Here is a 56,969-nt window from a genome sequence, read left to right as displayed (position 1 = left end):
AGGCGTCCATCTGGTCGCCGGTGAGGACCTGCTGGAGGATGATCTGCACGCCCAGCGCGACCAGCTGCCCGGACACCAGCGTCACGTACTGGAAGCTGGAGTAGAAACCGCGCTTGCCCTCGGTGGCGACCTCCGACAGGTAGGTCGCGGAGGTCGCGTACTCGCCCCCGACGGACAGGCCCTGCAGCAGGCGGGCGGCCACCAGCAGGAGCGGAGCGGCGAGGCCGATCGAGTCGTAGCCCGGGGTCAGCGCGATGATCAGCGAGCCGAACGCCATCAGCGTCACCGACAGGGTCAGCGCCGCGCGCCTGCCGAAGCGGTCGGCGTAGCGGCCCAGCATCCAGCCGCCCAGCGGGCGCATCAGGAATCCGACGGCGAACACGGCTGCTGTGTTGAGCAGCTGCGCGGTCGAGTCGCCCTTCGGGAAGAACGTCGCCGCGAAGTAGACGCTGAACGCCGTGTAGGCGTACCAGTCGTACCACTCGATGAGGTTCCCGATGGAACCTCGCACGACGTTGCCGATCACTCGGCGTTCGGAGCGCACCGCCACGTCGCGGTTTGCAGTCGTCATCTCAGGCCTCCAGGTCTTGCGAGCTGAGAAGTGACGATGAACAGGCGGAGACGGCAGGACAACGGCCGGCGGGCTTCCTTTACATCCGGCTAACCTGATCGACAGGAGGTGCGCGATGCCGTTGCCGCCGGGTGAACTGGACGCGCTGGTCGACGTGGAGGGCCTGCTGGTGGGCCACGACCAGCGGCTCGACGGGCACTGGGCGACCGGGGCGACCGCCGTGATCGCCCCCGGCGGTGCGACCGCGGCCGTCGACGTGCGCGGGGGAGGGCCGGGCACCCGCGAGACGGACGTGCTCGAACCCGGTCACCTCGTGCAGCGGGTGAACGGCGTGATGCTCGCGGGCGGCAGCGCCTACGGGCTCGCCGCCGCCGACGGCGCGATGCGCTGGCTCGGCGAGCGCGGCCACGGCGTCCCGGTCGGCGGACCCGGCCAGGTCGTGCCGGTGGTGCCCGCGGCGGTGATCTTCGACGTGCCGATGAACGACTGGGGCAACCGGCCCGACGCCGACTTCGGCTACCGGGCCTGCGACAACGCCAGCCGCACCGAGACCCGGCAGGGCAACGTCGGCGCCGGGACGGGAGCCGTGGTCGGGCCGGTCAAGGGCGGTGTGGGCACCGCCAGCGCCGTGCTGCCCGACGGCACCACCGTCGCCGCGCTGGTCGTGGTCAACGCCGCCGGATCGGCGATCGATCCCGACACCGGACTGCCCTGGACCCCCACGCCGGGGCTCCGCGCACCCGATTCTCACGAAGTGGAAGCGGCGCGCCCGCGTTACGAGGGGCGACCCGGTCGTCACGGACCCGTCGACCGGCCGCTCAACACCACCCTCGGCGTCGTGGCCACCGATCTGAAGCTGAGCAAGGCCGAGTGCGAGCGCCTGGCCGTGGCCGGTCACGACGCGCTGGCCCGCGCCGTCCGGCCCGCTCACCTGCTCGTCGACGGCGACACCGTGTTCGGCCTGGCCACGGGCACCGGCCACGCCCTCCCGGAGCCGGGGGAGCCCGGCTGGGCGGCGCGATTGGACCAGGTCAGCGCGGTGGCGGCCGAGGTCGTCGAGCGCGCCATCGTCCGCGGGATGCTCGAGGCCGAGCCGGTCGGGGAGGTGACGTGCTACACGCGCCTCTATCCCTCCGCGCGGGAATGAATCATCGTGGAACGTCGTTTGCCGAAACGACGAACCCGCACCGGTCCGCCCGCGGTTTCCAGATGCTGGGAGTCCGGTGCCCCACCTACTAGGATGGTTGCTGTGCTGGTGATCCGACGTGACCTCGTGGATGCGATGGTCGCGCATGCCCGACGGGACCACCCGGATGAGGCGTGCGGCGTGATTGCCGGACCGGAAGGGTCCGACCGTCCGGAACGCTTGATCGAAATGATCAACGCCGAGCGTTCGCCCACCTTCTACCGGTTCGACTCCGCCGAGCAGTTGAAGGTGTGGCGGGGCATGGACGCCGCCGATGAAGAGCCGGTGGTCATCTACCACTCGCACACCTCTACCGAGGCCTACCCGTCGCGCACCGACGTCTCCTACGCCTCGGAGCCCAACGCGCACTACGTGCTCGTGTCCACGCGGGACCCGCAGACCCATGAGCTGCGCTCCTACCGCATCCTCGATGGCCAGGTCACCGAGGAGCCGGTGGAGGTCGTGGAGTCGTACATGTTCGCCCACACCGGTAGCGACGAGGTTCCCGACCGCGACTGATCCGCGGCTCGCCCGAAGACCGTTGTTCGCGTTCCCTATGTAGTCCTTTGTGGACAGGAGGATTCCCCATGGCAGTCAACGTTTCCATCCCCACCATCCTGCGGACCCACACCGACGGGCAGAAGTCCGTGGAGGCCAAGGGCGACAACCTCGCCGCGGTGATCGACGACCTCGACGCCAACTACAACGGCCTCAAGGACCGCCTGGTCAAGGAGGGGAACCTGCACCGGTTCGTCAACGTCTACGTCAACGACGAGGACGTCCGCTTCGCCGGTGGCCTGGAAGCCCAGGTCGCCGACGGCGACAACGTCACCATCCTGCCGGCCGTCGCCGGCGGCATGAGCTGACGCGGGAGGACCCCGTGGCTCGATTCGACTCGCTGCTCGACGCGCTGGGTGAGACCCCGCTCGTCGGGCTGCCGCACCTCTCGCCCGCACCCGACGTGCGGTTGTGGGCGAAGCTGGAGGACCGCAACCCGACCGGCTCCATCAAGGACCGGGCGGCGTTGAACATGATCGAGGCCGCCGAGAAGGAAGGCCGGCTCACCACCGGCTGCACCATCCTCGAACCCACCTCGGGCAACACCGGCATCTCGCTGGCCATGGCCGCCAAGCTCAAGGGCTACGGCCTGGTCTGCGTGATGCCCGAGAACACCTCCGAGGAGCGGCGCCAGCTGCTGCAGGCGTACGGCGCGCGGATCATCTCCTCGCCCGCGGCCGGCGGGTCGAACCAGGCCGTGGCGATGGCCAAGGAACTGGCCGAGCAGAACCCCGACTGGGTCATGCTCTACCAGTACGGCAACGCCGCGAACGCCGACGCCCACTACAAGGGCACCGGGCCGGAGATCCTGCGGGATCTGCCGAGCATCACGCACTTCGTGGCCGGTCTCGGCACCACCGGGACCCTCGTGGGCGTGGGCCGGTACCTGCACGAGCACAAGCCCGGCGTTCAGGTCGTGGCCGCCGAACCCCGGTACGGCGAGCTCGTCTACGGGCTGCGGAACCTCGACGAGGGTTTCGTGCCCGAGCTCTACGATCCCGACGTGCTCTCGCGGCGGTTCTCCGTCGGCTCCTACGACGCCCTGCGCCGGACCCGGCAGCTGCTGGAGAACGAAGGCATCTTCGCCGGGATCTCCACCGGCGGGGTCCTGCACGCGGCCCTGACGATCGCCGAGAAGGCGGCCGCAGCCGGGGAGTCCGCGGACATCGCCTTCGTCGTCGCCGACGCCGGCTGGAAGTACCTCTCCACCGGCGCCTACAGCGGCACCATCGACGAAGCGGCCCAACGCCTCGAAGGCCAACTCTGGGCCTGACCCCCGCACACGAGAACCCCGCCTCCCCAAGGAGGCGGGGTTTTTGCTGGTCAGACCCCGGTGCACACCGCTCGACCCGGATTACCGCCGTAATCGGGGACCTGATTACGGCCGTTTTCGTGTCACCCCGGAGCCGGAGGTCGCGGTGGAGTCGGGGCTGGAGGTGGGGTGGTCAGCCTGTGAAGGCGAAGGCTCGGAGGCCTTCCGTGGTCGTGCGGAGGGTGAGGACCGTGCCGTCCGCGGTGGTGGGGGACGGGAGGTCCTCGCGGGCCGTGGTGATGTAGAGGTCCCGGAGGTCCTGGCCGCCGAAGCAGAGGTTGGTGGGGCGTTGAACCGGTAGCGGGATCGTCTCCGCGAGCTCGCCGCTGGGGGCGTAGCGGTGGAGCTCGCCCCTGTCGCGGACCGCCGTCCAGAGGGAGCCGTCGGAGGCCACCGCCAGGCCGGAGGGCTGGCCGCCGACCTCGCAGAGGGTGCGCCGGTCGCCCATCAGGCCCGCGTTGACGTCGAAGTCGAGGACCTCGATGCGGCTGGTGCCAGCGTCGGCGATGTAGAAGCGGGTGTCGTCAGGGCTGGTGGCCAGCCCGAGCCCGGCCTTGAGGTCCTTGATGATCACACCGGCCGAGCCGTCGGGGTTCACCCGCGCCAGCCAGCCGTCGCCGGACTCGTCCTCGCGCATCGTCGTGGCCCACAGCCGGCCCTTGCGGTCGATCATCGTGGCGCCGGCCCGCACGCCTTCGCGGGCCCAGTAGACCAGCCAGGTGCGCTGCTCGCCGTGGGCGTCGAACAGCGCGATGCCCTCCTGCAGGTGCAGCACCAGGCCGCCTCGGCTGCGGGGCTTCGCGCCACCGGTCTGCTGCTGCAACGTCATCGTCGCGTTCGCGTGGCCCGGGCGGTAGCGGTGCACCTCGCCCGCCCGCGGATCCGTCCACAGCAGGGTTTCGGTGCCCACGTCCCAGGTCGGCGCCTGTCCGGAACGCGCCGTCGCCTGCACTGCGATGTCGAGCTGGGCGTGCACACTTCACCTTTCGACCACCGGACGCAACGGGGCCGAACCTTACCGCGAAGATCATCCGATGGGTCCAGATGGCCGAAACCTCGATGATCCGAAACGCACTCGATGCTCAATCGCGGCGCGGTCGGAATCAGGGACGATCCCGATCCCCGGGGTCATTCCTGGCGCTACGCTCGAAGGCGTGACACGCCCGATGGAACGCCCACGTCCACGAGTGCTGCCCGCGAATCCGCTGCGGGCCGCGTTCGGCATGCTCGTCTTCATCGCGGTGCTGTTCGGCATCGAGTTCTACGACGTCGCGACGCCGGCGCCCAACCAGGCGATGGACCTCGACGCCAACGGCATCCTCCCGCGCACCGTCGACGGTCTCGACGGCATCCTCTGGGCGCCGATGCTGCACTTCGGCTGGCAGCACCTGATCAGCAACTCGCTGCCGCTGTTCGTGCTCGGCTGGCTGCTGCTCGCGGGCGGGATCCGCCAGTTCATCGGCGTCACCGCCGTGGTGTGGATCGTCGCCGGCGTCGGGACGTGGCTGATCGGCGCTCCCGGCTACCACGTCGGGGCCTCCGGCGTGATCTTCGGCTGGATGGTGTTCCTGCTGCTGCGCGGGTTCGCCCATCGCAGCATCGCCCAGATCCTGGTCGCCGTGGTGCTGTTCTTCTACTGGGGCGGCATGCTCTGGGGCGTGCTGCCGGGCCAGCCCGGCATCTCCTGGGAGGGCCACCTGTTCGGCGCGGTCGGCGGGGCGATGGCCACCTGGCTGGTGGCGCGCAGCACTAGGCGGCGGGTTCCGGGTGCCGAGCCTGGCACACTGACCGGGTGACCAACGCTCCGATCGGGATCTTCGATTCCGGCGTAGGCGGGCTGACCGTGAGCCGAGCGATCATGGACCAGCTGCCGGGTGAGACCGTCCACTACGTCGGTGACACCGCCAACGCCCCCTACGGGCCGATGCCGCTGGCCGAGATCCGCTCCCGCACCTTGGCGATCACCGACGCGATGGTCGACGAGGGCGTGAAGATGCTGGTCATCGCCTGCAACACCGCCTCGTCGGCCTGCTTGCGGGACGCCCGCGAGCGCTACTCCATCCCCGTGGTGGAGGTCGTGCTGCCCGCGGTCCGCAGGGCCGTGGCCACCACGCGCAACCGGCGCGTCGGCGTCATCGGCACCGACGCCACCATCCGCTCCCGCGCCTACGACGACGCCTTCACCGCCGCGCCGGACATCGAGCTGACCACGGCGGCCTGCCCGCGGTTCGCCGACTTCGTCGAGCGCGGCATCACCAGCGGCCGGCAGGTGCTGGGGCTCGCGCAGAACTACCTCGACCCGCTGCAGCAGGCAGGCGTCGACACCCTCGTGCTGGGGTGCACGCACTACCCGCTGCTGACCGGTGTGCTGCAACTCGCGATGGGCGAGCAGGTGACGCTGGTGTCCAGCGCGGAGGAGACCGCCAAGGACGTCGTCCGGGTGCTCACCGAGCAGGAACGGCTCGCCGAACCGGACAACCTGCCCGAGCACGAGTTCCGGGTCACCGGCGAACCCGAGCGCTTCGCCCGGTTGGCCCGTCGCTTTCTCGGTCCGGCTCCCTCGGCCGATGCCGTTCTGCCGCTTCGCGTGTCAGGCTCTGTCGCATGAAGCTGACGGTCCTCGGCTGCGCCGGGAGCATTCCCGGGCCAGACTCGCCCGCCTCCGGATACCTCCTGGAATCCGGTGACACCCGCATCGCGCTGGATCTGGGCAACGGCACGCTCGGAGCGATGCAGCGCTTCATCGACCCGTTCGACCTCGACGCGCTGTTCTTCAGCCACCTGCACCCCGACCACTGCGCCGACTTCGGCGCGCTGACGGTCTACCGGCGCTACCGGCCTCAGCCGCCGTACGACGCGCGCGCCCGGCGGCTGCCGGTGTTCGGCCCGGACAACGCCCCGGAACGGCTCGCCGCGCTGTACGCGCCCACGGCCGCCGAGCTCGCCGAGACCGACCTGTCCGACGTCTTCGACTTCCGCCCGGTCGGCGCCGAGCCGGTGACCGTCGGGCCGTTCACCATCCGCGCGGTCGAGGTCGCCCACCTGTGCCCGACCTGGGGATTCCGCGTCGAGGCCGAGGGGCGGGTGCTCGCCTACACGGGTGACACCGGGCCGTGCGGTCAGCTCGACGAGCTGGCTTCGGGTGCCCACGTGCTGCTCGCGGAGGCGTCCTGGGAGCACCACGAGGACGCGCCGATGAACGTCCACCTCTCCGGTCGTCAGGCCGCCGAGGTCGCCAAGACCGCGGCCGCCGAGCGGCTGCTGATCACCCACCTGGTGCCCTGGACCGACCACAGCGCCATCCACGCCGAGGCCAGCGCCACCTTCGACGGCCCCACCCAGCTCGTCCAGGCGGGCGCCACCTACGAGGTGTGAGGGAACTCGAACTTCGCGCGAAGTTCGAGGGCGAGATTGCGGACTCGAATTTCGCGCGAAAGTGGAACGGCTCCCTCGTCGCCGGGGCGTGCTGGTGGGCCGGGGCCTTCGACGGCCGGTCGGGGCCTGGGCTTAGGGTTGAGCCGTGGCTAGAGCGGATGGGCGTAGTGACGATCAGCTTCGCGATGTGAAGATCACGCGGGGATACCAGGACTGGCCTGCGGGTTCGGTGCTGGTGGAGTTCGGCCGTACCCGGGTGCTGTGCGCGGCCAGCGTGCAGGAGGGCGTTCCGCGCTGGCGGACCGGTTCCGGGCTGGGCTGGGTCACCGCCGAGTACGCGATGCTGCCCTCGGCGACCAACACGCGCGGCTCCCGCGAGTCGGTGAAGGGCCGCATCGGCGGCCGCACCCACGAGATCTCCCGGCTGATCGGCCGGTCCCTGCGCGCCTGCATCGACATGGCGGCGCTGGGCGAGAACACCATCACCCTGGACTGCGACGTGATCCAGGCCGACGGCGGAACCCGCACCGCCGCGATCACCGGCGCCTACGTGGCGCTGGCCGACGCGGTGACGTGGCTGGGCGCTGCCGGCCGGCTGTCCGACCCGAAGCCGCTGTCGTGCGCGATCCAGGCGGTCAGCGTGGGCGTCGTCGACGGCCGCGTGCGCCTGGACCTGCCCTACGAGGAGGACTCGCGCGCCGAGGTCGACATGAACGTGGTCGCCACCGACCACGGCACCCTGGTCGAGGTGCAGGGCACCGGTGAGGGCGCCACCTACACGCGGTCCACCATGGACAAGATGCTCGACTTCGCGCTGGCCGGGTGCGGTGAGCTCGCTCGGCTGCAGGAAGCCGCGCTCGCCGAGCCGTACCCGGGTGAGCTGCCCGGGGGCGCGGCATGAGCCGGTTGCTGCTGGCCACCCGCAACCAGAAGAAGCTGGTGGAGCTGCGCCGCATCCTCGAGGCCGAGGGCGTCACGGGCCTGGAGGTCGTGGGGCTGGCCGACGTGCCGGAGTTCCCGGAGGCGCCGGAGACCGGGGCCACCTTCGAGGACAACGCCCTCGCCAAGGCCGCCGACGCGGCGCGGGCCACGGGCCTGCCCGCGGTCGCCGACGACTCGGGCCTGGAGATCGACGCGCTCAACGGGATGCCGGGTGTGCTCTCGGCCCGCTGGGCCGGTGCGCACGGCGATGACCAGGCGAACCTCGACCTCGTGCTCGGCCAGATCAAGGACGTGCCGGACGAGCGGCGCGGTGGGGCGTTCGTCTCCGCCGCCGCGCTCGTGCTGCCCGACGGCGCCGAGACCGTGGTGCGCGGCGAGTGGCGCGGCACGATCATCCGGGAATCCCGGGGAGCCAACGGCTTCGGCTACGACCCGATCTTCGTTCCCGAGGGCGAGACCCGCACCAGCGCTGAGCTGTCCCCGGAGGAGAAGGACGCCGACTCGCACCGCGGCCGGGCCCTGCGCCTGCTGCTGCCGTCGCTGCGCGAACTCGCCGCTTGACGTGATGTCGCTCGCCCCGGTGGGGGTCTGACCGGGATGGCCGGTTAACTTCGGTGCGTGTTCACCGAGTGGTTTGAACTGGCCCTGCTCGTCGTCGTCGGCTTCCTGTCCGGCGCGGTGAACGCGGTGGCCGGTGGCGGTTCCCTGCTGGTGTTCCCGGCGCTGCTGGCGACCGGGATGCCGCCGCTGGTGGCCAACGTGACCAACTCGGTGGCGCAGGGGCCGGGTTTCGTGGGCGCGGCGGTCAGCCAGCGCGACGACCTCACCGGCAGTCCGCGCAGGCTGTGGACCACCTCGATCGCGGCGTGCGTGGGGTCGGCGGTCGGCTGCGCGCTGCTGATGGTGCTGCCGGGCGAGGTCTTCGACGCCGTGGTCCCCGCGCTGGTCGGGCTGTCGGCGGTGCTGATGGCCTTCCAGAACACCATCCGCAAGTGGCTCGGTTCACCTGCCGAGGGTGCCCCGGACCGCACGGTGCTGCTCACCGCCGGGGTCTTCCTCGCCTCGATCTACGGCGGGTACTTCGGCGGAGCGCGCAGCGTCATCCTGATCGCGATCCTGGTGCTGGCCGCGACCGACAGCATGCGCAGGCTCAACGCGCTCAAGAGCTGGCTGGGCATGATCGGCAGCGCCGCCACCCTCGTCGTCTACGCGCTCGTCGCTCCGGTGGACTGGGTCGCGGTGGCGATGCTGGTGCCCACCACGGTCATCGGCGGCTACGCGGGCGGCAAGCTCGCCCAGCGCCTGCCCTCGACCCTGCTCCGCTACCTGGTCGTGGTCATCGCAGCAGGCGTCGCCATCTACATGGTCTTGGACTGATCCGGTGGGCGGCGGCAGCCGCCGTTTCAAGTGCGGGACTCCACTCGCACCGCCGCGGGTTCTCAGACGTCGTCTGGGGATGACAGCCGAAGCGCCGTGCATTGGTCATACACAAGTTTCGGATCCCGGAGCCAGACGGCGTCTGAGGTTCCGCTGCCCCCGCTGAGCAAGGTGATCGCTCTGCGGAAGGGGATCAGGCGCCGATCTCCTTGCGGAGTCGGTCGACGTGGCCGGTGGCCTTGACGTTGTAGAGGGCCTTGGCGATCTTGCCGTCGGGGTCGACGACGAAGGTCGAGCGGATGACGCCCTGCACGACCTTGCCGTAGTTCTTCTTCTCGCCGAAGGCGCCCCACGCGGTCATGACGGCGCGGTCCTCGTCGGACAGCAGCGGGAACGTGAGCCCCTCGGCGTCGCGGAACTTCGCGAGCTTCGCCGGCTTGTCCGGGGAGATGCCCAGCACGTCGAAACCGGCCTCGTTGAGCTCGGCGAGGCTGTCGCGGAAGTCGCACGCCTCCTTGGTGCAGCCCGGGGTGCTCGCGGCGGGGTAGAAGTAGACGACCACCGAGCGGCCGCGGAAATCGCTCAGCGAGACGGTGTTGCCGTCGGCGTCCGGCAGCGAGAACTCGGGCGCGGCGTCGCCGTCGGAGAGTCGGTTCTGTTCGCTCATGCCCGCGACGCTAGCTGATGGGCCGGACGGCTCATCCGGGCAGCGCCGCACCGCCCGCGGCGGGAGTGAGCTGAGACACCTGCTCGATGATGGCCGGGTGCGCCGGCTGCTGCTGGGCGACGAGGAATCCGCCGAGGATCAGTCCGGCCAGCGCCGAAGTGGTCACGGCAATGGCGCACCTTGTGTAGACGCGGACGGACACCGTCGAAATTCCTTTCGCAGAGCGGGAAATCCGCGTTCGAGGCGGACATGGTGGTGATCGCCGGTATCGCGCGGATCGTTACCCGTGTCGCTCGATCGGGCTACCGGGTTGCGGGGGTGGTGCCCCGGGCGTAGACGGGAGGTGGCCCATTCGATCGTGGTTCACGGAGGAAGCGCATGCCGACCGTCGCCGAACAGTTCATCGAAGTCCTCGTGCAGGCCGGTGTGAAGCGCATCTACGGGATCGTCGGCGACAGCCTCAACCCGGTGGTCGACGCCGTCCGCCGGACCGAGGGCATCGAGTGGGTGCACACCCGGCACGAGGAGGCGGCCGCGTTCGCCGCGGGGGCCGAAGCGCAGGTCACCGGCCGGCTCGCGGTGTGCGCGGGCAGTTGCGGTCCGGGCAACCTGCACCTGATCAACGGGCTCTACGACGCGCACCGCAGCGGTGCGCCGGTGCTGGCGCTGGCCTCGCACATCCCGTCGGCGCAGATCGGCACCGGGTTCTTCCAGGAGACGCACCCGGAGGAGCTGTTCAACGAGTGCAGCCACTTCTGCGAGATGCTCTCCCAGTCCGAGCAGATGCCGCGGCTGCTGCGCTCGGCGATCCAGACCGCGGTCGGTCGTCGCGGGGTGTCGGTGCTGGTGCTGCCGGGTGACGTGGCCGAGGAGTCGGCGGCCAAGCCGACCGGCCACGGCGTGGTCGACTGGGATCCGCCGACGCTGCTGCCCTCGGCCGAGCAGGTCGCGGCGCTGGCCGACAAGATCAACCGAGCCGAGCGGCCGATGATGTTCTGCGGAGCGGGTTCTCGTGGTGCGCACGCCGATGTGATGGAGCTCGCGGAGAAGATCAAGGCGCCGGTCGGGCACGCGCTGCGCGGCAAGGAGTGGATCCAGTACGACAACCCCTACGACGTCGGCATGAGCGGGCTGCTGGGCTACGGCGCGTGCCACGAGGCGATGCACAAGGCCGACCTGGTGCTGCTGATGGGCACCGACTTCCCGTACGACAACTTCCTGCCGCAGGCCAACACGGTGCAGGTCGACATCGAGCCCACGCACCTGGGCCGCCGCACGGTGCTGGACCTGGCGGTGCACGGCGACGTCGCCGAGACGATCCGCGCGGTGCTGCCGAAGGTCAGCGCCAAGACCGACCGCTCCTACCTGGACCGGATGCTGCGCGAGCACGCCGGCCAGCTGGAGAAGGTCGTCGACGCCTACACCCGCAACGTCGAGTCGCAGGTGCCCGTCCACCCCGAGTACGTCGCCGACGTGCTGGACGACCTGGCCGCCGACGACGCGGTGTTCACAGTGGACACCGGGATGTGCAACGTGTGGGCGGCCCGCTACATCACTCCCAACGGGCGCCGCCGGGTGCTCGGGTCGTTCGTGCACGGGTCGATGGCCAACGCGCTGCCGCAGGCCATCGGCGCGCAGCTGGCCGCGCCGGACCGCCAGGTGGTGTCGATGTCCGGTGACGGCGGGCTGGCGATGCTGCTGGGCGACCTGCTGAGCCTGCGGACGCACCGGCTGCCGGTGAAGACCGTGGTGTTCAACAACTCGTCGCTGGGCATGGTCAAGCTGGAGATGCTGGTCGACGGGATGCCGGACTTCGGCACCGACCACGACAGCGTCGACTTCGCCGCGATCGCCCGCGCGGCCGGGATCAACTCGGTCCGGGTCGAGAAGCCCGGCGAGGTCCGCGACGCGCTCGCCGACGCGCTGTCGCGCCCGGGTCCGGCCCTGGTGGACGTGGTGACCGACCCGAACGCGCTGTCCCTGCCGCCGCACATCACCGGCGAGCAGGTCAAGGGCTTCGCCCTCGCCGTCAGCCGCACGGTCCTCTCAGGAGGCGTCGGGAAAATGGTGCAGCTGGCCCGGAGCAACCTCCGCAACGTGCCCAGGCCCTGACACGTTGTGGAGATCCGTGGTCTTTCTGCTTTACGGTGCGGGTAGCGGAACCTGAGACGCCGCCTGGACTCCGTGCGCCACTCCTGATGTATGCCGATGCACGGCGTCGCGGCGTACTCGCCAGGCGACGTCTCAGAACCCGCGGCGGTGCCGGTTGCTGGGGTGGTCTCCACGCCTCGCGGCTGCGCCGCTTGCGGGCTCCGGACTGCCGTCAGTCGCGGTTGCGGGGGGTGAGGCGGCCCGCTCTGAGCCAGAGCAGCAGGCCCATTCCGAAGAACACGGCCCAGACCAGCACGGACACGACCATCAGCAGGTACACGTGGAATGTCACCCCCATGACGTGGCTGTCCGGCCCTCCGCTCGGACCGCTACGACAAGCATCCCGCCGCAGAAGCTTCCCGTGAAGATGTCGTACGGGTGATCGGGATGTGACTCCTTGTGGTGGGCCGGGCAGGATGGGGGCCATGACAGTCAGTCCCACGGTTCGTCGCCGCAGGCTGGCCGCCGAATTGCGCAGACTGCGCGCGCATTCGGAGGTCACCCAGCAGCAGGCGGCCACCCACCTCGGTTGCACCCAGGCGAAGATCGGCCGCTTCGAGACCGCGAAGAGATCACCGTCGGTCGGCGACGTGTCCGCGTTGCTGGACTTCTACGAGGTGGACAACGCCGAGCGCGAGCAGTTGATCAACCTGGCGCGCGACGCCCGCAAGCGCGGCTGGTGGCACTCCTACAGCGACGTGCTGCCCGAGTGGTACGAGACCTACGTGGGTCTCGAGGCGGAGGCGTCCAGCATCCACACCTACGAGTCCGAAGCGATCCCCGGGTTGCTGCAGACGCGTGAATACGCCTACGCCATCACCAAATCCACGCTCATCCGCGCGCACGACGCGGAGATCGGCCGGCGCGTGGACCTGCGGATCCAGCGGCAGGAGCGGGTCACCGGCGACAACCCGCTGGAGCTGTGGGCGGTGGTCGGCGAGGCCGCGCTGCGCCGTCCCGTCGGCGGTGACGGCGTGCTGCGCAGGCAGCTGGAGCACATCCTCAAGCTGGGCCAGCTGCCGAACGTGACGTTGCAGGTGATGCCGCTGGACGCCGGAGCGCATCCGGCGCAGGCGGGCCCGTTCGTGATCCTGCGCTACTCCAACCACATTGACCCGGACGTGGTCTACCTGGAGACCCATGTGGGTGGGCTGTACCTGGAGCGCGAGATCGAGCTGACGAACTACGCCACGATGATGGACCATCTGAGAGCGCATGCGGTAGACCCGGAAGGTTCGGTCGATTTCATCCAACAACGCATAGGAGAGCTTTAGATGGCGGAAATATCCGGCTGGCGCACCAGTTCCCGCTCGCAGGGGCAGGGCCAGTGCGTCGAGGTCGGCTTCGGGTCCGATCACGTGGGTGTGCGGGACACCAAGAACCGGGGGGCGGGGCGCATCGAGTTCGCCTCGCAGTCGTGGCAGGAGTTCGTCGGCGGCCTCAAGAGCGGCCGTTTCGACCTGGACTGAACCAGAGGGGAGCGCGCTGACTCGGGGGGCGCTCCCCGCCAGTACTCGAAACCTGTTCCGCCGCAGCGCGTTCCAGGAAGGGTGCGAGCAGGCCCGGGACGGCTTCGTCGGCCAGAGCCAGGCCGTCTCCGGTGCGGACGTCGTAGATCCGGTAGAGGCTCGACCCGGCCGCCGTGGTCGCGCCGACGGTCATCAGGTCCGAGCGGCGCTGGAACACCGTGCGGGAGAGCCGCCAGCCGATGATGTTCTCGCGTTGCAGCGCGACGGTGCGGCGAACCGCGCTTCCGTTGCGCGCCACCAGGTATCGATCGTCCATCGCGTGCCCGAGAGTGCGGTGGGCGTCGACGGCGAAGCCCAGGCCCGCTAGCAGCGCGAGCACCACGAGGACGACGGCGAAGGCGACCGGGATCCAGCCCAGCACCGCCGGGACCGCCACCACGACCGCGACCGCCAGGGCGCACAGCAGCGCCCAGCCGATCCGGCGCCGCAGCGCGGCCCTCGGGTGCGGGGTGAGCGCGATGTCGAAGGGCTGATCGCGCAGCACCGCCGCAGCGACCCGCCAGGCCTCCGCGCGGGGAGCGGGCGGCAGCAGGACCTTGCTGTCCGGCTGCTTGGTGTCCTGCTTCTGCTCCTGCAGGCCGGTGGCCACCGCCGCGAGCTTGGCGCCGCCGGCCAGCCGCAGCGGCAGCGGTTCGCACAGCTCGACGCCGCGCAACCTGCGCTCCTCCAGCGACAGCGACCGGGTGGTGAGCAGGCCGCGCTTGACGCGCAGGGTGCCCGGTTCGCGGGTGAGCCGGAAGCCCCACCACATCTCCAGCGACAGCAGGAACGCCCCGATCACGCCGATGACCAGCGCCATCGCGGCCACCACGAGCGCGAACGCCACGATGCCCAGCGAGGTGACGGCGCTCCCGAGCGCGTCGAAGACGCCCCACTTGCGCAGCAGCTGGTCGAAGGAGCCGACCGCCGATCCGATGGCGCCCCAGACCACGAGCATCAGCGACACGGTCAGCGCCGAGTAACCGAGCCATTTCGGTTCGAGCCGCGACAGCACGCCCTCGTCCGGTGATTCCTCCACAGTGGACCCGCCGAGGGTCATGTCGCGGCGCAGCGCCTCGGCCGCCGAGCGCGTGATCGACTGCAGCCGGATGGTGGCCTCGGTGCCCTGCGCTCCGGTGCTGATCTTCACCGTGGTGAGGGCGAACAGCCGCTCGTGCGGCGCCGCGGTCAGGTCCACGGTGCGGATGCGGTCGCGCGCGAGGGACCGGTGGTTGCGGAACAGCCCGCCGAGCTGCTGCTCGAAGCGCTCCTCGGTGATCCGGTACCGGTAGAACACCCACTGGTAGGTGGCGGCGCCCGCGACGAGGAGCGCCGTCCCCAGGCCGATCAGGAACGTGATGAGCACCGGCGTGGTCCCGGCACCGGCGATGACCATGACCAGCAGCGTGGCCAGCGCGGGCGCGGCCACGACCGCTCCCGCCGCCGGGATCGACTTCGCGTCCAGCCGGCGCCACTGCCCGTCGACGGCGCTCACGTCGCGTCCCCCGGCGTCGCCTGGGTCGCGGTGGTGAGCTGCTCGACGACGGCCGCCGCCTGCTCGCGGTCCATGCCGTCGATGTTCAGCGGTCCGGCCGCCGACGCGGTGGTGACGGTGACGCTGGAGAGGTCGAACAGCTGCTGGAGCGGTCCGCGCACGGTGTCGACGGTCTGGATCCGCGACATCGGCGCGATCCGCCACTCCTGCCGCAGCCAGCCCGCCGAGGTGTAGACGGCGTCGTCGGTGATCTCCCACCGGTGCACCCGGTAGCGCCACTGCGGCATGACCGCGGTGTAGACCGCACCGAGCACGGCGATCAGCACCGCGGGCAGCAGCAGCCAGAAGCGGGCCGGTGCGATGAGGATCCCCAGCACCACGAGCACGATCACCGGCGGCAGCAGCAGCGCCAGGGCCTGCGCCGTCCACCAGGCGACCGCCCGGCGTTCCACCCGGTTGCGCGGCGGGCGGAGCCGCACTCCGTCTTCAGGCATCGTCGAGGCCCCTTTCGTGGGCTGTTCCCCAGATTGTGTCGAATCGTTGGCGGGCCCGTGCGGTTCAGAGGGATTTCAGCGCGGGCCAGATCGTCGACCAGGGCTGGGTCTTGCCGGTGGCGACCCAGCCCTTGAGGTTCTCGCCCGGGGTCGCGAGCCGGATGTCGGTGAAGTACGGCCGGAGCTCCTCGGCGTCGCGTCCGTAGTAGACGATCGTGTCGATCTCGTCGGACGGTGCGTCGAAGTAGCCGTAGCCGCGGTGCGGGCTGAACACCTCGGGCAGCGGGTGGTGCTCGCCGCCGACTTCGAGCATCGCGGCGGAGACGTAGTTCTCGCCGACCACCGCCGTGCGGGTGCGCTGCTCGGCGGGCAGCGACAGGTAGGCGCGGGAGACGTCCTGGGCGATGGCGTCGCTGATCCGGTCGCTGTCGATCCGGGTGAGCGCCGCCGAGAACTCCCGGTTGATCGAGTTGCCGGAGTAGATCAGCATCCCGGCGGTGACCAGCGAGAGCGCGTAGACGGGCCAAGCCGCCCACCCCCAGCGGGGCGGCTTGGCCTCCCTGCGCCGCTGCAAGCCCACCGTCGCCGCCGCGATCGGCAGGCCGTACATCCCGATCAGGTAGTAAGGCCGGCCGGCGGTGACGACGAAGAAGACCCACAGCAGGATCATGGCGACCGCGAACATCCGGTACGGGCGCAGCCACGACCTGCTCAGCAGCAGCCACAGCCCGGCCAGCACCAGCGCGGTCCCGAGCACCCCGGCGTAGAGGACGAGCTGCACGGCGGTCCCGCCGCGACCGCCCGAGAGCATCGGGGATTCCTGCGCGACGATCGACGACATCGCCAGCTGCGGCCACCCGTGCAGCGCCTGCCAGATCAGCGCCGGCGAACCGATCAGCAGCGCGATCCCCGCGCCCGCCCACAGCAGGGGCCGGGTCAGCACGGCTCGCGGGCCCACCGCCAGGGCGCTGACCAGCAGTGCCGCGCAGAGGATCACGACCTGGAACTTCAGCTGCAGGTTGATGCCCAGCAGCACCCCGAACACCAGCAGCAGCCGGTCGTCGGCGACGCCCTGCGCGTGCTGCCGGAGCCAGCGCACCAGCGGCAGCAGCAGCGCCGCCCACAGCAGCGGCTCGAAGGTGTAGGGCGCCACCCAGTGCCCGATCAGGTTGCTCCACAGCCCGGTCGCGCCGGCGAACGCCGCGATGGTCTGCGCGCGGCGGTCGGCCCCCAGCTCCCGGGCCAGCAGCGCGATCAGCACCACCGCACCGCCGGAGGCGAGCGCGGCAGGAAGCCGGAGCACGAACATCGAATCCGGCGCGATGAAGTCCATCGCGGCGGCGATCATCGGCGTCAGCGGCGGCTGGTCGGCGTATCCCCAGTCCGGGTTGAACTTCCCGGCCGCGAGCATGTAGACCTCGTCGATCCAGTAGTCCCCGAAGGCGCCCGCGATCGCGTGCGCCAGGGCGAGGACGCCGGCGATGCCGAGCACCGGCCACGTCGCCTGCGGGTGCAGCGTCCGCGGCGCTCTGCGCCGGGTGTGCGGTTCATCGATGAGCATGAATTCCCCCCCAGGAATCGGTGTGCCACCAGTCAACCCCGGAGCCCGCCCTGATCAACACCGCGATTCGTCGGGTGCTGCGGCGACGAAGGTTGTGCCCGCTGACGCCCGGTGCAACTTTCGTCTAGACCTGGGTGGCCTGCGGTGGTGTCCGGCTTCGCAACCGGGCTCGGCGGCCCTAACGTGGGCCTGGTGAAACGACCGCTCTGGCGGCTTCTTTGGAACACACCGCGAGAGGCCGTCTTCGACATCTGCCTGGTCATCGTGCTGTTCGCGTTCCCGCGAATGGTGGCGGGCTACTACCCGACCGATGCGCTGCCGGGCACCTACGACTGGATCGGCGGGCTGTGGTTCAGCCACCTGGCCAACGATCTGCTGTGCCTGGGGCTGCTGGTGCGCCGCCGCTGTCCGGTGGCGCTGCTGTGGGTCGTCGCCGCGCTCTCGGTCGCGCAGGCTCTGCTGATCCAGTTCGGCCCCGGGCCGCTGTTGCAGGTCAACGTGTCCACGGACCCCTGGGTCCCCGGTGCCACGCCGTGGGTGCTCTACGCGGTGATCGTCCACGGGCGCGGGCACCGCTACCTCGCCTGGGCGTTGATCCTCGTGGTGACCGCGATCAGCCTGCGGCTGGGCCACGCGCCCCACCCGGAAGTGGTGATCACCGGTGCGGCCTGGACGGTGTTCCCGATCGTGCTCGGGCTCTACGCCGCCGAGCGCGGCAGGCTCGCCGACGCGCTGCGGGAACGCGCCGAGCGCGCCGAGCACGAGCGCGAGCTGCTCGCCGAGCAGGCCCGCGCCGACGAGCGCGCCCGGCTGGCCGTGGAGATGCACGACGTGGTCACCCACCGCGTCAACCTGATGGTGTTGCAGGCCGGTGCGCTCGGCGTGGTCAGCGACGACCCGGCGGTGCACCGCGCCGCGGAGGACCTGCGCGCCAGCGGCGGCGAAGCGCTCGCCGAACTGCGCGACCTGGTCGGCGTGCTGCGCCGCGGCGACGAGGAGCGCGGCGATGCCGGCGTCGACACCCCCGACGCGGACACGCCCAGCGACGTGCCGGACCTCCGCGAGCTCATCGGCCAGTCCGAGGCCGTGGGCATGTCCGTGCACTTCACGGCGGACGGAGACCCCGCGCCGGTCACCCCGGCGGTCGGCAGGACCGCCTACCGCGTGGTGCAGGAGGGGCTGACCAACGCCCACAAGCACGCGCCCGGCGCCGACGTGCACGTCCGCGTGCTCTACAGCGACGACCGGGTGCGCGTGAGCGTCCGCAACACCGCCCCCACCGGACCCGCGCCCGCGCTCGCCGGCAGCGGAGGGGGAGTGGGGCTGCTCGGGTTGCAGCAGCGCGTCGAGCTCGTCGGCGGGACGTTCCGCTCCGGCGCCACCGACGGCGACGGGTTCGAGGTGGAGGCCATACTGCCCGGGTACGTGCCCACCGAGGAGACCGCCGATGCCTGAGACGATCCGGGTGCTCGTCGTCGACGACGAATCGATGGTCTGCGCGCACCTGCGCACGATCCTCGGCTCCGCGCCCGACATCGAGGTCGTCGACGAGGCGCAGGACGGCGCCGCCGCCGTGGAAGCCGCCGTGCGGCACCGGCCGGACGTCGTGCTGATGGACCTGCGGATGCCCGGCGTCGACGGGCTCACCGCCACCGAGCGGATCTGCGCCATGCCCGACGCTCCCGCCGTGGTCGCGCTGACCACCTTCGACGCCGACAAGTACGTGCTGCGCGCGCTGCGGGCCGGGGCCGTCGGGTTCCTGGTGAAGTCCACGCCGCCGCAGGACCTCATCGGCTTGGTGCGGGTCGCCGCGGACGGGCACACGGTCCTCTCGGAGGAGGCCAAGCGGCGCCTGCTGGCGGCCACCGGCGGGGAGCAGACCGCCCGGGAACGCGCGGTCGGGCTGACCCGCGAGCTCACCGAGCGGGAGATCGAGGTGCTCACCTGCCTCGGTCGCGGCATGTCCAACGCGCAGATCGCCGCGCGGCTGCACCTCTCGGAGGCGACCGTGAAGAGCTACGTGTCGCGGATGCTCGTCAAGCTCGACTGCGAGAACCGCTTGCAGGCCGGGCTCCTCGCCTACGACGCGGGCCTCGTGCCCCGCTGACGCTCGGGACCTGCATGATCGTTAGGCCATCCGGGTGGATTGGTCCAACAGGTTTAACGATCAATCGAGTGAGCTCCACCGATTGGCTCTGGAATATTCCACCCAAGATCGGTACACCATAGGTGACGCGTTCCGAACGGTTGTCGGGGCCGGGAACGCGTCAGCGCCGTCGGTTCGGGGATCGATGGCGCACCGGTCGGAGGGGTCCGGCCGCAACGAGGGTGCCCTCGGCGCAATCGGGGTGCGCCGAGGGTGCCTTTCTCTTCGGGTCCTTGGCGCTGGTCCTCTTGCCGGGCGGTGCGGGTGGCGGAACCTGAGCGGCCCTCTGGGTCCGGGCGCCACTCCTCGAGTATGTCGAAACGCGGCGTCGCGGCGTCCTCCCCAGAGAACCGCTCAGAACCCGCGGCGGTGCGGTTGCTTTGGTGGGGTAAAGAGAAAGCACCTTCGGTGCTTGCCTGACGTTGTGCTCTGCGTTGAGCAATTGTCGCCCGGTGGTTGATATTTTCATTTCCTTGGGCTTGTGACCTGCGGGTTAATGGGGAAAAGCGGCAAAATCCTTCTCTTTCGCGGTTGTTCTCGGGTTGGTTAGTGTTCGATCAAGTTTGCTGCGGGGAGCCGGGTTGGGGGAAGGCAGGCCCTCGGCTCGAGCTCTCGCGGCAAGACCTTCGGACAAGGAGATTCACGATGGTCGATGCCCCACGTCGCCTCGCCCGGATCGCCGGTGTTGCCGCGATCGCCGTCGCCGCGCTCACCTCGGCTTCGGTCGCCCAGGCGGCCCCGGCCGACGTCAACCCGTACATCGTCGGCGGGCAGGACGCCGAGATCGCGGACCACCCGTTCACCGTCGCGCTGACCACGCCCGACGGTCAGCAGTTCTGCGGTGGCTCGCTGGTGTCCCCGACCAAGGTCCTCACCGCCGCCCACTGCACCACCGGTCAGCAGCCCGCCGACATCAAGATCGTCAGCGGCCGCACCACCATGAGCACCACCGAGGGCACGGTTTCCGACGTCACCAACGTCTGGATCCACCCGGAGTACACCGACGCCACCAAGGGCTTCGACGTCTCCGTGCTGACCCTCGGCGCCCCGGTGCAGGAACAGCCCATCGAGCTCGCCACCGCCGACGACGCGGCGTACGCCCCCGACACCCAGGCCACCATCCTGGGCTGGGGCAACACCTCCGAGGGCGGCCAGCAGGCCGACCACCTGCAGATGGCTCAGCTGCCGGTGACCTCGGACGACACCTGCTCCAAGGCGTACCCGGAGTACAGCAACCAGTCGATGGTCTGCGCCGGTGTGCCGGAAGGCGGGATCGACAGCTGCCAGGGTGACTCGGGCGGCCCGATGGTCGCCGACGGTCGCCTGATCGGCGTCGTGTCCTGGGGCCAGGGTTGCGCGCAGCCGGGCTTCCCGGGTGTCTACGCCCGCGTCGGCGCCTACAACGACGTGATCACCGAGCAGATCAACTCCTGACGAGCGACCCGGCCGGGGTTGTCATCCCGCTGGCCCCGGCCGGGCCCGCTGCAGGAACTGTTCAGGGATTGCTCTGTGGAAGAAGGGCCGTGGACGCTCGCTCGCCGTCCGCGGCCTTTCGCTATGCCGGGACCAGCGTCACCGTCATGCCCAGCTTGACGTCGGTGTGCTCGGCGGCGTCGGCGCTCTCGACGACCTCGGTCGCCAGCACGGCCCCGGCGATCTCGTCCCGGTGCGCGCTCAGAGCCGCACCGACCTCCGCGGGACCGCTCCAGCGCAACGAGATCCGGTCGGTGATCTCCCGGCCGTCCTGCTTGCGGCAGTTCTGCACGAACCGGATGATCTCCCGCGCCACCCCGGCCAGCCGCAGCTCCGGCGTGATCGCGGTGTCCAGCGCGATCGAGACCTCCCGCTGCTCCTCCGACGGCCACCCCGTTCCGGCGACGTCGCCGGTGACGACCTCGCGGACGTTGATCTCCTCGGCCAGATCCGCCCGCAGCTCGGCGGGCAGCTCCGGGCTGATCACCGCCGTCGCCAGCGGCTGCCGCACCTTCAGCGCCTCGTCGCGGCGCAACGACCGGCCCGCCACCGCGAGCCTGCGCTCGACGTCGACCAGCGACAGCAACTCCTCGTCGACCGGACCCGGTTCGGGCCAGGCCGCGAGGTGCACGGACTCGGGGAGGTCCGCGGAACCCGGGCGGACGCTGCGCTGCCAGACCTCCTCGGTGAGGAACGGGATGAACGGGGCCAGCAGCCGGGTCAGCACGTCCAGGCATGCGTGCAGCGTGCGCAGGGCGTTGACCTCGCCGTCCCAGAACCTCGGGCGCGAGCGCCGCACGTACCAGTTCGACAGGTCGTCGACGAACTCCGCCAGAACCCGGCCGGCCCCGGCGGTGTCGTAGTCCTCCAAGCGCGAATCCGCCTGCCGCACGACCTGGTTCAGCCTCGACAGCACCCACCGGTCCAGCACCGGCCGCTCGGCCGGCGGATCGGGCTCGGCCCACTCCGACAGCGACGCGTAGCGGTTGAAGAACGACGCCGTGTTCCAGTAGGTCAGCAGCACCTTGCGGACGATCTCGCGCAGCGCCTCGTGCCCCACCCGGCGCGGTGACCAGGGTGAACCGCTGCACAGCATGAACCAGCGCACCGCGTCCGCGCCGTGGGCCTCCATCAGCGGCAGCGGCTCCAGCACGTTGCCCAGGTGCTTGCTCATCTTCCGGCCGTCCTCGGCCAGGATGTGCCCCAGGCACACCACGTTCCGGTAGCTGGAGCGGTCGAACAGCAGCGTCCCGATCGCCATCAGCGTGTAGAACCAGCCGCGGGTCTGGTCCAGCGCCTCGCAGATGTAGTCCGCCGGGTAGTTGCGCTCCAACGCCTCCGCGCTGCCCGGCTCGTGCGGGTAGCCCAGCTGCGCGAACGGCATCGAACCCGAGTCGAACCAGGCGTCGACCACCTCCGGCACCCGCGCGGCCCGCTGCGCGCACTCCGGGCAGGCGAAGGTGATCTCGTCGATGTGCGGCCGGTGCGGGTCGAGCCCGGAGAGATCGCGTCCGGCTCGTTCGCCCAGCTCAGCGCGGGAACCGATGGCCGTCACGTGCCCGTTGGTGCAGCGCCACAGGGGCAGCGGAGTGCCCCAGTAGCGGTTGCGGGACAGCGCCCAGTCGACGTTGCCCGCCAACCAGTCTCCGAAGCGGCCGTGCTTGACGTGCTCGGGGTACCAGCGGGTGTTCTCGTTCTCCCGTTGCAGCGCTTGGTGAATCGCGGTCGTGCGGATGTACCAGGATTGCTGCGCGCGGTACATCAGCGGCGTGTGGCAGCGCCAGCAGTGCGGGTAGGCGTGCTCGATCGTCGCCTCGCCGAGAAGCGCGCCCCGCCGTCGCAGGTCGTCGACCAGGACCGGGTCGGCTTCCTTGAAGAACATGCCGCCGACCAGCGGCAGCGCCGGGTCGAAGCGGCCGTCCGGGCCGAGCGGGTCGACCACCGGGAGCCCGTTCGCGCGGCCGGTCGCGAGGTCGTCCGGGCCGAACGCCGGAGCCAGGTGCACCAGGCCCGTGCCGTCGGTGGTGGAGACGTAGTCGGCGAGCACCACGCGGTGGGCGTCCGGGACGTCCACCAGGTCGAACGGCGGGCGGTAGGCGAGCCCTGCCAGGTCGCGCCCCGGAACGCGTGCCAGCACCTCGCCCTCGACGACGTCGGCCGGCGACTCGGCGACCACGAACGTGCCGCGCTCACCGCGCGCGAGCACGTAGGTGACCTCCGGGTGGACCGCGACGGCGGTGTTGGACACCAGCGTCCACGGCGTCGTCGTCCACACCAGCAGCTCGGCCTCGTGGCCCGCCAGCGGTTCCTCCAGCGGCAGGCGCACGAAAATCGAAGGGTCCCCGACGGTTTCGTATCCCTGCGCGACCTCGTGCGCCGACAACGTCGTCTGGTCCCGCGGGCAGTACGGCGCGGCGCGGTAGTCCTCCACCAGCAGCCCGGCGTCGAAGATCCGCCGCAGCGCCCACCACACGCTGTCGACGTACGAGGCCGACATCGTCCAGTAGGCCGTGGAGAGGTCGATCCAATAACCCATCCGCGTCGTGACGGCCTCGAACTCGCCGACGTAGCGCTGCACCGATTCCCAGCAGCGCGCGTTGAACTCGGCGATGCCCAGGCGCTCCACGTCGGGCTTGCCGGTCAGCCCCAGCTCGCGCTCCACCGCCAGCTCGACCGGCAGGCCGTGGCAGTCCCAGCCCGCCCGGCGCGGCACCCGGAACCCCTTCATCGTGCGGAACCGGGGGAAGACGTCCTTGAACACCCGGGCTTCCACGTGGTGGGTTCCGGGCGTGCCGTTGGCCGTCGGCGGGCCCTCGTAGAACACCCACAGCGGGCCGTCGGCCGTCTGCTCCAGGCTCCGCTCGAAGATCCGGTGCTCGCGCCACCACTCGATGCGCCGCCGCTCGGCCTCCGGCAGATCGATCGCCGAGGCCAGCGGGGGGAACGGAGAAGCCGATCTCATGCCCCCATGGTGGAGCCGCGCGGTCGCTCCTCGCTCGCTGTACTGTTCGGTAGGTCCCGCCCGGGACGACGACGGAGCAGGAGGATTCGAGGGGTGACGGCTGACGAAGCGGCCAGCTCGCACGGGCACAACCTGGTGAAGTCCGCGGACCGCGCGCTGATCATTCTGGAACTGCTCTCCCGGGGGAGGCACCGGCTCAGCGACATCGCTGAGACGCTGCGGCTGCCGCTGTCCAGCGTGCACGGCCTGCTCGGCACCCTCGTGCACCGCGGCTTCGCCGAGTTCGACCCCACCACCCGCACCTACGGCCTCGGCCTCAAGGCCTGGACCGTCGGGCAGGGCTACACCGGGCACCGCGACATCGTCGGCCTGGCGCTGCCGCTGATGGAACGCCTCGCGCAGCAGACCGGCGAGACCGTGCAGCTGTCCCGGCTCGACGGCATCGAGAACGTCTACATCGCCATCGCCGAGTCCCCGCAGCCGATGAAGCTCGTCTCCGCCGTCGGCATGCGGCTGCCCGCGCACTCCGTCGCGCTCGGCAAGGCGCTGCTGGCCGGGCTGAGCGACGACGAGGTCGTCGCCCGCTACGAGGACGTCGAGCTGGAGCGCTTCACCGACAACACGATCACCGCGCTGCCGCAGCTGCTCGCCCAGCTCGACGAGGTGCGCCGCAACGGCTACGCCGTCGACGACGAGGAGTACATCATCGGCTGCCGCTGCCTGGCGGTCCCGATCCGGGACCACGCGGGCGAGGTGGTCGCGGGCATGTCGGTCTCAGCCCCGACTCCCCGCTGCGGCGAGAACTGGACCGAGGAGACCCGGGCTCCGCTCACCGAGGTCGTCGACGCGGTCCACCGCCAACTCCGCCACTGACCACCCGCCGCCCACGGGGCTCGTGTCCGGTGCTGCTCAGCCGAACTGGACCGAGCGCTTGGCCAGGCCCCACCAGAAGCCCTCGATCGGGACGCGCTGGGCGTCGAGGTCCTCGTCCGCGGCGCCGAGGGTGACGAACAGCGGCGCGAAGTGCTCGGTGCGCGGGTGGGCCAGGCGGCCGGCCGGGGCCTTGTGCTCGAAGTCGAGCAGCGCGTCGATGTCGAGCGAGGCCAGGGCGCGGCCGCCCCAGTCGTCGAACTCCACCGACCAGCTCGGCGTCGACGCCGAGCGCAGGGCCGAGAGGTTGTGGGTGAAGAAGCCGCTGCCGACGATCAGCACGCCCTCGTCCCGCAGCGGTGCGAGCGACCGGCCCACGCGCATCAGGGCGGCGGGCTCCAGGGTCGGCATCGAGATCTGCAGGACCGGGATGTCGGCGTCGGGGTACATCTCCTTCAGCGGCACGTAGGCGCCGTGGTCGAGACCGCGATCGGGCACGTCGACCACCGGTGTCTCGGCGCCGCCGAGCAGCGCGCGCACCCGCTCGGCCAGGGCCGGTGCCCCCGGCGCGGCGTAGCGGACGTCGTAGTACCGGTCGGGGAAGCCCCAGAAGTCGTAGACCAGCGGAACGGAGCTGGTCGCGCCGATGGCCAGCGGCGCTTCCTCCCAGTGCGCGGAGATGATCAGGATCGCCTTGGGGCGAGGCAGGTCGGCCGACCAGGCCGCCAGCTCGCCGGGCCAGAGCTCGTCGTCGGCCAGCGGCGGGGCGCCGTGGCTGAGGTACAGGGTGGGCATGCGCTCGGCCATCGGAGACCTCCTCATTCGAATTTGAACCAAATGTACCTCGTAGTTCAAATTCGAACAAGTTAGTATGGGGGAGTGAACGAACCGCGCTGGCTCGACGCCGACGAGATGGCCGCCTGGAACGCCTTCGTCGAGGCGGGCAACCTCGTGAACCGCCGCGTCGAGCAGCAGCTCCGCGAACAGGCGGGATTGTCCCACCCGCAGTACGAGATCCTGGTCCGCCTCTCCGCGGCGCCCGAGGGCGAGATCCGCATGTCCGAGCTCGCCCACCTCGTGGTGACCTCCAAGAGCGGCCTGACCTACCAGGTCACGCAGCTGGAGAAGGCCGGGCTGGTGGGCCGTCGCACCTGCGAGACCGACGACCGGGGCGTCATCGCCCGCCTGACCGAGGCCGGCAGGTGCAAGCTGGAGGAGACCGCGCCGGGGCACGTCGAGCTGGTCCGGGAGCACCTCATCGACGTGCTCGACCGCGACCAGCTGCACGCGCTCACCGATGCCCTGGGCGTGGTCTCGCGCAAGCTGCGCGGGTCTTGACGCGCTCCGTCCGCGCTGATCGGATTTCGCTTGCTTGAACGGGTTTCACACAGGCGAAACGGGGTCGGTCATGAAGTTCCTGAGGCTGGGGTCGTTCTCGGAGGAGCGCCCGCACGTGCTCGACGATCGGGGGCGGCTGTTCGACCTGAGCCCGCTGACCGGCGACATCGACGGCGCGTTCCTCGCGGGTGACGGCGTCGCGCGCACCCGCGCCGCGCTCGCCGCGGGCGAGCTCACCGCCGTCGACGACCCGGCCGACGGCACGGGGATGCGGCTGGGAGCGCCGATCGCGCGGCCGATGGCGGTGCTGTGCATCGGGCAGAACTACGCGGCCCACGCCGCCGAAACCGGTTCCGCCCCGCCGGAAGTGCCGATCCTGTTCTTCAAGCACCCCAACACCGTCGTCGGTCCGCACGACGACGTGGTGATCCCGCGCGACGCCGAGCAGGTCGACTGGGAGGTGGAGCTCGGCGTGGTCATCGGGCAGCGCGCGAGCTACCTCGACAGCGCTGAGCAGGCCCTGTCGCACGTGGCCGGTTACGTGCTGGCCGATGACGTCTCCGAGCGCTCGTTCCAGAAGGAGCAGTCCGGCGGCCAGTGGTCGAAGGGCAAGTGCGCGCCGACGTTCAACCCGGTCGGTCCGTGGTTCGTCCCGGCCGACGAGGTCGCCGACCCGCAGGGGTTGCGGCTGCGCAGCTGGGTCAACGGCGAGCCGAGGCAGGACTCCAGCACCGCCGACATGATCTTCGGCGTCGGCGAGATCGTCCGCCACCTCTCCCAGTACCTGACGCTGGAGCCGGGAGACCTGGTCATCACCGGCACCCCGGAGGGCGTGGCGATGTCCGGTCGCTTCCCGTTCTTGGCGCCGGGTGACGTGGTCGAGATGGAGATCGACGGGCTCGGCCGCCAGCGCAGCGGGGTGAAGTCGGGCTGAGGTTGGGCCGATCGGATCAACAACAATGTGAATATCTTTCAATTCGCCGTCGGGGTGGCTAGCGTGCCGGTGCCGGAGCAGTTCCGCATCGGAAAGGGCGTGGCATGGCGCGACGTTCACTGGTCGTCACCCTCGTGGCGGCCATCGCGGGGTCCCTGTTGCTCGCCCCCGGGGCCCACGCCGAGCCGCCGGAGGACTACTGCCGCCAGCAGTGCCACGACATCCTCCCGCCCGGTCAGAAGGGCCACGCGACCTTCGCCGAGCTGGTCTCGCACATGCTGCTGGGCACCCGCCCGAAGCACTCCGACGACCAGCTCGACAGGTACGACGCGCTGGCGGGCGGGTACCGCGAGCTGACCACCGGCACCATCCAGAACTTCTTCAACGACCACTCCTTCGGCGTGCGGCCGGACGACGTCGAGCGCACCTACCGGCCGCGCGCCGACGTCACCGTCGTCCGCGACAAGACCGCCGGCGTCCCGCACGTCTACGGCGACACCCGCTCCGGAACCACCTTCGGCGCGGGCTACACCACCGCCGAGGACAAGCTGTTCCTCATGGACGCGCTGCGCCACGCCGGTCGCGGCGAGGTGACCCCGTTCGCCGGTGGCGCGCCCGCCAACCGGAAGCTGGAGCAGAGCTTCTTCTCCGTCTCGCCCTACACCGAGCGGGAGCTGCAGGACCAGATCGACCGGGTCGCCGGGCAGGGCGAGCGCGGCCGGATCGCGCTGCAGGACGCGCAGTCCTACGTCGACGGCATCAACGCCTACATCCAGGAATCCCACCGGGGCCGCTACTTCCCGGGCGAGTACGTCGCGACCGGGCACGTGGACCCGGTGACCAACGAGGGCCGCATCGAGCCGTTCGAGCTCACCGACCTCGTGGTGCTGGCGTCGCTGATCGGGGCCCAGTTCGGCGGTGGCGGCGGGGGAGAGGTGGCCAACGCCGTCGCCAGGATGTCGTTGCACGAGCGCTTCGGGCCCGAACGCGGTGAGCAGGTCTGGGCCGCCTTCCGCGCGGAGAACGACCCGGAGGCCATCAGCACGATCCACGACGGGAGCTCCTTCGAGTACGGCAACGCCCCGGCGAACCCCGAGGGCGTGGCGCTGCCGGACCCGGGATCGGTCGCGGACCAGCAGCTCGTCTTCGACCCGACCGGCTCGGCGACCCAACCCGATGAGAAGCCCTCGCGGCCGGTCGTCGACCCCGAGGACCCGCTGCGCGGCATGTTCGACGACGGCGTCCTGCCCGCCGACATGGCCGAGCGCCGGGGCATGTCCAACGCGCTCGTGGTCTCCGGCGCGCACACCGAGAGCGGCCACCCGGTGGCGGTGTTCGGGCCGCAGACCGGGTACTTCTCGCCGCAGCTGCTGACCCTGCAGGAGCTGCAGGGACCGGGCATCTCCTCGAAGGGCGCCTCGTTCGCGGGCCTGAGCTTCTACACGCTGCTCGGCCGCGGCCAGGACTACTCGTGGAGCGCCACCACCGCCTCGCAGGACATGATCGACACCTACGCGGTCGAGCTGTGCTCGCCCGAGGGCGGCCCGGTCACCGAGGACTCGAACCACTACCGCTTCCACGGCGAATGCCTGCCGATGCAGACCGTCGAGCGGCAGAACTCCTGGAAGCCCAACCTCGGCGACGACACCCCGGAGGGCTCCTACCGGCTGGTGTCCTTCCGCACCCGCTACGGGCCCGTGACGCATCGGGCCACTGTGGATGGAAAGCCGGTCGCCTACACCACCGCCCGGTCGACCTACCTGCACGAGGTGGACTCGATCATCGGGTTCCAGAAGTTCAACGACCCGTCGGCGGTGTCCTCGGCGGAGGACTTCCAGCGCGCGGCGCACGACATCAACTACACGTTCAACTGGTTCTACGCCGATTCCCGCGACACCGCGTACTTCAACTCGGGCGCGAACGTGGTGCGCCGGCCCCACGTCGACCCGAGCATGCCGATCGCCTCGGACCCGGCCCACGAGTGGCCGGGCTGGGACCCCGAGACCAACACCGCGACCTACCAGCCCTTCGCCGAGCACCCGAACTCCGTCAACCAGGACTACTACATCAGCTGGAACAACAAGCAGGCCCCGGGAACCGCGGGCGACCGCGCGGAGAAGGGCGCGGTGCAGCGCGGCGATCTGCTCGATCGCCGGGTGCGCGAGCAGATCGCCTCGGGTGACGAGTTCAGCCGTGCCGAGCTCGTGCGGGCCATGGCCGACGCCGCCGTCACCGACCTGCGCGCCGAACGGGTCCTGCCCGACCTGCTGCGCGTCGTCGGCGAACCCGACGAGCGCTCGAAACCGCTGGTCGAGGAGCTGCGCGCGTGGCTGGCCGACGGCGGCAAGCGCACCGAGACCTCGCCGGGCAGCAAGACCTACGCGCACGCCGAGGCCATCGAGCTGTTCGACGCGTGGTGGCCGCTGCTGGTCCGCGGCGAGTTCGAGCCCGCCGTCGGAACGCCCGCCTACCAGGCGATGACCGCGATGATGCAGATCAACGAGTCGCCGTCGGGCTGGCAGAACGGCGAACCCGGGCTGCACGTCGGCCAGGGCCACCAGGGTTCGACGTTCCAGTTCGGCTGGTTCGGCCAGGTCTCCAAGGACATCCGCGCCGTCCTCGGTGAGCAGGTCCCGGGCGGCTTCGGCGCACCGCTGTGCGGCGGTGGCGACCGGGGCGCGTGCCGCCAGATGCTGCTCGACACCCTCGCCCAGGCCGCCGCGACCCCGTCGGAGGAGACGTACCCGGGCGACGCCGAGTGCGACCCCGGCGACCAGTGGTGCGCGGATTCGATCGTGCAGACCAAGGTCGGCGGCATCGACCAGGACAAGATCTCCTGGCAGAACCGCCCCACCTACCAGCAGGTCATCGAGTTCCCCGCCCACCGCTGAGCCGTTCGCCGCAAGGCGTTCTCGGCGAAACGGCCCCACGCGGTCTGCCCGCCCCCGTAGAATCGACGGTCCATTCGGGCAGCGGTGTCCGAGGCGGAGGGGATGCGGATGACGGAGCCCGTGCGGTTGACCGACAGCGCCATGCTCGCCCGACGCCTCTTGTGGAACCGGGCCACTGACGAACCTTCCAGCGCTCAGCCCATCATGGTGCTGCTCGGACCGACCGGTTCGGGCAAAACCCGCGCGTTGCAGTCCATTTCGCAGGACTGCGGCAACGGGGTGGTGCACGCCAAGCCGTTCGACTTCGGGCGCGAGCAGCCCGCGACCACGGTCGTGGCGCTGGCCGCGATCTCCGAAGACCTCTCCCGTCGCTGGCGGGCCCGGCGCAGCGCGAAGTTCACCCGCTTCGCGCTCGGGCTGGTCGCCGTGCAGGCCAACCTCGACACCTTCGACCGGGTCAAGGCCAGGGCCGAGATGAGCGCGGCGCTGCGCGAGTTCGCCGAAAGCCCGCGTGCGAACGACATCGCAGGTCAGGTGGACCTTACCGCCGACGCGGCCGAACCGATGCTGGACCCGGTGCTGGTCACCGCGGCGAAGTTGGTGCTGCCGCGGCTGATCCGCACGATCGGCCGGAGATCGCTGGCCGGTGCCAAGCGCTGGCACGCCGACATCCCGGAGGCCGAGGGCGCCGAGCCGCTGGACGCGCTGGTCCAGCTCAGCCGGCGGGCCCGCAACGAACCGGAGGCCATGACGGCCTGGCTGACCTCGGCTTTCCTGGCCGATGTGCGGGAGAGCCACCCGGTGATGGCGCGTCCGGAACTGGGCAGCCCGTGCTCCTGCGAGAACGAAGCGGGCAAGATCCACTCGCACAACTGGGTGGTGCTGCTGGACAACCTCGACCACCCCGGCGGGTACGAGTTCCTCAGCGACATCATCGCCGCGCGCGAACGACATCTCAGGCAGCACAACGAGCACGACCCGCTGCTGTTCATCGGCACCAGCGGCCGGTGGAACCCCGAGTGGGAATCGCACTGGCACGCACCGTGGAAGTCCGCTGCCACCAGATCCGACGAGGTCCTGGTGGTGCCGCGCTGCCGCGACGCGGGACACTGGCGCAACAACTCCGAAGTGGACAGACCGCAGGCGCCGGTGCACCCGGTGCTGCTGGAACCGCTGGAGATCGAGGAGACCGCGGCCCTGATCGGGCGCAGCCCGTACTTCAGCGAGGCCAAGCTCGCTCAGCGCGCCACCGCCGGACTCCCGAAGGCGGTCGAGGCGGTCTCCGACATACTGCCCACCGCCCGGTTGCGGGAAGGCAGGCGCGACATCCTCGAACCCGCGGAGTCCACCCCCGAGGCGTGGCAGCAACGCCTGACCGATCTGCGCGTCTCCGAACAGCTGCAGGACGTGGACCTCGCGGAATTCGTCAACGCGGCTCCGTTCGCGACCGCCCCGTGGCTGGTCCCGGCCGAGTCGACCAGCCTCGTGTCGCTGCCGCAGACCGGCCGCATCCTCACCGAGCTGCGCAGCGCGCTGTGGGTGATCGCCCCGGACCGCGACAGCGGGACCGAAGACCAGTCCCTGCTGCACCCGTGGATCGCCCGGACGCTGCTGTTCGCCCTCAACGCGCGCGGTGAGCAGGACGGCGGCTCGTACGAGACGCAGTTCAAGGCGCTGCTCAACGACCCGCACACCCGGCGCGACCTCGCCCGCACCTCCTACTGCCTGCTCGCGCTGGGCCGGTTCGGCGAGGTCGTCGACACCCTGCACGAACGCTTCGACCAGGTGTCGCACCAGAAGTGGGTCGACCTGCTGGTCCTGGTCACCAGCGCGCCGGACGACAAACCGCTGCAGCGCGACAACGCCCAGGTCTACGCCGACCTCGTCGAGCAGGATCTGCGGGACGGCCCCGCCGAGCGGGACCAGGTGCGCAACGTGCTCGCCCGGTTGATCGCCGCGTACTGGCTGATCGCGAATCCGCTGGCCGGTCCCGACCGGGAGCGCAAGAACATCGTCGTGCAGAGCTTCCACGAACTGGCACCACTGTCACACCGCCCGGACGTCGCGGCGCTCTACGAAGCCGCGCGCCGTGCTGACCAGCTGTTCTGACCCTTCGGATTGGACCGGTCATGCCCCTGTTCCGAAGCTCCACCTCGTCCGCCCCGGTGCAGCCCCGATCCTGGCTGCGCCGCCACAAGTTCTTCGCCGCCGCAGTGGTCGTCGTGGTGGTCGCCGCCGGCCTGGCGGTCTGGCAGCCCTGGGAACCGTGCGGAAACGGGATGAGGACGGTCGGAACGTCGTCCGACTGCGTCGGGATCGACGTCGACAACACCTCGTTCGGTGACAACGACGCCACACGCGACCTGAGGGCGCTGATCGACGAGCACAACGCGAAGGTGGCCGGGCAAGACTCCGTCACCGTGGTGGTGCTGGACAACATGACCCCGAGTACCCAGACCGACAGCATCGACGCGAAACAAGTGCAGCACGGTGTGGCGGGCGCGCTCGCCGCCGCCTCGCGGGCCAACACCGAGCAGGTCGCGAGGGAGACCTCGCCGCAGGTGAAGCTGAAGCTGGCCAACTACGGCGCCTCGAACGAGGAGGCGGAGGTCGCCGCGCAAGCGATCATCGACGCGCGCGCCAGCGAGCGCATCGTCGCGGTCGTGGGGTTGGGGCAGAGCCTGAGCCACACCCGATTGGCGGCGACCAGGCTGTCCGATGAGGGTCTTGCGGTGGTCAGCGGGATGGCGAGCGCCGACGACATGAATCGGCGCTTCCAGGACGACTCGACGCACACCGAGCGGTTCTACCGAATCACTCCGACCAACATCGACGCGGCCAAGGCCGCCGTGGGTTATCTGAAATCCCGCAAGGGAAAGCTCGTGCTCGTCCACGACACGAATTCCGGCGACATCTATTCGCGCACGCTCGCCGAAGCGTTCAGGAGCGCCTACTGGACGGAGTTCGGCGAACGGCCCGGTGAAGAGGATTACAGCTCCCCGACGGATCTGGTCGGCATCTCGCGCGAGAAGTACATGGAGGACATGTTCGCCGACGTCTTCGCCAGGATCTGCACCGAGCAACCCGACCAGGTCTACTTCGCCGGCCGGGGGGCCGACCTGGCGGTGTTCCTGAAAACCATTGCGTCGAGCGGCATCTGCGTCAACGATCTCAACCTGGACGTCATCACCAGCGATGATGCCAGCGCCCTCGTGCACCGGCCGCTGCCCGAATTCGCGCCGAAGCGGGTCAGGGTCTTCTACACCAGCGTCGCGACTCAGGGGCAGTGGGACCACGCCGACCCGCCTCAGCCGGACAGCCAGGCCCAGTACCGCAAGTTCGAGGACGCGTTCAACCGGCTGGGGTTGACGGACAACGATCCCCTGACCGACGGTTACGCGATGTCGGTGCACGACGCGCTGCTGGTCGCCACGGCCGCCGCCCGCGGGTTCGAGGCTCCAGCGGAGAACTACAAGCAGGTGTCGAACTGGATCAAGAAGTTCGATTGCAAGGGCCCGTTCTCCGGCGTCACCGGCGAGATCGCTTACCAGAACGATACTGCGAGGCAAGGGAACCCGGTGGGCAAGGCGATGCCGATCATGCGTCTGGAGCCGAACGGACATCCGGTTCAGGAGAGCCTGGTCTGGCCTTCCGGGCAGCCGTTCGGCCCGCAATCATGCGAGTAGTCGGCGCACGGAGGGATCATGGACGAGGTTTTTCGGCGGTTGGACGACATCCGCGACGACCTGACGGCGCTGTACAAGGACCTGCACGCGCATCCTGAGCTGTCGTTCCAGGAGCACCGCACGGCTGCCGAGGTCGCCCGGCGGCTGGAGGCGCTGGGGCTGGAGGTCACCTCCGGCGTCGGGCGAACCGGCGTGGTGGGGGTGCTGCGCAACGGGGCCGGGCCGACGGTGCTGCTGCGCGCGGACTTCGACGCGCTGCCGGTGCTGGAGCAGACCGGGCTGGACTACGCCAGCGAGCAGCGGGCCACCGCCGCCGACGGCTCGGAGGTCCCGGTGATGCACGCTTGCGGTCACGACATGCACGTCGCCAGCCTGCTGGGCGCGCTGGACCTGCTGATCGCGGCGCGTTCTCGCTGGTCGGGGACGGTGGTGGCGGTGTTCCAGCCGGCCGAGGAGATCGGGGCCGGGGCGCGGGCGATGATCGACGACGGGTTCCTGGAGCGCTTCCCGCGACCGGACGTCTGCCTCGGGCAGCACGTGTTCCCGTTCCAGAGCGGGTTCGTGGGCATGATGAGCGGGCCGAGCATGTCTGCCGCGGACAGCCTGAAGATCACCATGTTCGGTCGCGGTGGGCACGGGTCGCAGCCGCAGAACGCGATCGACCCGGTGGTGATGGCGTCGGCGACGGTGATGCGGCTGCAGACGGTCGTCTCCCGCGAGGTCGCCGGTGATGACACCGCCGTGGTCACCGTCGGATCGATCCGCGCGGGAACCAAGGAGAACATCATCCCTGACCAGGCGGAGCTGCTGGTCAACATCCGGTCCTTCGACGAGCGCGTTCGCGAGCGGGTCCTGGCGGCCGTCCGCCGCATCGTCCGCGCGGAGGCGATCGCGTCCGGTGCCGAGCGAGAGCCGGAGTTCGAGCAGCTGACCCGGTTCCCGCTGCTGGTCAACGACCCCGACGCCACCTCCCGGACCACCGGCGCCCTGCGCGCCGCGCTGGGCGACCACGCGGTGCTCGACCTGCCGCCCGCCATGGCCAGCGAGGACGTCGGATTGTTCGGCGCGGCGGCGGGAGTCCCCACCTGCTACTGGTTCTTCGGCGGCACGGAGCCCGGCCGCTTCCAGCGGGCCCTGGCCGATGACCGGGTGGCGCAGGAGATCCCGGCCAACCACGCGCCGGGTTTCGCCCCGGAGATCGAGCCGACCCTCACCACCGGGGTCAAAGCCCTCACCGCGGCCACCCTCGAATGGCTCGCCTGAACCGCCGGAACTCGAGCGCTCGCTGAGGCGGGGTGGTGCGAACCGACCGTTGTGCCGGGTCAGTTCGCGCCACAACCGCCGCGAGCGAGCGCTCCGGATTCAAGGGCGACCCAGAGCGTCCCGTCGGGAGCGAGGGTGAGCCCGTGGGGCTCGGAGGACAGGTCGGGGAGCGCGTGGGTCTCGACGTGCCCATCGGGGGTGACGTGACCGAGGCGGCCCGTGGCCCACTCGGTGAACCAGCAGGTCCCGTCGGGTGCGGCGATGATCGCGTGCGGCCGGGCGGCGCGGTCGGGGAGCGGGAACTCGGCGATGTCGCCGTCGGGCCGGATGCGGCCGACCTGACCGGCGCCGATCTCGACGAACCACAACGCGTCCTCGGTGGCGGTGAGTCCGACCGGTGCCGCGTTCTCGGTGGGCAGCGGGAAGGCCTGCACCTCGCCGCCGGTGCTGATGCGTCCGATCGCGTTGGCCTGGTTCAGGGTGAACCACAGCGCCCCGTCCGGGCCGCTGGTGATCACCGAGGGGAATCCGCCCGGCTCGGGCAGGGCGTGCTCGGTGATCCGGCCGTCGACGGTGATCCGGACGATCCGGTCGGTGCTCATCGCCGTGAACCACAACGCCGAATCCGGACCGACCGCGAGCCCGTACGGGTTGGCGCCGGGCACGTCGAACCCGGTCACCGAACCGTCGGTCCCGATCCGCCCGATCCGGTTGCCCTGGTACAGGGTGAACCACAACGCGTCGTCAGGTCCGGCGACGATCACCGTCGGCCGGGAATCCGCCGGTCCGACCGGGAATCCCCGGTAGCTCCCGTCGGGGTCGAGCCGGCCGACCCGGCCGTGGTGCACCTCCGTGCACCAGATCGCACCGTCCGGACCCGCCGCGACCCCGTAGGGCCCGCACCCGGTTTCGCCGACCGGGATCTCCACGAATTCCACCCGCGCAGCCTTCACGACGAACGCGCCTGCGACAACTGGATTTCCGCCGCCTCACTCCTGCGGTGAGGCGAAGGCGGTGATGAGCGCCCGGGTCAGGACCGGGCGGTCTTCGGCCGGGACGGCGGCGAGGAGCTTCTCGTCGGTCTCCGCGATGACGGTGCGGGCCGTCGCGCGGAGGGATTCGCCGTGCTCGGTGACCTGGAGCCGGGCGGTCCGGCCGCGGCCCGCCTCGGTGGTGCGCTCGACGGCGCCGAGGGCTTCGAGCTGGTTGAGGGTGGCCTGCATGCTCTGCGCGGTGACCCCGGCGCGGCGGGCGAGCTCGCTGTAGGACAGCCCTGGCTCGTGGGCGAGGTGGCCGAGCGCGGAGAGGTGCCGCAGCGACAGACCGCTGGTGCGGAGCTCGCGCTCGACCTGGTCTCTCAGTTTCCGCCCCAGGTTCATGATCAGGAAGGTCGGGCTCGGCGGCGGTGCGCCCTCGGGGAAGCTCACCGGACCATCCTCCCACCCTTGTCGCGGTTCCAGCCTGGCTGTAACTTACAGTTTCAGCCAGGCTGGAACTAGGAGGGCTCGTGGATACCGCGATCAACCTGATCTCGCCCGTGATCATCGCCGTCGTCTACATCGCGCTGTGCTCGCTGCTGCCCGAGCCGACCAGGCAGAAGTTCAACGCGCTGATGATCGCCGGAGCCGGGGCCGTCTACACCTCCGGCGGTGGGATGGGAGCCTGGGAACTGGCGTTCACCGCGGTGCTGACCTTCTGCGCCTACAAGGGGCTGACGGACTACCGCTGGATCGGCCTCGCGTGGCTGCTGCACACCGCGTGGGACGTCGTGCACCACGTCAAGGGCGCGCCGATCATCCCGGCCTTCGCGCACTCGTCCCTCGGCTGCGCCCTCTGCGACCCGATCCTGGCCGTGTGGATGTTCCGCGGTGCTCCGGCGATCCAGACCTGGCTGACGCCGAAGCGCGTGGCCGTGTGATCAGGGCGCAGGGGGTCCATCAGCAGGTCGATCAGCCGACCGGCCTGCTCGGGCCGGTCGGTGCCGCAGGAGAGGAAGATGCCGACGATCCCGGCCACGACGTCCTCGGGGAGCACCCGGGCACCGCCGATCCCACCTCGACGACAACATCGCGGCCGGGGACGTGCGGGTGAGCGCCGACGCCCAGTCCGAGCTGGACGCGCTCGCCGGATAATCAGGAGACAGCCCCGCGGATCTGTGATCCCCTCGTCGCATGGGGGACGAGGAGCTGTGGAAGTGGAGCGCGACCGAGATCGCGGCCGCGGTCGCCGATCGCCAGGTGAGCGCGAGCGAGGTCGTTGACGCTCACCTGGAGCGGATCGAGGCGGTCAACCCGCAGGTCAACGCCGTGACGGAGGTCTTCGACGACACCGCGCGAGCCGAAGCCGCCGAGCTCGACGCGAGACTCGCCGACGGCGCGGAAACCGGGCCGCTGGCAGGTGTTCCGTTCACCGTGAAGGACAACACCGACGTCGCGGGCCGCGCCACCACGCACGGGCTGGCGCGGTTCCGCGACTTCGTGCGACCGGTGGACGCTCCGCCGGTCGCACGGCTCCGCCGGGCCGGGGCGATCCCGATCGGGCACAGCAACCTGCCCACCCTGACCTTGCGCGGCATGCACACCGTCAGCGAGCTGCACGGGCACACGATCAACCCGTGGAACCCGTCGAAGACGCCCGGCGGGACCAGCGGCGGTGACGCCGTCGCGGTGGCGACCGGGATGGCTCCGGTCGGGCTGGGCAACGACTCCGGCGGTTCGTTGCGGAACCCCGCCGCGTTCGGCGGGGTCTGCGGGCTCAAGCCGAGCACCGGGCGGTACCCGACGGATCACCGGTTCGGGCCGGACGACCCGTCGCTGAGCTCGCAGCTCTTCCCGGTCGACGGGACGATGGCGCGCACCGTCGCCGAACTGCGCGTCGCGCACCGGGCGCTGGTCGGGACCGAAGCGCGCGATCCACGCGCGGTTCCGGTTCCCGCCGAGGGCCCGGCACCCGAGCGCCCGGTCGAGGTGGGCGTGGTGGTCGACCCGGCCGGGGGCGGGGTCGACGCCGAGGTGCGCGCGGGAATCCTCGCCGCTGCCGATGCCCTCGCCGAGGCCGGTCACGAGGTCGTCGAGGTCGAGGTGCCCAGGCTGCAGGAGGCCCTCGACGCCTACGGGAAGATGGTCATGACCGAGTTCGCGCCCGGCTGGCCGGTGATCCGCGATCTGATCGGCCCCGACGCGGCCCGCTACATGGAACTGTCCATGGTGGAGGGAGCGCCCGTCGAGCTGCCGGAGTACCTGGCGCTGACCGGGGTGCGGCTGGGCATCAGGCGTTCGTGGGCGGAGCTGCTGGAGCGGTTCCCGCTGCTGCTCGGGCCGGTCAGCACGACGCTGTCGTTCGAGCCGGAGGAGGAGTCGCGCGGCCCGGAGGAGTTCCGCGCCTACAGCAGGTCGATGGCGCTGTGCGCCGCGAGCAGCTTCGTGGGCGTCCCCGCGGTGGCGGTGCCGGTGGGCACGGCGTCGGGTTTCCCGCGCGGCGTGCAGGTGATCGGCCCGATGTTCCGGGAAGACCTCTGCCTGGACGCGGCCGAGCTGATCCAGAACGCCTTCGAGCTCACCACCCCGATCGAGCCGCGCTAGGCGCTCATGCCTCGCCAGATGAGGTCGAGGAGTTCGGCGGTCTCGTCCCGCCAGTTGTGCTTGGGGTTGAGGTAGAAGAGCCCGCCGAGGCCGCGCAGCACCGTCTCCGGGTTCACGTCGGAGCGGATGTTGCCCGCGTCGACGTTGGCGCGCAGGAGTGCGGTGATCGCCTCGATCAGGGTTTCGTGGGCGTTGACCGGGAGTTCGGCGGGGGAGGACGTGGCGGCGACGAGCGCTTTGGCCAGGCCGCGCTTGGTCATCATGTAGTGCGCGAGGTGGTCGGTGACCCAGGTGCGGAGAGCTCGTTCGGGCTCGTGCCGTTCCAGCAGCTCCGGGACGACCTCGCCGAGGTGGTCCAGCTCGCGCTGGTAGACGGCGATGATGAGCGCTTCGGTGGTGGGGAAGTGCCGGTACACCGTGCCCACGCCGACGCCCGCCTGCTTGGCGATGTGGTTGAACGAGACCTGCTCCGAGCACGCCAGCGATCGGGCGGCGGTGTTGAGGATGGCCTCGTGGTTGCGCCGGGTGTCCGCGCGCCGGGGGTTCACCGAGCCCGTCGTCATCGTCCCTCCCCGGTCGGCTACCTGGTCTTCACCTGGAATGTAGTGCACCGCTCGCCGGACCTGGGCAGTCTTGAGGGTGAGAACACTCGCGCTCGTTGCGAAGCGGATAAAAATCCGGTAGCTTCGACTCCAGCTGAAGTGGATGAGCATCCGATCAGCCTTCGAGTCTAGCTCCCACCACCACGAGCATTCCGCCCAACGCCCACGGCGGAAGGGCGGGGAAGAGATTCTGTGGACCTCTCACTGGAAATCAACGGTAGGACGGAAGAGCTCAGCGTCGATCCCGGCGTGACCCTGCTCGACGCGCTGCGCGAGAAGCTCGGCGTCACCGGTCCCAAGAAGGGCTGCGACCGAGGGCAGTGCGGCGCTTGCACCGTGCACGTCGACGGCCGTCCGGTCCTGTCCTGCCTCACGCTGGCGGCCACCGTGCAGGAGCCGGTGACGACCGTCGAAGGGCTCGCCGACGGCGAGTCGCTGCACCCGGTGCAGCGGGCCTTCCTCGACCAGGACGCGCTGCAGTGCGGTTTCTGCACGTCCGGCCAGGTCATGTCGGCCGTGGCCGCGGTCGAGCAGGACGTCGACGACGTCCGCGAGTTCATGTCCGGCAACATCTGCCGCTGCTCGGCCTACCCGAACATCGTGGCGGCAGTAGAACAGGCGAGGCAGGCGGGCTGATGCGCTCCTTCGAACTGACCGCACCCACCACGATCGACGAGGCGCTCGGCGGCACCGGCACGTTCCTGGCCGGTGGCACCACGCTCGTCGACCTGATGAAGCTCGACGTGCTCACCCCGCAGCGGGTGCAGAACATCAACGGCCTGCCGCTGCGCGGGATCGACACCTCCGACGGGCTGCGCATCGGCGCGCTGGAGCGGATGAGCGACGTGGCCGCGAATCCCGGTGTGTACCCGGCGATCTCGCGCGCGCTGCTGCAGAGCGCGTCCCAGCAGCTGCGCAACATGGCCAGCATCGGCGGGAACCTGATGCAGCGCACGCGGTGCAGCTACTTCCGCGACGTCGACATGCCCTGCAACCGCCGTGACCCGGGCAGCGGCTGCCCGGCGATCGAGGGCGCCAACCGCATGCACGCGATCCTGGGCACCAGCGACGCGTGCGCGGCCACCCACGCCAGCGACCTGGCGGTCGCGCTGGTCGCGCTCGACGCCGAGGTCCGGCTGGTCAGCGCCGACGGCGAGCGCACCGTCAAGCTCGCCGACTTCTACATGCAGCCGGGTCAGACGCCGGAGGCCGAGCACGACCTGCGCGAGGGCGAGCTGATCGGCGAGGTCGTCGTGCCGAAGCTGGACTGGGCGACCCACTCCACCTACGTCAAGGTCCGCGACCGGCAGTCCTACGAGTTCGCGCTGACCTCGGCCGCCGTGGCGCTCGACGTCCGCGACGGGGTGATCGCCGATGCCCGCGTCGCCGCGGGTGGTGTGGCGACGGTGCCGTGGAAGCTCGGGGTCGTCGAGGACGTGCTGCGCGGCAAGCCCGCCACCCAGGAGACCTTCGAAGCCGCCGCCGCGCTCGCCGCCGAAGGTGCGAAGCCGTTGTCCGGCAACGCGTTCAAGGTGTCCCTGCTGAAGCGGACCATCGTCCGCGCCCTGCTCGAAACCACCGAAGGGATGCAGCTGTGACCGCTCGGCTGGACGGCCCGCTGAAAGTCACCGGTCAGGCCAAGTACGGGGCCGACAACAACTTCCCCGGCATGGTCTACGGCTACCTCGTGCTCAGCACGATCGCCTGCGGCGAGGTCGAGAGCATGGACGTCACCGCGGCCAAGAGCGCGCCCGGTGTGCTCGGCGTGTACACGCCGTTCGACAAGCTGGAACTGGCCACGCCGAGCTCGATGCTGGGCGAGACCTGGGTTCCGCTGCAGAACCGCGACGTCGCCTACTACGGCCAGCCGATCGGTCTCGTCATCGCCGAGACCTTCGAGCGGGCTCGCGACGCCGCGGCGCTGGTGGAGGTCGGCTACCAGGCCAAGCCCGCCAAGACCTCGTTCGAGGAGGGACTTGCCGACGCCGAGGTGGCACCCGACCGCGAAGACCTGGAGATCGTCGACGCCGACGCCGGTTTCGAGTCCATCGCGGACGCCTTCGCCGGCAGCCCGGTCGTCGTCGACAACACCTACTCGACCGCGACCCAGAACCACGCCGCGATGGAGCCGCACTCGGCGGTCGCGCTGTGGGAGGGCGGCGAGCTCACGCTCCACACGCCGAACCAGGGCTCGCACCTGATCGCTGCGGACGTGGCCACCGCGCTGGGCGTCGAGGCCGCGCAGGTCCACGTCGTGAACCCCCACGTGGGCGGTGCTTTCGGCGGCAAGGGCAAGACCTCCACGCCTGCGTTCCTCGCGGCGGCGGCGAGCCGCGCGCTCGGGCGGCCGGTCAAAGCCGTGCTGACCCGCGAGCAGGTGTTCACGGTGACCGCCGGTCGCGCGGCCACCCGGCAGAAGGTCGCCCTGGGCGCCGACCGCGAGGGCCGCCTGATCGCGGTCCAGCACGACTCCTGGTGCACCACCGACTCGGCCCGCTCGTTCGTCGAGCCGACCTCGCACGGGACCTCGCTGGAGTGGTACGCGACGCCGAACCTCGCGGTGTCGCAGCGGATCGTGCCGCTGAACGTCCCGCCGACGACGTTCATGCGCGCTCCCGGTGAGGCGCCGGGTTCGTTCGCGCTGGAGAGCGCGATCGACGAGCTGGCGGTCGAGCTGGGGATCGATCCGATCGAGCTGCGCAAGCGCAACAACTCGACGGCCCCGCCCGGCAAGGACCTGCAGTGGTCCAGCAAGCACCTCGACGAGTGCTTCGACATCGGCGCGCAGCGCTTCGGCTGGGCCAACCGCAGCCCGCAGGGCCGCACCGAGGGCGACTGGCAGGTCGGCATGGGCGTGGCCGTGGCGATGTTCCCGGCGCTGCGGTTCCCGGCCACGGTCGGCATCGAACTGCGGGCCGACGGGACCGCCGTGGTCTCCACCAGCGGTGCGGACCCGGGGACCGGCCTGCTGACGGTGATGTCGACGATCGGTGCGGAGTCCCTGGACCTGCCCGAGGACCGGATCACGCCGCAGCTGGGCGACTCGGCGCTGCCGCCGGGTGGCCTGTCGGGCGGTTCGACGGCGACGGCCAGCGTGGGCACCGCGATCCAGCTCGCGGGCACCGCTGCGGTCGACGAGCTCACCGCGCTGGCCTCCGGGCCGGGTGCGCCGTTCGAGGGCGAGGAGGTCACCTACGCCCACGGCGAGCTGTTCGCCGGCGGACGGTCGATGGCCTTCGGCGACGTGCTGCGGGAGCTGGGTCGAGACTCGGTGTCGGTGAGCGGTTCCTCCGCGCCCGGCGAAGAGCTGACCAAGCACTCCTTCAGCTCGTTCGGCGCGCAGTTCGTCGAGGTCAAGGTGCACAGGTGGACGCGCGAGACCCGGGTCTCCCGGATGCTCGGCGTGTTCGACTGCGGCCGGATCATCAACGACAAGCTGGCCACCAGCCAGCTCCAGGGCGGCATGGTCTGGGGCGTGTCGGCGGCGCTGCACGAGGCCATGGAGGTCGAGGGCGACGGTCGGCTGTCCAACGGCGACTTCGCGAGCTACCTGCTGCCGGTCAACGCCGACATCCCCGAGGTGGACGTGGAGTTCGTGAAGTACCCGGACACGCTGCACAACTCGGTGGGTGCCAAGGGACTCGGCGAGATCGGCACGGTCGGCATGGCCGCCGCGGTCGCCAACGCGGTCCACAACGCCACCGGGATCCGGGTCCGCCACATCCCGATCACCATCGAGGACCTGCTGGTGGACTGAGGTCTTCGCCGGGCGGCCCCGTACGAGGCCGCCCGGCGGATCCTCAGCGCGGGGTGTGCGACCCGGGCACGGTCCGGTTGATGACGCTGATGCGGTTCCAGGCGTTGATGGCCGCGATGAGCATCACCAGCGCGATCAGGGTCGGCTCGTCGAACTCCGCGCGCGCCTTCTCGAAGACCTCGTCGGGCACGCCGTGCGGGTTGTCGGCCAGGCGGGTGCCCGATTCGGCCAGGTCCAGCGCCGCGCGCTCGGCGCTGGTGAAGTGCGGCGATTCGCGCCAGGCCGCGACGCCGAAGAGCCGCTCGTCGGTCTCGCCGCCCTGCTTCGCGTGCTTGCCGTGCATGTCGACGCAGAAGGCGCAGCCGTTGATCTGGCTCACGCGCAGCTTGACCAGGTGCTGGAGGTTCTTCGGAACTCCGCTGCCCGCGAGGTACACCTCCAACGAGCTCATCGCCGCGTAGCCGTCGCCCGCCTTGGTGGGCAGTTCGTCGATCCGTCCTTGCATCGTCATCTCCTTATCTAGGACATCTGATATCCAGAATTGGTCGCTGCCGCAACCCCTGCTGGGGGTTCGATCAGGTGCGGGTGTCGCCGAACCAGCGGCGGACCCGCTCGGCCGCGGCCGGGGAGTGGTCGTCCACGGTGGCCGCGATGTCGGCGATGGACTGCGACGCCAGTTCCCGGCGCCAGGCGAGTTCGGCCTTGCGCATGGAGGTGTGGATGGCGCACGGGGTTTCGCTGCGAGAGCCGCTGCCGGAGCCACCGCGGTGGCGGATCTCGGTGCACCGGAACGCTTCGTCGGGGCCTTCGATCGCCGCGACCACGTCCATCAGCGTGATCTCCTCCGGCGGGCGGGCGAGCCGGAAACCGCCGCGCGGCCCGGGCGTCGAGGTGACGATCCCGGCGCGGGCCAGGGCCTGGAGCTGCTTGTTCAGGTATGCGGCGGGAAGTTCGTAGAACGCGGCGAGCTTCGCCGCGGGCACGGCACGGTCCTCGCCCAGCCATGCGAGGTTGAGGCAGCTGTGCACCGCCCACTCCACGCCTTCGTTCATCCGCACAACCCGGATATTAGATGTCCAGGATCAAAACTGGCAACCGGGATGGTCTGGTCCACTCGGGTCTGAACGCGTTCTTGCGCGTTCCGGCGGGCGATCGAGCGGCGTAGCTTCGGCCTGACTTTTTCATACGTATTCCGATTGGGGAGCGGATATGGCGGTGTCCAGGCGATCGTTCATGATCTCCACCGGAGCGCTGGTCGCGGGAGCGACCGTGCTGCCGATCTCGGAGTTGCGTCCCCCGATGGCCCGCGCGGACGCCTCGTGGCTGGCCGATGCGGTGCTCTACCAGATCTACCCGCAGACCTACGCCGACACCGACGGCACCGGAGTCGGTGACCTGCAGGGCATCATCGACCACCTCGACCACCTCCAGTGGCTCGGCATCACCGCGGTCTGGATGAACCCGGTCTTCCCGTCGCCGCTGACCGACGCCGGCTACGACGTGTCCGACTACGTGGGCGTGCACGAGCGCTACGGCACGCAGGACGACGTGGCCCGGCTGACCGAGGAAGCGCGCAAGCGCGGCATCCGCATCCTGTTCGACCTGGTCGCCGGGCACACCTCGGACCAGCACCCGTGGTTCCTCAACTCGCTGCAGGACTTCTCCGACGACCGCTTCACCTGGGCGAGCCCGGATCAGTTCCCCGGCGGCGAACTGCCGGAGAACTTCGTCACCTCGCCGGGTCCGCGAGAAGGCGCGTTCTTGAAGAACTTCTACGACACCCAGCCGGCCGTCAACTACGGCTACGCGCGGATGAACCCCGATGAGCCGTGGCGCCAGCCGGTCGACGCCGAAGGTCCCAAGCGCAACCGCGAGGCGATGCGCGAGGTCATGGACCACTGGCTGCGGCTGGGAGTGGCGGGGTTCCGCTGCGACATGGCGGCGAGCCTGATCGAGGACGATCCCGACCTCGTCGAAACCGGCAAGCTCTGGGGCGAGATGGCCACCTGGCTGGACGAGAACCACCCCGACGCGGTGCTGGTCTCGGAGTGGGGCGATCCGAAGGTCGCGGTTCCGGCCGGGTTCGACGGCGACTTCTTCTTCCAGACCGGCGAGGCTTGGCGCTCGTTGTGGCAGGACAACCCCTACTTCGGCGCCGACGGGACCGGCACGGCCAAGATCTTCATCGACGCCTGGCGCGAGGCGGAGGACGCGATCGGGCGGCCCGGGGGAGTCATCCTGCCCTCCGCCAACCACGACACCGCGCTGCGGCTGAACAACGGCGTCCGCACGCCGGAGGAGATCCCGGTGGCGTTCGCGTTCTGGCTGACCTGGCCGGTCGTCCCGCTGATCTACTACGGCGAGGAGATCGGCATGCGGCTGGTCGACGGTCTGCCGGACGTCGAGGGCAGCAACGGTCGGCAGAACAACCGGACTCCGATGCAGTGGAACGACGGCCCCAACGCCGGGTTCTCCACCGCTCCCGCCGAAAACCTCTACCTCCCGCAGGATCCCGGTCCGAACCGGCCGAACGTCGAGGCGCAGCGCGACGACCCGGGGTCCCTGCTGAACCTCGTGCAGCGGCTCATCGCGCTGCGCCAGGCCAACCCCGAGCTCGGAACCGCCTCCGACGTGCAGGTCTTCCACGACGGCTACCCGCTGACCTACCTGCGCGGTGACCGGTTCCTGGTGACGGTCAACCCCAGCCGGGACGCGGTGACGCTCACCGTCCCCGACGAGCGGCTGGCGAACGCCACGGCCGTCGAGGACAGCGGTGTGACGATCAACGGCCAGGCCATCGCGGTCCCGGCCTTCGGATACGCCGTGCTCGACCTCCGCTGAACCCGCCGCGGCACCCGGCGACCACCGGGTGCCGCGCAGCGGGAACCGGCCGAGTTCTGGGAACGAGCGGTGCCGGTCGGCGGCTTTTGGGGATCGCTCGGATGGAGTACATTCAGCGCCGCTTGTGTATACGTATTCAGGACGGAGCTGGGTGCATTGGTGTCGAGGCGGTCGTTCATGATCGGTGCAGGTGCGGTGCTCGCGGGGGCCGCTGTGCTGCCGATCTCGCGGGTGAGTCCCGCTGCGGCGTCGGGTCAGCCCTCGTGGCTCGCCGACGCCGTGCTCTACCAGGTGTATCCGCAGAGCTTCGCCGACACCAACGGCGATGGCATCGGTGACCTGCGCGGCATCACCGAGCACCTCGACCACCTGGCGTGGCTCGGGATCACCGCGATCTGGGCCAACCCGGTCTTCCCGTCGCCGTTCACCGACGCCGGTTACGACATCACCGACTACGTCGGCGTGCACCCGCGCTACGGGGCCCAGGAGGACGTGGCCGAGCTGGTCACCGAGGCGCGGGCCCGCGGCATCCGGGTGCTGTTCGACCTGGTCGCCGGGCACACCTCGGACCAGCACCCGTGGTTCTTGCAGTCCCTGCAGGACGACACCGACAGCCGCTACGTGTGGGCGACGCCCGACCAGCTGCCGCCGGACGGCAGCCTGCCGGAGGACTTCGTCGCCTCGCCCGGTCCGCGCGAGGGCGCGTTCCTGAAGAACTACTACGAGACGCAGCCGGCCATCAACTACGGCTACGCGCGGATGAACCCGGACCAGCCGTGGCGCCAGCCGGTCGACGCCGAAGGCCCCAAGCGCAACCGCGAAGCGATGCGCGAGGTCATGGATCACTGGCTGAAGCTCGGCGTCTCCGGGTTCCGCTGCGACCTGGCCGCGACGCTGGTCAAGGACGACCCGGGCTGGGTCGAGACCGGCAAGCTGTGGGGCGAGATGCGGGCGTGGATGGACGAGCACCACCCCGACGCGGTGATGATCGCCGAGTGGGGCGACCCGGCGACCTCGGTCCCCGCGGGCTTCGACGGCGACTTCTTCCTGCCCGTCAACGGACCCGGCGACGGTGCGCCGTGGAAGTCGTTGTGGCAGGACAACCCCTACTTCGGCGCCGACGGCACCGGCAGCGCCAAGACCTTCGTCGACGCCTGGCAGCAGACCGAGCAGGCCATCGGGAGCCCCGGGCACATCCTGCTGCCCTCGGCCAACCACGACGGCGCGCTGCGGCTGAACAACGGCGTGCGCACGCCTGAGGAGGTCCCCGCCGCGTTCGCGTTCTGGCTGACCTGGCCGACCGTTCCGACGCTGTACTACGGCGAGGAGATCGGGATGCGGCTGATCGAGGGCCTGCCGGACGTCGAGGGCAGCGCCGGTCGGCAGAACAACCGGACTCCGATGCAGTGGAACGACGGTCCCAACGCCGGGTTCTCCACCGCTCCTGCCGAGGAGCTCTACATCCCGCAGGACCCGGACCCGAACCGGCCGACCGTCGCAGGCCAGCTCGCGGACGAGGGCTCGCTGCTGAACTTCGTGCAGCGGGTCATCGCGCTGCGCACGAAGCACCCAGAGCTCGGCAGCGGCGGCGCGGTGGAGGTGTTCCACGACGGCTACCCGCTGACCTACCTGCGCGGCGACCGCTTCCTGATCACGATCAACCCGAGCCGCGAGCAGGTCACCGTCGACGTCGCCGACGACCGGCTGGCGAAGGCCCGCCCGGTCGAGGACAGCGGTGTCCGCGTCGAGGGGCGGACCATCACGGTCCCGGCCTTCGGCTACGCCATCCTCGACCTCGGCGAGCAGCCGATTCCGGGGCTCTCTCGGGGAAATCTCCGGGAGGCCCCGGAATCGCCGCCCGCTCTCCGGCGCGATGCTGGTTCGCACGGCCACATCACCTGGGGGAGCGGATGAACCACGCGCGCGTCTACGAGATCCGGGTCGACGGATTCGCGAACCTCGCCGAAGCCATCGGGGCGCAGGACCCGATCGCGCACCTGCTGTGCCCCGACGAGCGGCACCGGGGCCCGTGCGAGGTCCCCTGGAGCCTCGGCGTCGCGGACGACGCGGGGGATCCCGAGCGGGCGGCCCTGGTGGTCGGCGTGCTCACCACCCGCGAGAAGGCGCTCGCACTCCTGCGTCCCATCGGCGAGGTGACGGGACGTCCGGCGGTGCTGGTCGAGGCGGACCCCTCGGACTACGAGGAACTCGTCGAGCAGCACCGGATCGAGGCGCTGCTCGCCGACTGACGGCGTTTTCCCGCCGTTGGCCCACGCGATCGTGTCCGCCGCATACCCTTCGTCCGGGTCACGCACTCGTGCTGAGGGGATGCAGATGATCATCAGGACCGCAACGGCGACCACCGCGGCGCTGCTCGCGCTGGTCGTCACTCCGGTGGCCGCGGCGGAGGACACCTACGCCAACTACGCCGACCTGGCCGCCAACGAGACCGAGGGCGTCGACTACCGGCGCGAGGTGCGCACCGGCGACACCGACCTCGTCCACATCGCCATCCACGGCGGCGGCATCGAGCGTCCCACCACCGAACTCGCCGACGCCGGCGCCCAGGCCGGTGGGCACGGCTTCGGCACGTTCGAGGGGCTCAAGCCGTCGGGCAACAGCGTCCTGCACATCACCTCCACGAACTTCGACGAGCCTCAGATCCGCGAGCTCGTCGCCGGCTCGACCTACACCGTGTCCTGGCACGGAGCCGCCGGTGACACCGCCACGACCTACGTCGGTGGCCTCGACACCGAGCTGCGCGACGCCGTGCGCGCCGAACTCCGCGCGGAGGGCTTCGACGCGCCGGACACCGTTCCTGACGGCCTCGCGGGTGAGAGCCCCGACAACATCGGCAACCTCAACACGCGGGGCAAGGGCGTGCAGCTGGAGCTCACCCGGGCTCAGCGCGACGCCCTCGTCCAGGACGGCGAGCCCACAGCCGAGTTCGACGACTACATCGCCGCCGTCGAACGCGCCGTCGCCGGTCGCTGACGATCACGCAGCGCCCAGGACACGGTCACTCGGACGAGGGCCCGCCGGGGAGGAGCGGGAAGCTGGCGTGGACGCGGTAGCCGCCGTCCTCGGTGCGGCCGGTCTGCAACCTGCCCCCGGTGAGCGCGACGCGCTCGCGCATGCCGACCAGGCCGAAGCCGGAGCTGGGCAGCGCGACGTCGTGGCCGCGCGGGCTGCGGCGGTTGGTGACCGTCACCGCCAGCTCGTCGCCGTCGGACCGCACGGTGACCCGCACGGCCGCGTTCGGGGCGTGCTTGGCGGCGTTGGTGAGCCCCTCCTGCACCACGCGGTACGCGGCCCGCCCCACCTCGGGCGGGACGTCCGGGGCGGGCTCGGCCATGTCGAGCCGCACGTTCGCCCCCGACTCGACGGCACCGGAGACGAGGTCGGCGATGCCGGTCGTGCTCGCCGAGGCCGGTTCGGGTTCGGCGTCGTCGCGCAGCGCGCGCAGCATCTCGTGCAGCTCGGACATCGCGGTGGCGCTGGTGGACCGGATGATCTCGGCGAGCTCGGCGCTGCGCTCGTCGACGGCGGTGGCGGCCAGCACGTCGGCGTGCCGCGACACCACTCCGATGCGGTGCGCGACGACGTCGTGCATCTCGCGGGCGATCTCGCGCCGCTGCGCCTCCACGGCCTGCTCCGCCAGCAGCTTTCGCTCGCGCTCGACCTGGTCGGCCTTCTCCCGGTAGTCGACGAGCACGCGCCGCCGCCCGAACACCCACAGCCCGATCAGCGTCGGCACGACCACGCTCGTCACCACGATGGTCATCAACGGCCCCGGGGGGAACCCGTCCCACCGCCACACCATCGGCACGAGGGCCAGCAGGTGAGCGCCGACGGCCAGCCACGTCGTCGGCCGCGGTCCGCACCGGCTCGCGACCGTGTACATCGCGACTTCCGTCGCCCCGATGACGCCATCCATCCGCATCGACGTCGCGGCCAGCACCACAGCGACGGCGAACGGGAAGCGCCGCCGCACCACCAGCGCGAGGAACCCGGTGATCAGCGCGGCGATCGCCAGGGGAGAGGTGTCGCTGAGGCGCCCGCCGTGCGCGTAGAACTCACCCGCGACCGGGGCCGCCGCGACGGCGAGGTCGAACAGCAGCGACCGCAGCGAACCGTCCCACCACGACAACCACGAGCGCTTCTGTTCGACCGGCACGTCCGTCACCGTACTCACACGTCGCGGCGGGTCAGGACGATGCCCGCAGCGCCGAGCAGCACCGCCGCGAGTCCCAGCATCGGCAGCACGTGCGGCCACTCGGGCGTCTCGCTGATCAGGCGGCGGGCCGAGTAGAACGGTTGGAGCACGACCAGCAGCCACTCCGGCAGGTCGAGCCGGTTGATCAGCAACATCTCGACCTCCGGCCACACCACCAGGAAGGCGATCGGGACGACCGAACCGTGCAGCAGCGCGGCCAGCGCGAGCCCGATCAGCGTCATCAGCGCGGTGTAGACGACGACACCGGTGCCCATCAGCAGCGACGACGACACCGTCGGCGCGGCGGCGAAGAACACCGCGAGCACCAGCCAGGACGTCGCGAGCACCGCGATCTCGGTGACGGCGGCGGCCGCGGTGACCACGGCCATCTTGGCCAGCAGCACGCGCGTCCGCGATCGCGCGGTGAGCACGGTCGTGGTGATCGTGCGGAACCGGTACTCGGTGCCGAAGGAGTTGACGCCGAGCGCCCCCACGAGCGCCCCGAACAACCACGCGACGGAGAGCACCTTGTCGAAGGTGACGTCCCCGTGGTCGCGCGAGTCGTGCGCGAACACCGTGAGCAGGAGCTGCACCAGCAGCGCCGCCCCGATCAGCACCCAGTTGGACCGCACGGTCCGGAAGGCGGCCCACTCGTAGGCCAGCGCTCGGCCGAACCCCGGCGCGCGGTCGGCCTGGGGACGGGCTTCGAGGGTGGTGGTCATGCTGCTTCTCCCCGGTAGGTCGTGGCGTTGGCGGTGGCGTTGAAGAAGGCGTCTTCGAGGCTGCTGCGGCGGGTGTGCAGTTCGCGGATCGCGACCCCGGCCTGGCGTGCGGCGGAGCTGACCGCGTCGGCGTTGGGGGTGTCGACGACGAGCGCGTCGACGTCCTCCGGCTCGACCTGGAACCCCGCCTGCTGCAGCCACTTCCGGAACCGCTCCGGGTCCGGCGTGCGGACGACGACGTGGGTGCGGGTGTGCGCGGCGATGAAGTCGCGCACCGGCTGGGCGGCGATCAGCCGGCCCTCGCCGATGACGACGAGATCATCGGCGAGCTGCGCGATCTCGGACAGCAGGTGCGAGGAGACGAACACGGTCCGGCCCTCGTCGGCGAGGTTGCGCAGCAGCGAGCGGATCCAGCGGACGCCTTCGGGGTCGAGCCCGTTGGTCGGCTCGTCGAGGATCACGTGCTCGGGGTCTCCCACCAGCGCGGCGGCGATGCCGAGGCGCTGCCGCATCCCCAGGCTGAAGCCGCCGATGCGGCGGGACCGCACCTCGTCGAGGCCGACGGCGGCCAGCACCTCGCGGACCCGCTGCTCGGAGATCCCCGCTCCGGCGGCGATCATCCGCAGGTGCTGGTGCGCCGACCGCCCGGGGTGCACGGCCCCGGCGTCGAGCAGCGCGCCCACGCTGCGCACCGGGTTCGGCAGGTCGCGGTAGCGGCGGTCGTTGAAGAGGACTTCGCCCTCGCCGCGGTCGAGGCCGAGCATGAGCCGCATCGTGGTGGACTTGCCCGCCCCGTTCGGGCCGAGGAAGCCGGTCACCACGCCCGGCCGGATCGTGCACGTCAGGTCGTGCACGGCGAGCTTGTTGCCGTAGCGCTTGGTCAGTTCCCGGATGGTGATCAACCCTGCTCCTCGAAGTCGGATCGGATGTCCCGCATGACGACGAGAATCGCGAATCCGGCCGGGTCGGGGCGTCTCACTTCCAGCTATGACCGGGTACGACTTTCGGTCATCGCGGCAGCACGGCCGCCACCCGGAAGCCTCCGTCCGCGGTCTGGCCCACCTCGAGGGAGCCGCCCGCGAGGGCCACGCGCTCCCGCATCCCGAGCAGCCCGTACCCGGGCCCGGCGGTCGACGCCTGCGCACCGGGGCCGTTGGTGATGGTGGCGCGGAGCTCGTCGCCGTCCTCGACGACGACGGACACCGACGCTCCGGGCGCGTGCTGCGCCGCGTTCGTCAGCGCCTCCTGCACCACCCGGTAGGCCGCGCGGCCGGTGCTCCCGGTGGTCTCGGGGAGTTCGTCGGGCATGCTCAACCGCACTCCGGAGCCGGTTTCGCGCACCAGCTGGGCGATGTCGGCCAAGGCCGGGGCTTCGGAGAGGTCGGACGGGCCTTCGCGCAGCACCCGCAGCATGCCGCGCAGCTCGGTGAGCGCCTTCGCGCTGTTCTCGCGGATGATCTCCGCGGTATGGGCGGTGCCCTCGTCCTTCGCGTGCAGGGTGAGCGCGCCGGCCTGCAGCGACATGACGCTGGCCCGGTGGGCGATCACGTCGTGCAGCTCGCGCGCGATCCGCCGCCGCTCCTCGGTGACGGCCCGCCCGGTGAGCAGCGCGCGTTCCCGCTCGGCGCGTTCGATGCGCTCGCGGGCGGCGGTCACCAGCGCCTGCCGCTGGTGCAGCCACAACCCGAGCATCGCGGGAACGGTGTAGAGCGCCGAGTTCACGCCGATGCTCAGCAGCGTCGGGAACAACTCCTGGCCGGGGTAGCGGACCAGGTTCGCCGTCACCCCGGTCGCGATGATCGCGATGCCCACGACCCACGTCGAAGGCGCGCCACCGTGTCGCCGGGCGTAGGTGTACAGCGCGACCCACGCCGGCGCCGGGTGGAGCATGAGGGCGACCGGCACGAGCGAGGTTCCGGCGGTGACCAGCGGAAACCGTCGGCGCACGAGCAGCGCGACGCCGACGGCGGAGTACAGGAAGTACTCCCACGGCGTGGCCTGGCCGCTGAACACCCCGCTGAACGTCAGGGCGACGGCGAGGTCGATCAGCAGGCGGTGCACCTTGCCGTCCCACCAGGACAGCAGGTGCTCTCGGTCGAGGAGTTCGCGCACCGGGCCGACTCTAGCCGCGCAGTTCGCGCGGAACGTTCGCCGACCGGCCGAGGCGGGTACGACTTTCGGCCAAGTTCGGACGAGCGGGAGGAAGGACGTCGCGGCGGCCGCCGGTCCATAGCGTTGTTGATCGAACGACGACGCAACTCCTGGAAGGAAACGCAATGGACCTGGGCACGCTCTTCAGCAACCCGGAGCAGTTGTTCGCGATGGGCAGCCTGGGGCTGCTCGCGCTGGTGATGTTCGGCGCGCTGGCGCTGTTCATCTGCGCGCTGGTCAGCATCCTCTGCTCGCCGCTGGGCTTCGGGATGACGATCGTGTGGATCATCATCACCTTCTCGGCCCCGTTCCTGGGACCGGTGGCGTGGTTCCTGATCGGGCGCGGGGACGCCTACCGGCGGCGCGAGGCGTACTGAGGACTGCTGAGGAATTGCTGTGCGTGGCGGTGCGGGTGGCGGAACCTGAGCGCCTCCGTGGTCTCCGTGCACCGCTCCTGATGTATGCCAATACACCACGTCCCGGCGTGCTCGCCACGAAGGCGCTGAAGAACCCGCGGCGGTGCCGGCTGCTCAGGTGGTGGAAGAGGATGCGGCTCCTCCGCATTCATCAACAGCCCTAGGCCAAGCCGGCGTCGTGGGCGATGATCGCGACCTGGGTCCGGTTGACGGCGTCGAGCTTGTGCATGATCCGTCCGATGTGGACCTTCACGGTGGACTGGCTCATGTACAGGTCGGCGGCGATCTCGGCGTTGCTCGAACCCTGCGCGACCGCCACGGCGACTTCGCGCTCCCGCGCGGTCAGCTTGTCCATCTTGGACTTCGCCGACTGCGCGGCGCCGCCCCCGGAGGAGAAGGTCGTCAGCAGCTTCCGGGTGATCCGCGGCGAGAGCATCGCCTCACCACCGGCGAGGGTGTGCACGGCGGCGATCAGTTCGTGCGGCCGGGTGTCCTTGAGCAGGAATCCGGCCGCTCCGTTCTGCAGCGCCTCGTGCACGTACTCGTCCACGTCGAAGGTCGTCAGCACGCCCACGGCGGGAGGATCGGGCAGCGCGGCGAGCCGCTTGGTCACTTCCAAGCCCCCGACCTCGGGCATCTGGATGTCGGTGAGCACCACGTCGGGCGAGAACTTCGCCACGAGGTCCACGATCCCGACCCCGTTGACGGCCTCGGCCACCACCGCGATCTCGGGATCCGACTCCAGGATCATCCGAATCCCGGACCGCACCAAGTCCTCATCATCCAGCAGAGCAACCTTGACGCTCACCGGCCACGACCCCCAAACCACGGAAACACCACGCCGACCACGGTATACCGCGACCGCGTGCCCCCGTGGTCACGGCGGGAAAGTGGCCGGCCCGGAGATCCGCCCCGGGCGTTCGCTCTCGGATTCGCGGCGATCACGGCACCAGGTCGAGGAATTCCCAGCGGGCTTCGGGTTGTGCGCCGCTGAGCCACTTTCCGCAGTTCTGCAGGACCACCGGGCTGGACGTGACGTGCTGGGCCCCGGTGTCGAGGTCGCGGAGGAAGCGGTTGATCGGTCCCCGGCGGATCGCCGCCGTTCCCGCCCAGCGGTGCGCGGTCCGGCCGGCCTCCTGCGCGGTGCGCGTGGCGTTGCCGAGGGCGAGCCGGATCATCGTGTCCTGCTCGGTGGTCTGGGCTTCGCCGGTGTCCAAGGTGCGCTCGACGTCCTGCCACACCTGCATCGCCCACGCCCGGGCGGAGCGCAGCGCGGCTTCGGCGGTCGCGTACTCGGCGTGGAACTGCGCGGTGCTGACGGCGGCGCCGGGGGTGGCGAACTTGGGCGCTGCGCACGACTTCAGCTCGTCGAGCAGTCGGCGTCCGACACCGAGCGCCCAGCCCGTGTGCCCGATCGCCGCCATGTTGACCAGGCCGACGCGGTACATCGCTCCGCCGTTGGCGGGCGTGGTCGTCGTCGCGGGATAGGTGTTCTCCGCCGGGACGAACACGTCGGCGCAGTGGTAGTCGATGCTGGTCGTCGCGCGCAGCCCGTGCACGTCCCAGTTGTCCACCAGCGACACCTGCGACTTCGGCATCGCCAGCACCCGCGGTTCGCCGCTGCCCTCGACGACGACCAGGCTGTGGACGTGCGTGGCCAGCGCCATGCCGGAGGCGAACTGCCAGCTCCCGCTCACCAGGTAGCCGCCGTCCACCGGGACGGCGCGGCCCGGTCGGGTGCCGTGCCCGGCCAGCAACGCGTGATCCCCGGCGGCGACGGCGGGGAACAGAGCACCCGCCGCAGCGCTGTCGAGGTACGCGGCGGTCGTGCCGGTGATGTGCTGCAACGCCATCATCGTCCAGCCGGCCGCGGCGTCGTGGTGGCTGATCCGCTCGATCACCTCGATCAGCTGGTGCGGCGCGAACTCGTGACCACCGAGGCTCGCGGGCAGCGAAGCCCGAACGGCCCCGGCCGCCAGCAGGCCGTCCGCGACGTCCTCGCCGAGGCTCCCGCGCCGGTCGGCGGCGTCCGCGCTCGTCCGGAGCGTCTCGCCGAGGGCGTCGATGCGCTGGAGGACCGACGGGAACTCCGGGCTGACGTGCAGAGCGGTCATGGACACATTCCCCCTGATCAGTGCCGACGCCGCCGAACGGTACCTGCGGGGTGCTGACCGGGGAGCCGGTTCAGCTGAAGTCGTCCTCCTGCTCCAGGAGCGCGTTCGCGCGTTGCAGGGCACGGATCTGCGCGGGGTTGTAGAACTCCGCGACCGCGTGCGCCATCGCGTTCGTTGCCAGCTTCTCGCCGCGCGGTGAGTTCACCACCAGGTTCTCCAGCTGCGGGTGCTCCTCACGGCGGCGGCGGACCACCGGCGCCAGGCGCTGGGCGAGTTGCTCGATCGCCTCGTCGTCGACGTCCTCGGGCAGCGCCTCGAGCGCGTCCTCGACGTCGTTCCGCTCGCCCAGGGCACGGCTGAACTCCGCCAGGTCCTCGTCGCTGAAGACCGTCGAGTAGACCGTCAGCAGTGCTTTCTGGCTGTCGGAGAAGTCCCCGGCGAGCGGTGCGAACTCGGGCGGCACCTCGGGTGACGCGCGGTGGCGCAGGATCACGGCAAGTTCGGCGCGGATCCGGGTCAGCCGCTGGATCGTCGCCTCCAGCTCGGCGTCGAGAACGGAGATCGCCTCGGTCGGGTCCTCACCGGCGTTGCCCATCGCCGCGATCTGCGACAGCGGAAGCCCCAGATCGCTCAGCCTCTTGATCTGCACCAACCGGATCAGGTGCGAGACCCCGTACTTCTTGTACCCGTTCGACGCGCGTTCGGGCACGTCCAGCAACCCGATCTCGTGGTAGTGCCGAACGGCCTTCACCGTCGTCCCCGCGAGATCGGCGACCTGCCTGGTGCTCCACGCCATCGTTCGACCCCCATCTCGGCGTGCGATGTCCGAACCAGTCCACACCCTGCCCCAAGGGCAGGGTCAAGACAGCAGCAGCGGGACCAGGTGGATGATCTCGACCGCTTCGTAGATCGCGCCGACGACCAGCAGCGCCAGCGCGGGCGGGCTCAGCCGGCCGACCTGCCGCAACCCGTGGACGTAGCCCTGGCGGCGGGTGCGTGCGCCGACCGTCCCGGGACGCAGCCACGACATCCCCAGCCGGTAGGCGCCGAGCAGGACCAGGACGTACGCCTGGAACTCGATGAGGACCGTCAGCGAGTGCGGGATCATCGTCAACGCCGCGACCTCGTTGATCGGCGCCAACGTCACCCCGGTGTCGAAGGTCCAGAAGGCGAAGACGGCGATGCCGCCGAAGGGGACGATCGCCGAGGGCAGCAGGACGTGCACCAGGCTCAGCCCGACGGTGTTCACCGCGAGGATGATCAGGCTGAACAGCCACGTGCTCGACATCGCCCAGGTGACCAGCTCCAACGTCCCGTCCTGCTGCAGCGACACGGCGTTCGCCGCGGTGAGCTCGGGCCGCAGCAGACCCACGCCCATCCCGACCAGGAACAACCCGTAGGCCATCGCGTTCAGCGCCAGGTAGGCGCCGAGGTTCGCCCGGATGATCTGAAAGGGCCTGCGGAACCACCACGAGCCCCCACCCCGCCGCTCGTTCCGGTGATCATGCTCAGCCGTGCTGGTCATCGGGCGCTCCTGGGGCCTCGGTGGTGCGTCATCACCACTCCAGCCCCTGCCCTCGGGACAGGGTCAAGCGTCTCCCGGGTTCCTGCCGCACCCGCAAAAGTGATGCTCGACCGCCTGCAGAAGTGATAGTGAATCGCACGCACAACTGATGGCCGGTCACCCGCCGAAGCCAAAAGTGCTGGTGAAGGTGCCGATGCGCACCGAAAAGCGCTACGCCCGGGAAGGCGCGCCGCCCTCGGTCACTTCGGTGAAGGAGTTCGGGCGGGGCGTGGGGGTTTCGGTGG

The 56,969-nt window shown here is 70.5% G+C and carries 56 protein-coding genes (1 of these 56 running past the window's edge); 33 read left to right on the top strand and 23 right to left on the bottom strand.

What is annotated here, in order from left to right; all coding sequences use genetic code 11:
- A protein-coding gene (locus tag E1202_RS06140) for an MFS transporter (protein ID WP_132681581.1) crosses the window boundary here: on the bottom strand, positions 1-571 show its 5' end (the start). 728 nt of this gene lie to the left of the window's left edge; the window shows 571 of its 1,299 coding nt (coding positions 1-571); the start codon lies at positions 569-571; its stop codon lies off the left edge, out of view.
- A gap of 115 nt (positions 572-686) precedes the next feature.
- Between E1202_RS06140 and E1202_RS06135 the strand changes: the two genes are divergently transcribed.
- From E1202_RS06135 to E1202_RS06120, 4 genes are all read left to right on the top strand, one after another.
- Positions 687-1,718, top strand: coding sequence for a P1 family peptidase (locus E1202_RS06135; RefSeq protein ID WP_132681580.1), 1,032 nt, complete (start codon positions 687-689; stop codon positions 1,716-1,718).
- Between the two features lie 102 nt (positions 1,719-1,820).
- Positions 1,821-2,276 (top strand): Mov34/MPN/PAD-1 family protein, encoded by a 456-nt coding sequence (locus E1202_RS06130; protein WP_132679350.1) that lies wholly within the window; start codon positions 1,821-1,823, stop codon positions 2,274-2,276.
- A 68-nt stretch (positions 2,277-2,344) separates the two neighbouring features.
- A complete protein-coding gene (locus tag E1202_RS06125) occupies positions 2,345-2,623 on the top strand; it encodes a MoaD family protein (protein WP_132679352.1) in 279 nt (92 codons plus the stop codon).
- Positions 2,624-2,637: 14 nt separating this feature from the next.
- Positions 2,638-3,588 carry a PLP-dependent cysteine synthase family protein gene (locus E1202_RS06120; protein WP_132681579.1) on the top strand — a complete coding sequence of 317 codons (951 nt, stop codon included), beginning with the start codon at positions 2,638-2,640 and terminating at the stop codon, positions 3,586-3,588.
- A 172-nt stretch (positions 3,589-3,760) separates the two neighbouring features.
- On the opposite strand, the gene E1202_RS06115 is transcribed toward E1202_RS06120, so the two are convergent.
- Positions 3,761-4,603 (bottom strand): SMP-30/gluconolactonase/LRE family protein, encoded by an 843-nt coding sequence (locus tag E1202_RS06115; protein ID WP_132681578.1) that lies wholly within the window; start codon positions 4,601-4,603, stop codon positions 3,761-3,763.
- 178 nt (positions 4,604-4,781) lie between these two features.
- On the opposite strand from E1202_RS06115, the gene E1202_RS06110 reads away from it, so the two are divergent.
- The 6 genes from E1202_RS06110 (at position 4,782) to E1202_RS06085 (ending at position 9,321) form a co-directional block, all read left to right on the top strand.
- Positions 4,782-5,423: a rhomboid family intramembrane serine protease gene (locus tag E1202_RS06110; protein WP_235877778.1), complete on the top strand. Its 642-nt coding sequence runs from the start codon at positions 4,782-4,784 to the stop codon at positions 5,421-5,423.
- On the top strand, positions 5,420-6,235 hold the full coding sequence (murI, locus tag E1202_RS06105) for a glutamate racemase (RefSeq protein ID WP_132681577.1): 816 nt from the start codon (positions 5,420-5,422) through the stop codon (positions 6,233-6,235). The genes E1202_RS06110 and murI overlap by 4 nt, the downstream gene beginning before the upstream one ends.
- Positions 6,232-7,002 (top strand): MBL fold metallo-hydrolase, encoded by a 771-nt coding sequence (locus tag E1202_RS06100; RefSeq protein WP_132681576.1) that lies wholly within the window; start codon positions 6,232-6,234, stop codon positions 7,000-7,002. The genes murI and E1202_RS06100 overlap by 4 nt, the downstream gene beginning before the upstream one ends.
- A gap of 145 nt (positions 7,003-7,147) precedes the next feature.
- Positions 7,148-7,903, top strand: coding sequence for a ribonuclease PH (gene rph / locus E1202_RS06095; protein WP_132681575.1), 756 nt, complete (start codon positions 7,148-7,150; stop codon positions 7,901-7,903).
- Entirely contained in the window at positions 7,900-8,505 is a 606-nt protein-coding gene (rdgB, locus tag E1202_RS06090) for an RdgB/HAM1 family non-canonical purine NTP pyrophosphatase (RefSeq protein ID WP_132681574.1), read from the top strand. The genes rph and rdgB overlap by 4 nt, the downstream gene beginning before the upstream one ends.
- Before the next feature lie 57 nt (positions 8,506-8,562).
- Positions 8,563-9,321: a sulfite exporter TauE/SafE family protein gene (locus tag E1202_RS06085; RefSeq protein ID WP_132681573.1), complete on the top strand. Its 759-nt coding sequence runs from the start codon at positions 8,563-8,565 to the stop codon at positions 9,319-9,321.
- A gap of 193 nt (positions 9,322-9,514) precedes the next feature.
- Here the strand turns inward: E1202_RS06085 and bcp are convergent, their stop codons facing one another.
- A complete protein-coding gene (gene bcp / locus E1202_RS06080; protein ID WP_132681572.1) occupies positions 9,515-9,988 on the bottom strand; it encodes a thioredoxin-dependent thiol peroxidase in 474 nt (157 codons plus the stop codon).
- Positions 9,989-10,019: 31 nt separating this feature from the next.
- The gene (locus E1202_RS32520) at positions 10,020-10,154 is read right to left on the bottom strand and encodes a hypothetical protein (protein WP_268952295.1); all 135 of its coding nucleotides are present in this window, start codon (positions 10,152-10,154) and stop codon (positions 10,020-10,022) included.
- 212 nt (positions 10,155-10,366) lie between these two features.
- Between E1202_RS32520 and E1202_RS06075 the strand changes: the two genes are divergently transcribed.
- The gene (locus E1202_RS06075; protein ID WP_132681571.1) at positions 10,367-12,100 is read left to right on the top strand and encodes a pyruvate dehydrogenase; all 1,734 of its coding nucleotides are present in this window, start codon (positions 10,367-10,369) and stop codon (positions 12,098-12,100) included.
- Between the two features lie 211 nt (positions 12,101-12,311).
- Here the strand turns inward: E1202_RS06075 and E1202_RS32515 are convergent, their stop codons facing one another.
- Positions 12,312-12,437, bottom strand: coding sequence for a hypothetical protein (locus E1202_RS32515; RefSeq protein ID WP_268952294.1), 126 nt, complete (start codon positions 12,435-12,437; stop codon positions 12,312-12,314).
- A 127-nt stretch (positions 12,438-12,564) separates the two neighbouring features.
- On the opposite strand from E1202_RS32515, the gene E1202_RS06070 reads away from it, so the two are divergent.
- Complete coding sequence (locus E1202_RS06070) at positions 12,565-13,413, top strand: helix-turn-helix domain-containing protein (RefSeq protein WP_235877776.1); 849 nt, start codon at positions 12,565-12,567, stop codon at positions 13,411-13,413.
- Positions 13,414-13,608 carry a DUF397 domain-containing protein gene (locus E1202_RS06065; protein WP_132681569.1) on the top strand — a complete coding sequence of 65 codons (195 nt, stop codon included), beginning with the start codon at positions 13,414-13,416 and terminating at the stop codon, positions 13,606-13,608.
- On the opposite strand, the gene E1202_RS06060 is transcribed toward E1202_RS06065, so the two are convergent.
- The 3 genes from E1202_RS06060 to E1202_RS06050 form a co-directional block, all read right to left on the bottom strand.
- A complete protein-coding gene (locus E1202_RS06060; RefSeq protein ID WP_132681568.1) occupies positions 13,580-15,142 on the bottom strand; it encodes a PH domain-containing protein in 1,563 nt (520 codons plus the stop codon). The two genes, E1202_RS06065 and E1202_RS06060, sit on opposite strands and share 29 nt — an antisense overlap.
- The gene (locus E1202_RS06055; RefSeq protein WP_132681567.1) at positions 15,139-15,636 is read right to left on the bottom strand and encodes a PH domain-containing protein; all 498 of its coding nucleotides are present in this window, start codon (positions 15,634-15,636) and stop codon (positions 15,139-15,141) included. The genes E1202_RS06060 and E1202_RS06055 overlap by 4 nt, the downstream gene beginning before the upstream one ends.
- Positions 15,637-15,700: 64 nt before the next feature.
- On the bottom strand, positions 15,701-17,197 hold the full coding sequence (locus tag E1202_RS06050; protein WP_132681566.1) for an ArnT family glycosyltransferase: 1,497 nt from the start codon (positions 17,195-17,197) through the stop codon (positions 15,701-15,703).
- 192 nt (positions 17,198-17,389) lie between these two features.
- On the opposite strand from E1202_RS06050, the gene E1202_RS06045 reads away from it, so the two are divergent.
- The 3 genes from E1202_RS06045 (at position 17,390) to E1202_RS06035 (ending at position 20,777) form a co-directional block, all read left to right on the top strand.
- Positions 17,390-18,652, top strand: a complete 1,263-nt coding sequence (locus E1202_RS06045; RefSeq protein WP_132681565.1) for a sensor histidine kinase — start codon at positions 17,390-17,392, stop codon at positions 18,650-18,652.
- Complete coding sequence (locus E1202_RS06040; RefSeq protein WP_132681564.1) at positions 18,645-19,304, top strand: response regulator; 660 nt, start codon at positions 18,645-18,647, stop codon at positions 19,302-19,304. Before E1202_RS06045 ends, E1202_RS06040 begins: the two co-directional genes overlap by 8 nt.
- Positions 19,305-19,988: 684 nt before the next feature.
- The gene (locus tag E1202_RS06035) at positions 19,989-20,777 is read left to right on the top strand and encodes a S1 family peptidase (protein WP_132681563.1); all 789 of its coding nucleotides are present in this window, start codon (positions 19,989-19,991) and stop codon (positions 20,775-20,777) included.
- A gap of 121 nt (positions 20,778-20,898) precedes the next feature.
- On the opposite strand, the gene ileS is transcribed toward E1202_RS06035, so the two are convergent.
- Complete coding sequence (gene ileS, locus E1202_RS06030; RefSeq protein WP_132681562.1) at positions 20,899-23,778, bottom strand: isoleucine--tRNA ligase; 2,880 nt, start codon at positions 23,776-23,778, stop codon at positions 20,899-20,901.
- Positions 23,779-23,871: 93 nt separating this feature from the next.
- On the opposite strand from ileS, the gene E1202_RS06025 reads away from it, so the two are divergent.
- Positions 23,872-24,651, top strand: coding sequence for an IclR family transcriptional regulator (locus E1202_RS06025; RefSeq protein WP_235877774.1), 780 nt, complete (start codon positions 23,872-23,874; stop codon positions 24,649-24,651).
- Positions 24,652-24,687: 36 nt separating this feature from the next.
- Here the strand turns inward: E1202_RS06025 and E1202_RS06020 are convergent, their stop codons facing one another.
- Positions 24,688-25,455 (bottom strand): dioxygenase family protein, encoded by a 768-nt coding sequence (locus E1202_RS06020; RefSeq protein WP_132681560.1) that lies wholly within the window; start codon positions 25,453-25,455, stop codon positions 24,688-24,690.
- 72 nt (positions 25,456-25,527) lie between these two features.
- On the opposite strand from E1202_RS06020, the gene E1202_RS06015 reads away from it, so the two are divergent.
- From E1202_RS06015 to E1202_RS05990, 6 genes are all read left to right on the top strand, one after another.
- Entirely contained in the window at positions 25,528-25,986 is a 459-nt protein-coding gene (locus tag E1202_RS06015; protein WP_132681559.1) for a MarR family winged helix-turn-helix transcriptional regulator, read from the top strand.
- 70 nt (positions 25,987-26,056) lie between these two features.
- Positions 26,057-26,920, top strand: a complete 864-nt coding sequence (locus E1202_RS06010) for a fumarylacetoacetate hydrolase family protein (protein WP_132681558.1) — start codon at positions 26,057-26,059, stop codon at positions 26,918-26,920.
- A gap of 104 nt (positions 26,921-27,024) precedes the next feature.
- The gene (locus E1202_RS06005; protein WP_132681557.1) at positions 27,025-29,811 is read left to right on the top strand and encodes a penicillin acylase family protein; all 2,787 of its coding nucleotides are present in this window, start codon (positions 27,025-27,027) and stop codon (positions 29,809-29,811) included.
- A 108-nt stretch (positions 29,812-29,919) separates the two neighbouring features.
- Positions 29,920-31,920: a hypothetical protein gene (locus E1202_RS06000; RefSeq protein WP_132681556.1), complete on the top strand. Its 2,001-nt coding sequence runs from the start codon at positions 29,920-29,922 to the stop codon at positions 31,918-31,920.
- 104 nt (positions 31,921-32,024) lie between these two features.
- Entirely contained in the window at positions 32,025-33,497 is a 1,473-nt protein-coding gene (locus E1202_RS05995) for an ABC transporter substrate-binding protein (protein WP_165943750.1), read from the top strand.
- Between the two features lie 18 nt (positions 33,498-33,515).
- On the top strand, positions 33,516-34,760 hold the full coding sequence (locus E1202_RS05990; RefSeq protein ID WP_132681554.1) for an amidohydrolase: 1,245 nt from the start codon (positions 33,516-33,518) through the stop codon (positions 34,758-34,760).
- Between the two features lie 59 nt (positions 34,761-34,819).
- On the opposite strand, the gene E1202_RS05985 is transcribed toward E1202_RS05990, so the two are convergent.
- Together E1202_RS05985 and E1202_RS05980 are read right to left on the bottom strand one after the other, a co-directional pair.
- On the bottom strand, positions 34,820-35,698 hold the full coding sequence (locus E1202_RS05985; RefSeq protein WP_132681553.1) for a Vgb family protein: 879 nt from the start codon (positions 35,696-35,698) through the stop codon (positions 34,820-34,822).
- 51 nt (positions 35,699-35,749) lie between these two features.
- Positions 35,750-36,187 (bottom strand): MarR family winged helix-turn-helix transcriptional regulator, encoded by a 438-nt coding sequence (locus E1202_RS05980; protein WP_235877772.1) that lies wholly within the window; start codon positions 36,185-36,187, stop codon positions 35,750-35,752.
- An 80-nt stretch (positions 36,188-36,267) separates the two neighbouring features.
- Between E1202_RS05980 and E1202_RS05975 the strand changes: the two genes are divergently transcribed.
- Together E1202_RS05975 and E1202_RS05970 are read left to right on the top strand one after the other, a co-directional pair.
- On the top strand, positions 36,268-36,678 hold the full coding sequence (locus E1202_RS05975; protein ID WP_235877770.1) for a DUF6010 family protein: 411 nt from the start codon (positions 36,268-36,270) through the stop codon (positions 36,676-36,678).
- A 253-nt stretch (positions 36,679-36,931) separates the two neighbouring features.
- A complete protein-coding gene (locus tag E1202_RS05970) occupies positions 36,932-38,341 on the top strand; it encodes an amidase (protein ID WP_132681552.1) in 1,410 nt (469 codons plus the stop codon).
- Here E1202_RS05970 and E1202_RS05965 read toward each other — a convergent pair.
- Positions 38,338-38,904 (bottom strand): TetR/AcrR family transcriptional regulator, encoded by a 567-nt coding sequence (locus tag E1202_RS05965; RefSeq protein WP_132681551.1) that lies wholly within the window; start codon positions 38,902-38,904, stop codon positions 38,338-38,340. The two genes, E1202_RS05970 and E1202_RS05965, sit on opposite strands and share 4 nt — an antisense overlap.
- A gap of 231 nt (positions 38,905-39,135) precedes the next feature.
- On the opposite strand from E1202_RS05965, the gene E1202_RS05960 reads away from it, so the two are divergent.
- From E1202_RS05960 to E1202_RS05950, 3 genes are read left to right on the top strand one after another with little or no spacing between them, the layout of a single operon-like run.
- Complete coding sequence (locus tag E1202_RS05960) at positions 39,136-39,579, top strand: (2Fe-2S)-binding protein (protein WP_132681550.1); 444 nt, start codon at positions 39,136-39,138, stop codon at positions 39,577-39,579.
- Positions 39,579-40,541 carry an FAD binding domain-containing protein gene (locus E1202_RS05955; RefSeq protein WP_132681549.1) on the top strand — a complete coding sequence of 321 codons (963 nt, stop codon included), beginning with the start codon at positions 39,579-39,581 and terminating at the stop codon, positions 40,539-40,541. Before E1202_RS05960 ends, E1202_RS05955 begins: the two co-directional genes overlap by 1 nt.
- Positions 40,538-42,700, top strand: coding sequence for a xanthine dehydrogenase family protein molybdopterin-binding subunit (locus E1202_RS05950; RefSeq protein ID WP_132681548.1), 2,163 nt, complete (start codon positions 40,538-40,540; stop codon positions 42,698-42,700). Before E1202_RS05955 ends, E1202_RS05950 begins: the two co-directional genes overlap by 4 nt.
- Positions 42,701-42,743: 43 nt before the next feature.
- On the opposite strand, the gene E1202_RS05945 is transcribed toward E1202_RS05950, so the two are convergent.
- Entirely contained in the window at positions 42,744-43,205 is a 462-nt protein-coding gene (locus E1202_RS05945) for a carboxymuconolactone decarboxylase family protein (protein WP_132681547.1), read from the bottom strand.
- Positions 43,206-43,275: 70 nt separating this feature from the next.
- A complete protein-coding gene (locus E1202_RS05940; RefSeq protein ID WP_132681546.1) occupies positions 43,276-43,758 on the bottom strand; it encodes an RrF2 family transcriptional regulator in 483 nt (160 codons plus the stop codon).
- 157 nt (positions 43,759-43,915) lie between these two features.
- On the opposite strand from E1202_RS05940, the gene E1202_RS05935 reads away from it, so the two are divergent.
- From E1202_RS05935 to E1202_RS05920, 4 genes are all read left to right on the top strand, one after another.
- A complete protein-coding gene (locus E1202_RS05935) occupies positions 43,916-45,541 on the top strand; it encodes an alpha-amylase family glycosyl hydrolase (RefSeq protein ID WP_207918483.1) in 1,626 nt (541 codons plus the stop codon).
- Positions 45,542-45,718: 177 nt separating this feature from the next.
- Positions 45,719-47,455: an alpha-amylase family glycosyl hydrolase gene (locus E1202_RS05930; protein ID WP_132681545.1), complete on the top strand. Its 1,737-nt coding sequence runs from the start codon at positions 45,719-45,721 to the stop codon at positions 47,453-47,455.
- Positions 47,452-47,790, top strand: a complete 339-nt coding sequence (locus E1202_RS05925; protein WP_132681544.1) for a hypothetical protein — start codon at positions 47,452-47,454, stop codon at positions 47,788-47,790. The genes E1202_RS05930 and E1202_RS05925 overlap by 4 nt, the downstream gene beginning before the upstream one ends.
- A gap of 85 nt (positions 47,791-47,875) precedes the next feature.
- Positions 47,876-48,535 (top strand): poly-gamma-glutamate hydrolase family protein, encoded by a 660-nt coding sequence (locus E1202_RS05920; RefSeq protein WP_165943749.1) that lies wholly within the window; start codon positions 47,876-47,878, stop codon positions 48,533-48,535.
- A 25-nt stretch (positions 48,536-48,560) separates the two neighbouring features.
- Here E1202_RS05920 and E1202_RS05915 read toward each other — a convergent pair whose 3' ends face one another.
- From E1202_RS05915 to E1202_RS05900, 4 genes are all read right to left on the bottom strand, one after another.
- Positions 48,561-49,718: a sensor histidine kinase gene (locus tag E1202_RS05915; RefSeq protein ID WP_235877768.1), complete on the bottom strand. Its 1,158-nt coding sequence runs from the start codon at positions 49,716-49,718 to the stop codon at positions 48,561-48,563.
- Positions 49,719-49,732: 14 nt separating this feature from the next.
- Entirely contained in the window at positions 49,733-50,479 is a 747-nt protein-coding gene (locus E1202_RS05910) for an ABC transporter permease (RefSeq protein ID WP_132681541.1), read from the bottom strand.
- The gene (locus E1202_RS05905) at positions 50,476-51,381 is read right to left on the bottom strand and encodes an ABC transporter ATP-binding protein (RefSeq protein ID WP_132681540.1); all 906 of its coding nucleotides are present in this window, start codon (positions 51,379-51,381) and stop codon (positions 50,476-50,478) included. Before E1202_RS05905 ends, E1202_RS05910 begins: the two co-directional genes overlap by 4 nt.
- Positions 51,382-51,487: 106 nt before the next feature.
- On the bottom strand, positions 51,488-52,591 hold the full coding sequence (locus E1202_RS05900; RefSeq protein WP_132681539.1) for a sensor histidine kinase: 1,104 nt from the start codon (positions 52,589-52,591) through the stop codon (positions 51,488-51,490).
- Between the two features lie 164 nt (positions 52,592-52,755).
- Between E1202_RS05900 and E1202_RS05895 the strand changes: the two genes are divergently transcribed.
- Positions 52,756-53,007, top strand: coding sequence for a PLD nuclease N-terminal domain-containing protein (locus tag E1202_RS05895; protein WP_132681538.1), 252 nt, complete (start codon positions 52,756-52,758; stop codon positions 53,005-53,007).
- A gap of 199 nt (positions 53,008-53,206) precedes the next feature.
- Here the strand turns inward: E1202_RS05895 and E1202_RS05890 are convergent, their stop codons facing one another.
- The 4 genes from E1202_RS05890 to E1202_RS05875 all read right to left on the bottom strand — a co-directional run bounded on the left by E1202_RS05890 (position 53,207) and on the right by E1202_RS05875 (position 56,685).
- Positions 53,207-53,854 carry a response regulator gene (locus tag E1202_RS05890; protein ID WP_132676390.1) on the bottom strand — a complete coding sequence of 216 codons (648 nt, stop codon included), beginning with the start codon at positions 53,852-53,854 and terminating at the stop codon, positions 53,207-53,209.
- 133 nt (positions 53,855-53,987) lie between these two features.
- Positions 53,988-55,160 (bottom strand): acyl-CoA dehydrogenase family protein, encoded by a 1,173-nt coding sequence (locus E1202_RS05885; RefSeq protein ID WP_132681537.1) that lies wholly within the window; start codon positions 55,158-55,160, stop codon positions 53,988-53,990.
- A gap of 70 nt (positions 55,161-55,230) precedes the next feature.
- Positions 55,231-55,956, bottom strand: coding sequence for a MerR family transcriptional regulator (locus E1202_RS05880; RefSeq protein WP_132681536.1), 726 nt, complete (start codon positions 55,954-55,956; stop codon positions 55,231-55,233).
- Positions 55,957-56,019: 63 nt separating this feature from the next.
- Positions 56,020-56,685: a stage II sporulation protein M gene (locus E1202_RS05875; RefSeq protein WP_235877766.1), complete on the bottom strand. Its 666-nt coding sequence runs from the start codon at positions 56,683-56,685 to the stop codon at positions 56,020-56,022.
- Positions 56,686-56,969 lie beyond the last annotated feature (284 nt).

The sequence above is a fragment of the Saccharopolyspora karakumensis genome (assembly GCF_004349225.1).
GTDB lineage: Bacteria > Actinomycetota > Actinomycetes > Mycobacteriales > Pseudonocardiaceae > Saccharopolyspora > Saccharopolyspora endophytica.
Note: the sequence above shows the minus strand (reverse complement) of the source record. Positions and strands in the feature narration are given on the sequence as shown.

Coding starts and splice junctions, on each gene's coding strand:
- E1202_RS06135 (WP_132681580.1), top strand. CDS start 687: ATGCCGTTGCCGCCGGGTGAACTGGACGCGCTGGTCGACGTGGAGGGC.
- E1202_RS06125 (WP_132679352.1), top strand. CDS start 2,345: ATGGCAGTCAACGTTTCCATCCCCACCATCCTGCGGACCCACACCGAC.
- E1202_RS06100 (WP_132681576.1), top strand. CDS start 6,232: ATGAAGCTGACGGTCCTCGGCTGCGCCGGGAGCATTCCCGGGCCAGAC.
- rdgB (WP_132681574.1), top strand. CDS start 7,900: ATGAGCCGGTTGCTGCTGGCCACCCGCAACCAGAAGAAGCTGGTGGAG.
- bcp (WP_132681572.1), bottom strand. CDS start 9,988: ATGAGCGAACAGAACCGACTCTCCGACGGCGACGCCGCGCCCGAGTTC.
- E1202_RS06075 (WP_132681571.1), top strand. CDS start 10,367: ATGCCGACCGTCGCCGAACAGTTCATCGAAGTCCTCGTGCAGGCCGGT.
- E1202_RS32515 (WP_268952294.1), bottom strand. CDS start 12,437: ATGGGGGTGACATTCCACGTGTACCTGCTGATGGTCGTGTCCGTGCTG.
- E1202_RS06070 (WP_235877776.1), top strand. CDS start 12,565: ATGACAGTCAGTCCCACGGTTCGTCGCCGCAGGCTGGCCGCCGAATTG.
- E1202_RS06065 (WP_132681569.1), top strand. CDS start 13,414: ATGGCGGAAATATCCGGCTGGCGCACCAGTTCCCGCTCGCAGGGGCAG.
- E1202_RS06055 (WP_132681567.1), bottom strand. CDS start 15,636: ATGCCTGAAGACGGAGTGCGGCTCCGCCCGCCGCGCAACCGGGTGGAA.
- E1202_RS06050 (WP_132681566.1), bottom strand. CDS start 17,197: ATGCTCATCGATGAACCGCACACCCGGCGCAGAGCGCCGCGGACGCTG.
- E1202_RS06040 (WP_132681564.1), top strand. CDS start 18,645: ATGCCTGAGACGATCCGGGTGCTCGTCGTCGACGACGAATCGATGGTC.
- E1202_RS06035 (WP_132681563.1), top strand. CDS start 19,989: ATGGTCGATGCCCCACGTCGCCTCGCCCGGATCGCCGGTGTTGCCGCG.
- ileS (WP_132681562.1), bottom strand. CDS start 23,778: ATGAGATCGGCTTCTCCGTTCCCCCCGCTGGCCTCGGCGATCGATCTG.
- E1202_RS06020 (WP_132681560.1), bottom strand. CDS start 25,455: ATGGCCGAGCGCATGCCCACCCTGTACCTCAGCCACGGCGCCCCGCCG.
- E1202_RS06010 (WP_132681558.1), top strand. CDS start 26,057: ATGAAGTTCCTGAGGCTGGGGTCGTTCTCGGAGGAGCGCCCGCACGTG.
- E1202_RS06005 (WP_132681557.1), top strand. CDS start 27,025: ATGGCGCGACGTTCACTGGTCGTCACCCTCGTGGCGGCCATCGCGGGG.
- E1202_RS06000 (WP_132681556.1), top strand. CDS start 29,920: ATGACGGAGCCCGTGCGGTTGACCGACAGCGCCATGCTCGCCCGACGC.
- E1202_RS05990 (WP_132681554.1), top strand. CDS start 33,516: ATGGACGAGGTTTTTCGGCGGTTGGACGACATCCGCGACGACCTGACG.
- E1202_RS05970 (WP_132681552.1), top strand. CDS start 36,932: ATGGGGGACGAGGAGCTGTGGAAGTGGAGCGCGACCGAGATCGCGGCC.
- E1202_RS05965 (WP_132681551.1), bottom strand. CDS start 38,904: ATGACGACGGGCTCGGTGAACCCCCGGCGCGCGGACACCCGGCGCAAC.
- E1202_RS05955 (WP_132681549.1), top strand. CDS start 39,579: ATGCGCTCCTTCGAACTGACCGCACCCACCACGATCGACGAGGCGCTC.
- E1202_RS05945 (WP_132681547.1), bottom strand. CDS start 43,205: ATGCAAGGACGGATCGACGAACTGCCCACCAAGGCGGGCGACGGCTAC.
- E1202_RS05930 (WP_132681545.1), top strand. CDS start 45,719: ATGATCGGTGCAGGTGCGGTGCTCGCGGGGGCCGCTGTGCTGCCGATC.
- E1202_RS05925 (WP_132681544.1), top strand. CDS start 47,452: ATGAACCACGCGCGCGTCTACGAGATCCGGGTCGACGGATTCGCGAAC.
- E1202_RS05920 (WP_165943749.1), top strand. CDS start 47,876: ATGATCATCAGGACCGCAACGGCGACCACCGCGGCGCTGCTCGCGCTG.
- E1202_RS05910 (WP_132681541.1), bottom strand. CDS start 50,479: ATGACCACCACCCTCGAAGCCCGTCCCCAGGCCGACCGCGCGCCGGGG.
- E1202_RS05895 (WP_132681538.1), top strand. CDS start 52,756: ATGGACCTGGGCACGCTCTTCAGCAACCCGGAGCAGTTGTTCGCGATG.
- E1202_RS05885 (WP_132681537.1), bottom strand. CDS start 55,160: ATGACCGCTCTGCACGTCAGCCCGGAGTTCCCGTCGGTCCTCCAGCGC.
- E1202_RS05880 (WP_132681536.1), bottom strand. CDS start 55,956: ATGGCGTGGAGCACCAGGCAGGTCGCCGATCTCGCGGGGACGACGGTG.
- E1202_RS05875 (WP_235877766.1), bottom strand. CDS start 56,685: ATGACCAGCACGGCTGAGCATGATCACCGGAACGAGCGGCGGGGTGGG.